51 protein-coding genes and 1 pseudogene (1 of these 52 only partly in view) are annotated in these 56,920 nt (G+C 71.2%); 16 read left to right on the top strand and 36 right to left on the bottom strand.

The features are described 5' to 3' along the window. On the bottom strand, positions 1-1,354 hold the 5' portion of the coding sequence (locus tag O3X23_RS18455) for an MFS transporter (RefSeq protein ID WP_269272507.1). It extends 65 nt beyond the left edge of the window; only the first 1,354 of its 1,419 coding nucleotides appear in the window; it begins with the start codon at positions 1,352-1,354; its stop codon lies beyond the left edge, outside the window. Between the two features lie 105 nt (positions 1,355-1,459). On the opposite strand from O3X23_RS18455, the gene dusB reads away from it, so the two are divergent. The 3 genes from dusB (at position 1,460) to O3X23_RS18440 (ending at position 6,692) form a co-directional block, all read left to right on the top strand. Next, a complete protein-coding gene (gene dusB / locus O3X23_RS18450; RefSeq protein WP_269272506.1) occupies positions 1,460-2,602 on the top strand; it encodes a tRNA dihydrouridine synthase DusB in 1,143 nt (380 codons plus the stop codon). A gap of 420 nt (positions 2,603-3,022) precedes the next feature. After that, positions 3,023-5,734 carry a pyruvate, phosphate dikinase gene (ppdK, locus tag O3X23_RS18445; protein WP_269272505.1) on the top strand — a complete coding sequence of 904 codons (2,712 nt, stop codon included), beginning with the start codon at positions 3,023-3,025 and terminating at the stop codon, positions 5,732-5,734. A 145-nt stretch (positions 5,735-5,879) separates the two neighbouring features. Continuing rightward, on the top strand, positions 5,880-6,692 hold the full coding sequence (locus O3X23_RS18440) for an HAD family hydrolase (protein WP_269272504.1): 813 nt from the start codon (positions 5,880-5,882) through the stop codon (positions 6,690-6,692). Positions 6,693-6,705: 13 nt separating this feature from the next. Here the strand turns inward: O3X23_RS18440 and O3X23_RS18435 are convergent, their stop codons facing one another. From O3X23_RS18435 to O3X23_RS18355, 17 genes are all read right to left on the bottom strand, one after another. Then, on the bottom strand, positions 6,706-7,620 hold the full coding sequence (locus O3X23_RS18435) for an oxidoreductase (RefSeq protein WP_269272503.1): 915 nt from the start codon (positions 7,618-7,620) through the stop codon (positions 6,706-6,708). 137 nt (positions 7,621-7,757) lie between these two features. After that, positions 7,758-8,093, bottom strand: coding sequence for a hypothetical protein (locus O3X23_RS18430; protein WP_269272502.1), 336 nt, complete (start codon positions 8,091-8,093; stop codon positions 7,758-7,760). Between the two features lie 9 nt (positions 8,094-8,102). Continuing rightward, entirely contained in the window at positions 8,103-8,303 is a 201-nt protein-coding gene (locus tag O3X23_RS18425) for a DUF397 domain-containing protein (protein WP_269272501.1), read from the bottom strand. Positions 8,304-8,313: 10 nt separating this feature from the next. Continuing rightward, a complete protein-coding gene (locus O3X23_RS18420; protein ID WP_269272500.1) occupies positions 8,314-9,165 on the bottom strand; it encodes a helix-turn-helix domain-containing protein in 852 nt (283 codons plus the stop codon). A gap of 606 nt (positions 9,166-9,771) precedes the next feature. Further along, positions 9,772-10,413, bottom strand: a complete 642-nt coding sequence (locus O3X23_RS18415; RefSeq protein ID WP_269272499.1) for a PhzF family phenazine biosynthesis protein — start codon at positions 10,411-10,413, stop codon at positions 9,772-9,774. A gap of 9 nt (positions 10,414-10,422) precedes the next feature. Next, entirely contained in the window at positions 10,423-11,643 is a 1,221-nt protein-coding gene (locus tag O3X23_RS18410; RefSeq protein WP_269272498.1) for a type III PLP-dependent enzyme, read from the bottom strand. Further along, complete coding sequence (locus tag O3X23_RS18405; protein ID WP_269272497.1) at positions 11,640-13,445, bottom strand: IucA/IucC family protein; 1,806 nt, start codon at positions 13,443-13,445, stop codon at positions 11,640-11,642. Before O3X23_RS18405 ends, O3X23_RS18410 begins: the two co-directional genes overlap by 4 nt. Positions 13,446-13,456: 11 nt before the next feature. Beyond that, a complete protein-coding gene (locus tag O3X23_RS18400; protein WP_269272496.1) occupies positions 13,457-14,653 on the bottom strand; it encodes an MFS transporter in 1,197 nt (398 codons plus the stop codon). Next, positions 14,650-16,515 carry an IucA/IucC family protein gene (locus tag O3X23_RS18395; protein ID WP_269272495.1) on the bottom strand — a complete coding sequence of 622 codons (1,866 nt, stop codon included), beginning with the start codon at positions 16,513-16,515 and terminating at the stop codon, positions 14,650-14,652. Before O3X23_RS18395 ends, O3X23_RS18400 begins: the two co-directional genes overlap by 4 nt. Then, on the bottom strand, positions 16,512-17,705 hold the full coding sequence (locus tag O3X23_RS18390; protein WP_269272494.1) for an ATP-grasp domain-containing protein: 1,194 nt from the start codon (positions 17,703-17,705) through the stop codon (positions 16,512-16,514). Before O3X23_RS18390 ends, O3X23_RS18395 begins: the two co-directional genes overlap by 4 nt. A gap of 83 nt (positions 17,706-17,788) precedes the next feature. Beyond that, positions 17,789-18,796 carry an ABC transporter substrate-binding protein gene (locus tag O3X23_RS18385; protein ID WP_269272493.1) on the bottom strand — a complete coding sequence of 336 codons (1,008 nt, stop codon included), beginning with the start codon at positions 18,794-18,796 and terminating at the stop codon, positions 17,789-17,791. Between the two features lie 48 nt (positions 18,797-18,844). Beyond that, positions 18,845-19,744 (bottom strand): ABC transporter ATP-binding protein, encoded by a 900-nt coding sequence (locus tag O3X23_RS18380; protein WP_269272492.1) that lies wholly within the window; start codon positions 19,742-19,744, stop codon positions 18,845-18,847. Beyond that, positions 19,741-20,796 carry a FecCD family ABC transporter permease gene (locus tag O3X23_RS18375; protein ID WP_269272491.1) on the bottom strand — a complete coding sequence of 352 codons (1,056 nt, stop codon included), beginning with the start codon at positions 20,794-20,796 and terminating at the stop codon, positions 19,741-19,743. Before O3X23_RS18375 ends, O3X23_RS18380 begins: the two co-directional genes overlap by 4 nt. Next, the gene (locus tag O3X23_RS18370; protein WP_443047882.1) at positions 20,793-21,818 is read right to left on the bottom strand and encodes a FecCD family ABC transporter permease; all 1,026 of its coding nucleotides are present in this window, start codon (positions 21,816-21,818) and stop codon (positions 20,793-20,795) included. Before O3X23_RS18370 ends, O3X23_RS18375 begins: the two co-directional genes overlap by 4 nt. Before the next feature lie 88 nt (positions 21,819-21,906). After that, positions 21,907-22,230 (bottom strand): nitrite reductase small subunit NirD, encoded by a 324-nt coding sequence (gene nirD / locus O3X23_RS18365; protein ID WP_269272490.1) that lies wholly within the window; start codon positions 22,228-22,230, stop codon positions 21,907-21,909. Further along, positions 22,227-24,833 carry a nitrite reductase large subunit NirB gene (gene nirB, locus O3X23_RS18360; protein ID WP_269272489.1) on the bottom strand — a complete coding sequence of 869 codons (2,607 nt, stop codon included), beginning with the start codon at positions 24,831-24,833 and terminating at the stop codon, positions 22,227-22,229. The genes nirD and nirB overlap by 4 nt, the downstream gene beginning before the upstream one ends. A 2-nt stretch (positions 24,834-24,835) precedes the next feature. Next, positions 24,836-26,134 (bottom strand): NAD(P)/FAD-dependent oxidoreductase, encoded by a 1,299-nt coding sequence (locus tag O3X23_RS18355; RefSeq protein WP_269272488.1) that lies wholly within the window; start codon positions 26,132-26,134, stop codon positions 24,836-24,838. Positions 26,135-26,344: 210 nt separating this feature from the next. Between O3X23_RS18355 and O3X23_RS18350 the strand changes: the two genes are divergently transcribed. The 3 genes from O3X23_RS18350 to O3X23_RS18340 all read left to right on the top strand — a co-directional run bounded on the left by O3X23_RS18350 (position 26,345) and on the right by O3X23_RS18340 (position 28,349). Then, positions 26,345-26,782, top strand: a complete 438-nt coding sequence (locus O3X23_RS18350) for a MarR family winged helix-turn-helix transcriptional regulator (RefSeq protein WP_269272487.1) — start codon at positions 26,345-26,347, stop codon at positions 26,780-26,782. An 80-nt stretch (positions 26,783-26,862) separates the two neighbouring features. Beyond that, a complete protein-coding gene (locus O3X23_RS18345; protein WP_269272486.1) occupies positions 26,863-27,447 on the top strand; it encodes an isochorismatase family protein in 585 nt (194 codons plus the stop codon). Further along, entirely contained in the window at positions 27,444-28,349 is a 906-nt protein-coding gene (locus O3X23_RS18340; RefSeq protein ID WP_269272485.1) for a GlxA family transcriptional regulator, read from the top strand. The genes O3X23_RS18345 and O3X23_RS18340 overlap by 4 nt, the downstream gene beginning before the upstream one ends. A 3-nt stretch (positions 28,350-28,352) precedes the next feature. Here the strand turns inward: O3X23_RS18340 and O3X23_RS18335 are convergent, their stop codons facing one another. Beyond that, a complete protein-coding gene (locus O3X23_RS18335) occupies positions 28,353-28,544 on the bottom strand; it encodes a DUF397 domain-containing protein (RefSeq protein WP_269272484.1) in 192 nt (63 codons plus the stop codon). A gap of 3 nt (positions 28,545-28,547) precedes the next feature. Beyond that, positions 28,548-29,429 carry a helix-turn-helix domain-containing protein gene (locus O3X23_RS18330; RefSeq protein ID WP_269272483.1) on the bottom strand — a complete coding sequence of 294 codons (882 nt, stop codon included), beginning with the start codon at positions 29,427-29,429 and terminating at the stop codon, positions 28,548-28,550. A gap of 226 nt (positions 29,430-29,655) precedes the next feature. Between O3X23_RS18330 and O3X23_RS18325 the strand changes: the two genes are divergently transcribed. Both O3X23_RS18325 and O3X23_RS18320 read left to right on the top strand, forming a co-directional pair. Continuing rightward, complete coding sequence (locus tag O3X23_RS18325; protein WP_269272482.1) at positions 29,656-30,135, top strand: ATP-binding protein; 480 nt, start codon at positions 29,656-29,658, stop codon at positions 30,133-30,135. Further along, a complete protein-coding gene (locus O3X23_RS18320; protein ID WP_269272481.1) occupies positions 30,132-30,407 on the top strand; it encodes a helix-turn-helix domain-containing protein in 276 nt (91 codons plus the stop codon). The genes O3X23_RS18325 and O3X23_RS18320 overlap by 4 nt, the downstream gene beginning before the upstream one ends. Positions 30,408-30,919: 512 nt before the next feature. On the opposite strand, the gene O3X23_RS18315 is transcribed toward O3X23_RS18320, so the two are convergent. From O3X23_RS18315 to O3X23_RS18305, 3 genes are all read right to left on the bottom strand, one after another. Continuing rightward, the gene (locus tag O3X23_RS18315) at positions 30,920-31,390 is read right to left on the bottom strand and encodes an OsmC family protein (protein WP_269272480.1); all 471 of its coding nucleotides are present in this window, start codon (positions 31,388-31,390) and stop codon (positions 30,920-30,922) included. A gap of 50 nt (positions 31,391-31,440) precedes the next feature. After that, positions 31,441-33,561: a molybdopterin oxidoreductase family protein gene (locus tag O3X23_RS18310; protein WP_269272479.1), complete on the bottom strand. Its 2,121-nt coding sequence runs from the start codon at positions 33,559-33,561 to the stop codon at positions 31,441-31,443. Between the two features lie 122 nt (positions 33,562-33,683). Further along, positions 33,684-34,448, bottom strand: a complete 765-nt coding sequence (locus O3X23_RS18305; RefSeq protein ID WP_269272478.1) for a SanA/YdcF family protein — start codon at positions 34,446-34,448, stop codon at positions 33,684-33,686. Positions 34,449-34,562: 114 nt separating this feature from the next. Between O3X23_RS18305 and O3X23_RS18300 the strand changes: the two genes are divergently transcribed. The 3 genes from O3X23_RS18300 to O3X23_RS18290 all read left to right on the top strand — a co-directional run bounded on the left by O3X23_RS18300 (position 34,563) and on the right by O3X23_RS18290 (position 37,393). Further along, complete coding sequence (locus O3X23_RS18300) at positions 34,563-35,012, top strand: gamma-glutamylcyclotransferase family protein (protein WP_269272477.1); 450 nt, start codon at positions 34,563-34,565, stop codon at positions 35,010-35,012. Positions 35,013-35,207: 195 nt separating this feature from the next. Further along, the gene (locus O3X23_RS18295) at positions 35,208-35,996 is read left to right on the top strand and encodes a sirohydrochlorin chelatase (RefSeq protein ID WP_269272576.1); all 789 of its coding nucleotides are present in this window, start codon (positions 35,208-35,210) and stop codon (positions 35,994-35,996) included. A 62-nt stretch (positions 35,997-36,058) separates the two neighbouring features. Then, positions 36,059-37,393 (top strand): deoxyguanosinetriphosphate triphosphohydrolase, encoded by a 1,335-nt coding sequence (locus O3X23_RS18290; RefSeq protein WP_269272476.1) that lies wholly within the window; start codon positions 36,059-36,061, stop codon positions 37,391-37,393. A gap of 72 nt (positions 37,394-37,465) precedes the next feature. Here the strand turns inward: O3X23_RS18290 and O3X23_RS18285 are convergent, their stop codons facing one another. Continuing rightward, the gene (locus O3X23_RS18285; RefSeq protein ID WP_269272475.1) at positions 37,466-38,026 is read right to left on the bottom strand and encodes an NAD(P)-dependent oxidoreductase; all 561 of its coding nucleotides are present in this window, start codon (positions 38,024-38,026) and stop codon (positions 37,466-37,468) included. Positions 38,027-38,217: 191 nt separating this feature from the next. Between O3X23_RS18285 and O3X23_RS18280 the strand changes: the two genes are divergently transcribed. From O3X23_RS18280 to O3X23_RS18270, 3 genes are read left to right on the top strand one after another with little or no spacing between them, the layout of a single operon-like run. Continuing rightward, positions 38,218-38,595, top strand: a complete 378-nt coding sequence (locus O3X23_RS18280) for a winged helix-turn-helix transcriptional regulator (RefSeq protein ID WP_269272575.1) — start codon at positions 38,218-38,220, stop codon at positions 38,593-38,595. Between the two features lie 45 nt (positions 38,596-38,640). Next, entirely contained in the window at positions 38,641-39,903 is a 1,263-nt protein-coding gene (locus tag O3X23_RS18275; protein WP_269272474.1) for an NAD(P)/FAD-dependent oxidoreductase, read from the top strand. 35 nt (positions 39,904-39,938) lie between these two features. Beyond that, positions 39,939-40,382, top strand: a complete 444-nt coding sequence (locus O3X23_RS18270; protein WP_269272473.1) for a GNAT family N-acetyltransferase — start codon at positions 39,939-39,941, stop codon at positions 40,380-40,382. Positions 40,383-40,419: 37 nt separating this feature from the next. Here the strand turns inward: O3X23_RS18270 and O3X23_RS18265 are convergent, their stop codons facing one another. Further along, positions 40,420-42,330: a glycoside hydrolase family 9 protein gene (locus O3X23_RS18265; RefSeq protein WP_269272472.1), complete on the bottom strand. Its 1,911-nt coding sequence runs from the start codon at positions 42,328-42,330 to the stop codon at positions 40,420-40,422. A gap of 120 nt (positions 42,331-42,450) precedes the next feature. Here O3X23_RS18265 and dnaG point away from each other — a divergent pair, with 120 nt between their 5' ends. Continuing rightward, complete coding sequence (gene dnaG / locus O3X23_RS18260) at positions 42,451-44,379, top strand: DNA primase (protein WP_269272471.1); 1,929 nt, start codon at positions 42,451-42,453, stop codon at positions 44,377-44,379. 165 nt (positions 44,380-44,544) lie between these two features. Next, positions 44,545-45,747, top strand: coding sequence for an RNA polymerase sigma factor (locus O3X23_RS18255; protein WP_443047888.1), 1,203 nt, complete (start codon positions 44,545-44,547; stop codon positions 45,745-45,747). 427 nt (positions 45,748-46,174) lie between these two features. Here O3X23_RS18255 and O3X23_RS18250 read toward each other — a convergent pair whose 3' ends face one another. From O3X23_RS18250 to O3X23_RS18200, 11 genes and pseudogenes are all read right to left on the bottom strand, one after another. Continuing rightward, positions 46,175-46,693 carry a hypothetical protein gene (locus O3X23_RS18250; protein WP_269272469.1) on the bottom strand — a complete coding sequence of 173 codons (519 nt, stop codon included), beginning with the start codon at positions 46,691-46,693 and terminating at the stop codon, positions 46,175-46,177. Between the two features lie 48 nt (positions 46,694-46,741). Continuing rightward, entirely contained in the window at positions 46,742-46,876 is a 135-nt protein-coding gene (locus tag O3X23_RS18245) for a hypothetical protein (protein ID WP_269272468.1), read from the bottom strand. A gap of 406 nt (positions 46,877-47,282) precedes the next feature. After that, positions 47,283-48,338 carry a sulfite oxidase gene (locus O3X23_RS18240; protein ID WP_138353247.1) on the bottom strand — a complete coding sequence of 352 codons (1,056 nt, stop codon included), beginning with the start codon at positions 48,336-48,338 and terminating at the stop codon, positions 47,283-47,285. A gap of 56 nt (positions 48,339-48,394) precedes the next feature. Further along, positions 48,395-49,261, bottom strand: coding sequence for an enoyl-CoA hydratase/isomerase family protein (locus tag O3X23_RS18235; RefSeq protein ID WP_269272467.1), 867 nt, complete (start codon positions 49,259-49,261; stop codon positions 48,395-48,397). Between the two features lie 30 nt (positions 49,262-49,291). Continuing rightward, complete coding sequence (locus tag O3X23_RS18230) at positions 49,292-50,641, bottom strand: Dyp-type peroxidase (protein ID WP_269272466.1); 1,350 nt, start codon at positions 50,639-50,641, stop codon at positions 49,292-49,294. After that, positions 50,638-51,792: a DUF4331 family protein gene (locus O3X23_RS18225; protein WP_269272465.1), complete on the bottom strand. Its 1,155-nt coding sequence runs from the start codon at positions 51,790-51,792 to the stop codon at positions 50,638-50,640. The genes O3X23_RS18230 and O3X23_RS18225 overlap by 4 nt, the downstream gene beginning before the upstream one ends. 80 nt (positions 51,793-51,872) lie before the next feature. Next, on the bottom strand, positions 51,873-52,415 hold the full coding sequence (locus O3X23_RS18220) for a hypothetical protein (RefSeq protein WP_269272464.1): 543 nt from the start codon (positions 52,413-52,415) through the stop codon (positions 51,873-51,875). Positions 52,416-52,623: 208 nt separating this feature from the next. Beyond that, entirely contained in the window at positions 52,624-53,868 is a 1,245-nt protein-coding gene (locus O3X23_RS18215) for a DUF2254 family protein (protein WP_269272573.1), read from the bottom strand. A gap of 178 nt (positions 53,869-54,046) precedes the next feature. Then, positions 54,047-54,721: a GAP family protein gene (locus O3X23_RS18210; protein ID WP_269272463.1), complete on the bottom strand. Its 675-nt coding sequence runs from the start codon at positions 54,719-54,721 to the stop codon at positions 54,047-54,049. A gap of 792 nt (positions 54,722-55,513) precedes the next feature. Next, positions 55,514-55,825 (bottom strand): annotated as a pseudogene (locus O3X23_RS18205) (glycoside hydrolase family 15 protein); the annotation flags it as partial. A gap of 280 nt (positions 55,826-56,105) precedes the next feature. After that, positions 56,106-56,906, bottom strand: coding sequence for a hypothetical protein (locus O3X23_RS18200; RefSeq protein WP_269272462.1), 801 nt, complete (start codon positions 56,904-56,906; stop codon positions 56,106-56,108). Between the last annotated feature and the right edge of the window lie 14 nt (positions 56,907-56,920).

Below are 56,920 nucleotides of genomic sequence, written 5' to 3'. Positions count from 1 at the left end.
CCGCGGTCCCGGCCGCCCAGCGGCCGGTGGTGAGCGCGCCGAGGAGCAGGACGAGCGCGCCGCAGCCCGCGATGATCCACCAGGCCGCGGTGTGCAGCTCCGCGGCGACGGCGGCGCCGATCACGGCGACCCCGAGCGACTGCCCGACCTGGCGGCTGGTGGAGGCGACGGCCGCGGCCACCCCGGCCTGCGACCGCGGCATCCCGGACACGGCGGTGTTGGTGATCGGCGCGTTGACCAGACCGAACCCGATGCCGAAGATCACGTACGAGGTGAAGAGCAGCGTGTTGGAGGACTCGGCGTCCAGCGCCGCGAACAGCACGCCGCTGATCGTCATCGCGGTGCCCGCGAGCACCAGCGACAGCCGCGGTCCCCGGTTGGCGACCAGCCGCCCGGACAGCGGGGCGAAGACCAGGCACATGACGGCCATGGGCAGCATGTAGAGCCCGGCGTCGAGGGCGGAGAGCCCGCGGGTGTTCTGCAGGTACAGGGTGTTGAGGAAGAGGAAGCCGCCGAGCGCCGCGAAGGCGCTCACCGCTATGACCGTGGCGCCGCTGAAGGGCGCGCTGCGGAAGAAGCCGAGCTCGATCAGCGGGTCCACCCGGCGCCGCTCGTAGGTCAGCAGCCCGGCGAGCGAGCCGATCGCGACCGCCAGGCAGCCGAGGATCAGCGCCGACGTCCAGCCCGCGGCCGGCGCCTCGATGATCGCGTACGTGAGCGAGCCGAGCAGGGCGATGACGAAGAGCTGGCCGACCGGGTCCACCCGGCGCGCCTTGGCGGCGCGCGATTCGGGAACGTAGCGGGCGGTCAGGACGAGGGCGAGCAGCCCGACCGGGAGGTTGATCCAGAAGATGGAGCGCCAGCCGACGGTCTGGACGAGCAGCCCGCCGAGCACCGGGCCGGCCGCCATGCTGACGCCGACGACGCCGCCCCACACCCCGATCGCACGGGCGCGCTCGCGTGGCTCGGTGAAGGTGTTGGTGATGATCGACATCGCGACGGGGTTGAGCATCGAGCCGCCGACCGCCTGCACCATGCGGAAGGCGATCAGCCAGTTGAGGCTCGGCGCGAGGCTGCAGAGCACCGAGCCCGCGGTGAACAGCACCAACCCGGTCTGGAAGACCCGGCGGCGGCCGATCCGGTCGGCCGTCGAGCCGGCGAGCATCAGCAGCGAGGCCAGCACCAGCGTGTACGCGTCGATCGTCCACTGCAGCCCGGCGACCGAGGCGTGCAGCTCCTTCTGCATGGAGGGCAGTGCCACGTTGAGGATGGTGTTGTCGAGGCTGACCATGAGCAGGCTCATGCAGCAGATCGCCAGCACGAGCATGCGCCGCCGGGAGCTCAGTTCCGGCACGTCGGACCTCCAGGGATCAGCCGTTCTCCGGCCTCGTGGTCAAGGGCACACAGATGCGTGAACGGTACATCCACATCCCCGTCCGGCGTACGCGACAATGGGGCCATGACCGCTGACGCCACCATGCCACTCCAGATCGGCCCGCACACCGTGTGGCCGCCCGTGGTGCTCGCCCCCATGGCCGGCATCACCAACGCGCCCTTCCGCACGCTGTGCCGTGAGTTCTCCGGCGGCAAGGGGCTGTTCGTCAGCGAGATGATCACCACCCGCGCGCTGGTCGAGCGGGACTCCAAGACGCTGCGGCTGATCCGCTTCGACGCGACCGAGAAGCCGCGCTCCATCCAGCTCTACGGCGTCGACCCGGTGACCGTCGGCAAGGCCGTCCGCATGATCGCGGACGAGGGCCTGGCCGACCACATCGACCTCAACTTCGGCTGCCCGGTGCCCAAGGTGACCCGCAAGGGCGGCGGCTCGGCCCTCCCGTACAAGCGGAACCTGCTGCGCTCGATCCTGCGCGAGGCGGTCGGCAACGCGGGCGCCCTGCCGGTCACGATCAAGATGCGCAAGGGCATCGACGACGACCACCTGACGTACCTCGACGCGGGCCGGATCGCCGTCGAGGAGGGCATCACCGCGGTCGCCCTGCACGGCCGCACCGCCGCCCAGCACTACGGCGGCACCGCCGACTGGGACGCCATCGCCCGCCTCAAGGAGCACGTCCCGGAGATCCCGGTGCTCGGCAACGGCGACATCTGGCGCGCCGACGACGCCCTGCGCATGATGCGCGAGACCGGCGCCGACGGCGTCGTGGTCGGCCGCGGCTGCCTCGGCCGCCCCTGGATCTTCGGCGACCTGGTCAGCGCGATGGAGGGCGGCAACGCCCAGGCGCGGCCGACCTTCCGGGAGGTCGCCGTCGTCATGCGCCGCCACGCCGAGCTGCTCGGCGAGTGGATCGGCGACGAGGCGCGCGGCGTGATCGACTTCCGCAAGCACGTCGCCTGGTACACCAAGGGCTTCTCGGTCGGCTCCCAGCTGCGCCGCAGCCTGGCCGTTTCCTCCTCGCTCGCCGAACTGGACGAACACCTGGCCGCGGTCGACCTCGGCCAGGCCTGGCCCGAGGGCGCCGAGGGCCCGCGCGGACGCACCGCCGGCAACAACCGTGTCGTGCTCCCGGACGGCTGGCTGAACGACCCGTACGACTGCGCCGCCGTCAGCCCGGAAGCCGAGCTGGACACGTCGGGCGGCTGACTCTTCGTCGGATGTCCGAAAGGTGAGATCGGGCGTCCGACGAGGTCCTCGCGACCGCGTGATTCACGCCACGTTTGATGGGGGTTGCGCTCAGATGAGCGCGAGGCGCTGCTTGCACCTCTCCAAGGGATGGCACTCAGTGCCACCTCGGTTCCTCCACTTGATCAACGATTTCTCACGCAGAGTGAGTTCGGATCCGTGATCGCGGCACGCTGCGCGGTCGTCGGTTCGACTAGTGAACGGAATCGGCGGCGGGCCACTCAGGCGCGTTACTTTCGATCTAGTGGCAGACGGGTGGTTACGGCCGTCTGATGTGGTGATGGACGTACTGCAAAGCCTTGGGAATGGGTACGCTCCGGCCCGTCAGGGCATCCCTCCCCCAGACCCTGTCCGGGGGGACCTCACGAGGAGTCGAGTCCCGTGTCGGAACAGGTATCGCAGAAGTTCGTCTACGACTTCACTGAGGGCAACAAGGAACTCAAAGACCTGCTCGGCGGGAAAGGTGCGAACCTCGCCGAGATGACCAACCTCGGTCTGCCCGTCCCTCCGGGCTTCGTCATCACGACCGAGGCGTGCAAGGTCTACCTGGACTCCGGCGACGAACCGGCGGAGCTTCGCGACGAGGTGAGTGCGCACCTCGACGTCCTCGAGCAGAAGATGGGCAAGAAGCTCGGGCAGCCGGACGACCCGCTGCTGGTCTCGGTGCGGTCCGGCGCCAAGTTCTCCATGCCCGGCATGATGGACACGGTCCTGAACATCGGCCTCTCCGACGCCTCCGTGGCCGGGCTCGCCGCCCAGGCCGGGGACGAGCGCTTCGCGTGGGACTCCTACCGCCGACTGCTGCAGATGTTCGGCAAGACCGTCATGGGCGTCGACGGCGAGCTCTTCGAGGAGGCCCTCGACGAGGTCAAGCGCGCCAAGGGCGCCGAGAGCGACCTCGGCCTCGACGCGGCCGACCTCCAGCAGATCGTGGAGTCGTTCAAGGCCATCGTGCTCAAGGAGGCCGGCCGCGAGTTCCCGCAGGAGCCGCGCGAGCAGATGGACCTCGCCGTGCGCGCGGTCTTCGAATCGTGGAACACCGACCGCGCCAAGCTCTACCGCCGCCAGGAGCGCATCCCGGGCGACCTCGGCACGGCCGTCAACATCTGCTCCATGGTCTTCGGCAACCTCGGCCCCGACTCGGGCACCGGCGTCGCCTTCACCCGGGACCCGGCCACCGGCCACCAGGGCGTCTACGGCGACTACCTGCAGAACGCGCAGGGCGAGGACGTCGTCGCGGGCATCCGCAACACCGTGCCGCTCGCCGATCTCGAAGGCCTCGACAAGGCCTCGTACGACCAGCTCATGCAGATTATGGAAACCCTCGAGACGCACTACAAGGACCTGTGCGACATCGAGTTCACCATCGAGCGCGGCCACCTGTGGATGCTGCAGACCCGCGTCGGCAAGCGCACGGCGGCGGCCGCCTTCCGGATCGCCACCCAGCTCGTCGACCAGGGCCTGATCGACGAGGCAGAGGCGCTGCAGCGGGTCAACGGGGCGCAGCTCGCGCAGCTGATGTTCCCGCGCTTCGAGGAGGCCGCGTCGAGCAAGCGGCTCGGCTGGGGCATCGCCGCCTCCCCGGGCGCGGCCGTCGGCAAGGCCGTCTTCGACTCGTACACCGCCGTCAAGTGGTCGCGCTCCGGCGAGAAGGTCATCCTGATCCGCCGCGAGACCAACCCGGACGACCTCAACGGCATGATCGCCGCCGAGGGCATCCTGACCTCGCGCGGCGGCAAGACCTCGCACGCCGCCGTCGTCGCCCGCGGCATGGGCAAGACCTGTGTGTGCGGCGCCGAGGAGCTGGAGGTCGACACCAAGCGGCGCCGGATGACCGCCCCGGGCGGGATCGTCATCGAGGAGGGCGACGTCGTCTCCATCGACGGCTCCTCCGGCAAGGTCTACCTCGGTGAGGTGCCCGTCGTCCCGTCCCCGGTCGTCGAGTACTTCGAGGGCCGGATGCACGCGGGCGCCGACGACGCCGACGAGCTCGTCCAGGCCGTCCACCGGATCATGGCCTACGCCGACCGCGTCCGCCGCCTGCGGGTACGGGCCAACGCCGACAACGCCGAGGACGCCAACCGCGCGCGGCGCTTCGGCGCCCAGGGCATCGGCCTGTGCCGTACCGAGCACATGTTCCTCGGCGAGCGGCGCGAGCTGGTCGAGCGGCTGATCCTCGCCGACACCGACAGCGAGCGCGACGAGGCACTGGGTGCCTTGCTGCCGCTGCAGAAGGCCGACTTCATCGAGCTCTTCGAGTCGATGGACGGCCTGCCGGTGACGGTGCGGCTCCTCGACCCGCCGCTGCACGAGTTCCTGCCGGACATCACCGAGCTGTCGGTGCGCGTCGCGCTCGCGGAGTCCCGCAAGGACGCCAACGAGAACGACCTGCGGCTGCTGCAGGCCGTCCACAAACTGCACGAGCAGAACCCGATGCTCGGCCTGCGCGGTGTGCGCCTCGGCCTCGTCATCCCCGGTCTGTTCTCCATGCAGGTACGGGCGATCGCCGAAGCCGCCGCGCACCGCAAGGACATGAAGGGCGACCCGCGTCCGGAGATCATGATCCCGCTCGTGGGCACCGTCCAGGAGCTGGAGATCGTCCGCGAGGAGGCCGAGAAGGTCATTGCCGAGGTGGAGGCCGCCACCGGCATAAACCTCAAGCTGACGCTCGGCACGATGATCGAACTGCCGCGCGCCGCGCTGACCGCGGGCCAGATCGCGGAGGCCGCGGAGTTCTTCTCCTTCGGCACCAACGACCTGACGCAGACGGTGTGGGGCTTCTCCCGCGACGACGTGGAAGCGTCGTTCTTCACCGCCTACCTGGAGAAGGGCATCTTCGGCGTCTCCCCGTTCGAGACCATCGACCGGGACGGCGTCGGCGCCCTCATCCGCTCCGCCTGCGAAGCCGGCCGCGCGGCGCGCCCCGGCCTCAAGCTCGGCGTCTGCGGCGAGCACGGCGGCGACCCCGAGTCCGTCCACTTCTTCCACGAGGTCGGACTCGACTACGTCTCCTGCTCCCCGTTCCGCATCCCCGTCGCCCGCCTCGAAGCGGGCCGCGCGGCGGCGGCCCCGACCGGCAACGACAGCCGGTGACCCCCTAGAACCATCTCTCCACCCTCACCGGGGGCGGCGTCTCGTGCGGAGACGCCGCCCCCTCCTTTGGGTCGTTTCACCGCAGGTCGCCCTGGCTCCACCTCCCGTCTCCATACTTATCCGGCGTATCTGCCATGATCCGAACATGACTGCTACTCCCTTCCGGACCCCTCCCCGACTGGTGGCCACCGACCTCGACGGCACGCTGCTGCGCAGCGACGGAACGGTCTCGGAGCGGACCCGGCGGGCGCTGCGGATGGTGGAGGCGACGGGCGCCGAGGTCGTCTTCGTGACGGCGCGGCCGCCGCGCTACGTGGACTCCATCGCCGAGGGCGCGGGCCACCAGGGGACCGCGATCTGCTGCAACGGCGCGATCGTCTACGACGTCCCCAGCCGGCAGCTCCTCGACGCGCGGCGGATGCCGGTGTCCGTCGCGCGCAAGGCCGCGGAGGTGCTCGTCGCGGCGCTGCCCGGCTCGACGCTCGCCCTGGAGACCGGACACCGCCTGATCAGTGAGCGGGACTTCGGCAAGAAGGACTTCCAGGAAGTGATCGTGGAGACCGCGGCCGAGCTGTGGGAGTCGGACGAGGACATCGTCAAGCTCCTCGTGCACTCCGAGCGGCACCACGCGGACGTGATGATGACGGCGGCTCACGACGCCGCGCTCGCCGACGTCGAGGTCACGCACTCGGGCGGCTCCGGCATGCTGGAGATCAGCTCGCCCGGCGTGACGAAGGCCGGCGCGCTCGCCCTGTGGTGCGCGGCCCGCGGGATCGGCGCCTCCGAAGTCGTCTCCTTCGGAGACATGCCGAACGACCTGTCCACCCTGACCTGGGCCGGAGCGGGCTACGCGATGGGCAACGCGCACCCCGACGTCCTGGCCGCGACGCCGCTGCGGGCGGCCACGAACAACGACGACGGGGTGGCGCGGGTACTGGAGCGGCTGTACGGCGCGTAGCGTCGTCCGGTGGTCAGAACTTGTAGCTGACGCCCGTCAGTTGCTCGGACGCCGTCCACAGCATTTCGCCCGCCCGGTCGTCCTTGGTCCAGGAGGCGCGCCAGGAGCCGCTGGGCGTGCCGCGCCAGCCCAGGAACCGGGGGCCGGTGAACGAGTCGGGGGCCACGTCCGGCGCGGTGGCCGCGTAGAGCGTGGGCAGCGCGCCCGCCTCGGGCGACTGGCCGACGATCCGGTTGCCCAGGTGGATGACGCGTTCGGCGCGCTTGCGGCCCTCCAGCTTGGCGCCCGCCGTCTGGAGATTGGTTTCGGCGTAGCCGGGGTGCGCGGCGGCGGCCACGAGGTCCACGTCCGTCGCCTCCAACTGCCGCGCCAGCTCGTGGATGAACAGCAGATTGGCGCTCTTGGAGCGGCCGTAGGCGATCCAGCGCCGGTAGCGGCGCTCGCTGTTCAGGTCCCCCAGGTCCACGTTGGCGACCGCGTGCATCCCGCTGGAGACGGTGACGACCCGGGCCCCGGGTGTCGCGAGCAGCCGCGGCATCAGCAGCCCCGTCAGGGCGAAGTGCCCGAGGTGGTTGACACCGAACTGCGTCTCGAACCCGTCGGCGGTCTGCGTGTACGGCAGCGCCATCACGCCCGCGTTGTTCACCAGCAGGTCGAGCCGGTCGCCGTCGAACTCGTCCGCGAAGGCCCGCACGGAGCTCAGATCGCCCAGGTCCAGCCGCTGGAACACCGCCCGCGCCTGCGGCACCTCGGCCACCAACCGATCCGCCGCGGCCTGCCCGCGCTCCTCACTGCGGCACGCCATGACCACCAGCGCGCCGTGCCGCGCCAGCTCCTTCGCGGCGCAGTACCCGATACCGCTGTTGGCGCCCGTCACCACGGCGATGCGTCCGGTCTGGTCGGGGATGTCGTTCGCAGTCCAGCCCATGTGACCGGTTCTCCTCGTGTCGCTGGCCGAAATCCGGATCCCCCCGGCGGTCAGCTTAGAGAGCGTGCGGCGGATGCACGAGGCATGTGCGCGCAACCGGCTAGTTACCGCGGGCGCGCGGCGCCGGCGTGCGGAGGCTAGTCGCCCGCGCACCACACGTAGCTGCCCGGCGTCGCCGCGCACTCGTCGAGGAGGGCCGCGAGGTCGAACAGGGCGGCTTTCTGCCGCTCGTCGGTGCAGCGCTGGGCCAGCGCGGCAGCTTCTCCGCGGACCAGTTGCGCTTCCTGTTCATTGAACAGGATGTCGCCGTACGGATCGATCCAGCAGAGCTTGCCGGAAGGGTCCAGCTCCAGCGTGGCCAGCGCCTGCGCCAGGGCTTCACCGTGCTGGTGGGACTCGCGGAGCAGGGTGGCGCCGGCCGCGCGCTTGCGCGCGCCGGGCCGCTCGGAGTGCAGCTGCAGTTCGATCCCCATCGGCCGGACCTAGGCGAGGTGGTCGAACCGGCCGGCTCGTACGCCTCGGAGGAAGGCCTCGAGCTGGGCCGGGGTGGTGGTGAGGACGGCCTCGGGTTCGTCGCTCTCGCGCAGGCGGATCGTTCCGCCGACGACCGCGAGTTCGACGCACGCGTTCTCGTCTCCCGAGCCGGAGTAGGAGGACTTCTGCCAAATTATCCTGGACGTCATTTGCTTGCCTTCACATGTGGTGGGCGATGCTGCGAATGAAATCACGCGAGTCCCCGGCGGGCAGGGCCGCTTCCTCGGTGCGCTGGAGAATCGCTCGGTGATTCTCCAGTTGAGTCTCCGCCTCCAGAAAGAGCGCCTTGTGTGCGGTGTCGAGTTGCACCGTGTCCAGTTGTGGGACCGCGCCGGAGGCATAGGTGACCGTGAGTCCGGCGATGTGGAAGCCTCCCGCCTCGAAGGGGATGACGCGGACAGTGATGTTCTTCCGCTCGGAGGCTTCAAGGAGGGCTGCGAGCTGCGCTCGGAGAACGTGTTGATCTCCGAACCGCATGCGCAGCGCCGCTTCATGGATGAGGAAGGCGCACCCGGGAGAAGCGTCGCGGTCCAGGATCTCGCGTCGCCGCAATCGGTGCGCGAGGGTACGGCGAAGTTCTGCCGGTGATCGGGTGGGGACCGCTTCACGCAGGACCGCTCGTGCGTACTCCTCGGTCTGCAGCAATCCCGGCACGTGCATGATCTGCACCACCTGGAGCGCTGATGCGCAGTGCTCAAGTTCCGCCAGGTCCAGTGCTCCCGCAGGCAGGATGCCGCGATAGTCCTCCCACCAACCCGGCTTGCGTTCGGCTGCCATAGTGACCAGCGCGTCGACGTAGGCGCCATCCGCGCAGGTGTAGTTGGCGGCGAGGGCGCGCAGACGGTCTTCACTGACGCCGAAGCGGGCCAGTTCCATGTTGGTGATGTGCGAACGGGTGACGCCCATGAGGTCCGCCGCCTCCTGGATGGCGAACCCCGCGTGCTCCCGCATGCGGCGCAGTTCCGCCCCCAGGCGGCGCTGGCGAGCCGTGATGAACGTCCGGTGGGCCATGTGCCCCTTCCTCATCGGTCGTTGCAGGTCTGCCGTGTTCACGCGATCACTACCAGCGAGTGATGAAAATACGCGATTACGTTGAACTAGATAACCATCATTGACTACGGTAGGTGCTGCATCCGACACGTGGCGTATCCAACAGGGGAGTTGGTCCATGGACCCCGAAGCCCGCATCCCCGTCCAGCCGCCCCTCGCGGCCCACGTTCCCCATTCGTTCACGCTTCGCAGCGCCCGCGTCGTCACCGCTCCCAAGATCTGCCGGGACTTCGTGGCGGGGGTGGTTCGGGCGGTCGGGTGGGGGGATCTTGCCGACTCGGCGGCGGTGTGTACGTCGGAGTTGGTGACGAACACCTATCTGCATGCCGGTGGGGCGCATTTACTGCTGCGGGTTCGAGTGGCGCCCGGGCAGGTGCGGGTGACCGTCGTCGACGGGAGCGCGGTTCGGTTCGGGGTGGGCGGGGCGGCGGACGAGGCGGTGAGCAGGCGTGGGTTGTTCCTGGTCGCGGCGCTGGCCGACCGGTGTGGGGCGGCGGATCGCTGGGGGGGTGTGGTTCGAGCTGGACACGCCGGTGCAGGCGGTCTGACGACAGCTCGGCGAGTGCCTCAGCGGGAGCTTGCCACCCGGCCGCCCACGTCGATCGTGCCGTCAGGGCCCGGGCGGGTCAGGATTTGGGAGGCGGTGCCCTGGCGGATGTCGAGGGGGCGGGCGAGTTCGGCGGCGAGGACCATCGCGGAGGCGCCGGTCGCCTCGTCCTCGGTGATGGCGTCGCCGCGGCGGGGGAACCCGCGGGCCCGGACGCGGCCGGCGGTTTCGTCCGCCCAGGCCCAGGCGTAGAGCCAGCCCTCACCGGGCGGCGGCGAGGGCAGGGCGTTGACCTCGGCGACCGTCGTGTACTGCTCGGTGCGGCGGCCGGGGGCCCAGGCGGCGCGGCCGCGGATCCAGGTGATGTCGCCCTCCGTCCAGGCCGGGACGTCGCCGGCCGGGGGGCGCAGCAGGCCTGTCTGGAGGAGCCAGGCGGTGCCGACGAGGGGGTGGCCGGCGAAGGGAAGCTCCACGCTCGGGGTGAAGATCCGTACGCCCCCGCGTTCCGCGTCGTCGATGAAGACCGTTTCGCTGTAGCCGAGTTCGGCGGCGATGGCCTGCCGGCCGGCCGCGTCGGAGGAGTCGGCGGTCACCACGCCCAGGGGGTTGCCGCCCCGGCCGTCCGGGCCGATGAAGACCCGCAGCACTTCATGATCGGTCATGGGTGCGATTCAAGCACCGCCCAGGAAGTGGAAGCCCGGCCGGGGGTGCATCAGGAAATCGTGGTGCGAGATGTTCCACGCGTATGCCCCCGCCAGCGCGAACACCACCCGGTCCCCGGCCCGTAGACCGCCCGCCGGAACCCGGCGGGCCAGCACATCCTTTGGTGTGCAGAGCTGCCCGGTGAGGGTGATGTGGTCCTGCCGGGCGGCCGGGCGCGGCCAGGGGTGGGGCCAGCGGTCGACGGGCAGGACCGTGCAGGGCTGGTCGTGGCCCTTGGTCGCCGGGGTGCGCAGATGGTGGGTGCCGCCGCGCAGCACGGCGAACTCCTCGCCGTGGCTGGGCTTCACGTCCAGGACCTCGGTGGCGTACCAGCCGCAGTACGCGGTGAGGGCGCGACCCGGTTCGATGCGCAGCAGCAGGGAGGGGTGGGCGGCGGTGAGGCGCGCGAGACCTTCGCCGTACGCGGTCCAGTCGAAGCGGACGCCCGGGTCGGTGTAGTCCACGTTCATGCCGCCGCCGACGTTCACCTCGGGCAGCGCGACGCCGTACCGGGCGGCCAGGGCCACCGCGAACGCGACCACTTCGCCGGCCACGGCGAGCTGCGCCGCCGCGTCGAGGCCGCTGGCGAGGTGGGCGTGGAGGCCGCGCAGCTCCAGCTGCGGGTGATCGGCGAGCAGCCGTACGGCGTTGTCGGCCTGGGTGGGGTCGAGGCCGAACGGCGTCGGGCGGCCACCCATCGCCAGCGAGCTGCCCTCCAGGGCCGCGCCCGGCACCGGCAGGTTGAAGCGCAGCAGGACGGGGACGGTCCGGCCGGGGGCCAGCCGTGCGGCGAGGTGTCCGAGCATGCGCAGCTCGTACTCGCTCTCCACGTGGAAGCGCTCCACGCCCAGGTCCAGCGCGGTCGCGAGCTCGGCCGGGGTCTTGCCGGGGCCGCCGAAGGCCAGCGGACGGTTGCGGACGGCCTTGCGCACATGGGCCAGTTCGCCGCCGGAGGAGACCTCGAACCCGTCGACGTGCGGGGCGAGCGCGGCCAGGATCTCCGGCTCGGGGTTGGCCTTGGCGGCGTAGTAGAGCTCGACGCGCTCGGGGAGAGCGGCCCGTACGGCGGCGGCGTGCGCGCGCAGCTCCGCCAGGTCGTAGACGTAGGCGGGCAGGTCGTCGGAGGCGAGGTACGCGGCCCGTTCACGGACCGCCCCGGTGAGCGGGGGCACGACGGGTGGCGGGGTCATCGGGCGCTCCAGGGCTCGGTGCGGTCGCTGTCGTCCGCGTCGTCCGCGTCGTCCAGCACGTCCTCGGCCAGCGGCGAGGGCAGCCGTACGTAGCCGGCCTCGCGGTCGGCCTTGCGTTCCCAGCGGGTGAGGAGGTTGGCCTTGGCCGGCAGCGGGACCCCGGCGAGCAGGGCGCTGAGGCGGGGCGGGCAGCCGTGGCCGTCCGCGTACTCGCGCAGCACGGTGCGGACCCGCGCCCACAGGACCGTCTCCGTCTGCGGATGCAGGTCGGCGAGTGCCGCCAGGAGTTCCGAGACGTGGTTGACGAGCAGGCAGTAGATGACGCGGTCCCAGCCGCGTTCCGCGTCGTACGTCATCGGGGCGGCGACATCGGCCGGCAGGGCGGCGAGGGTGGCGGTGTGGTGCTCGGGGATGAGTTTGGTGCCCTCCAGGTCGCGGAGGAGGACCTGGACGGGGAAGCCCTCGCCGTCCACCCCGATCAGCACGTTCTGCAGATGCGGTTCCAGCACGACGCCGTGGTCGAAGTAGGCGGCGAGCACCGGCGGCAGCAGCAGCCGCAGATACGCCGTCCACCAGTCGAGGGCGGCCTGCGGTCCCGTTCCGGCGAGGAGCCGCGAGATGTGCGCGGCGCCGGTCGGGTACTCGTCGGCGACGGCGGCGGCCAGCAGCGGGGTGACACCGGGGCGCAGGTGCGCGTCCAGGCCGTCGCGGACGATGACGCCGAAGCCCTCCAGCAGGCCGAGGTCCGGTCGCCCGTCGGGGCCGGGCAGCGCGAGGCTGCGGTACGCGGGCTCCCGCAGCATGGCCACAGCCGGGAAGCGTTCTGCCAGGTCGGCGAAGACCGGTTGCAGCAGGCGGGTGAGCGCGACCGCGCCGGAGAGCTCGTAAGCGGCGTTCTTCCGGAGGCAGTTGGTGATCCTGATGTTGAGGCTGAACTTCAGGAACGTCTCACCGTCGTACAGGGTGCGGACCGACGCGGTCGGCGTCGCGGGCACGTCGCCGGTGCCCAGGTCGAGGATGTCGCCGCAGGCCAGGGCCGCGCGCAGCGCCGGGTGCTCGTGCAGCAGACCGTACTGCCACGGGTGCGCGGGCAGCAGCCGGTAGCCGGCGGGCACCGGCCGCAGCCGGTCCAGCGGGTCGGCGGCGCCGGGTTCGCTGCGCTCCTCCGCGATCAGGTGCTCGCGGACGGCGAAGTGGCGCAGCGGGAACGTCGCGCCCGCCTCGGGGGCGTACGCGGCCCACGACGCGGGGTCGCCGGTGCGCGCCTTGGGGGTGGGGTGGAAGCGGTGGCCGAAGAGCAGGGACTGCTCGGACTCCAGGTAGTCGAGGTCACCCGTCCCGGGGGATCCGGTGTGGTCGCCGGGCAGCTCGCGGGGGAGCGACAGGGCGGCGGTGACGCCCCGGTGGCTGGAGACGATCTGGTCCAGGAACTCGTCGTTGCGCACCCCGGTCCGCAGCGACAGCTCGTCGTGCACGTGCTCGGCGAGGCGGTACCAGTCCAACTCCTTCCACGTGTCCGCGTGCCGCTCCGCGACGGGGCCGGAGAACCGGTGGGCGCCGATCAGTGACGTGCGGCGCAGCGCGACCCGCAGCAGCGCGCCCGCGCGGGGCAGCCGCAGCAGCAGGTGGCCGTCCGCGACCGCCGTCTGGTGCTCGGGTCCCGAGACCTCGCGGAGCAGGCAGTTGAGCAGGGTGTGCGCCACGACGTCATCGGCGGCCGGAAGGCCCGCGGCGAGGTCGCCGGCGGTGGTGGAGGAGGAGGGTGAGGGGGAGGGCTGCGCGAGGTGCAGGGGAAGCGTCATCAACGGCTCCATCAAGGGTGCGAGAAGAGAGCGTGTACGGCGGCTGCGACGGTGATCAGGGCGACCGCGGTGCCCGCGACCACGGGCGCGGTCGGTCCGAAGGCGCTGTTGCCGAGTGCGGCGACCACTCCGGCGGCGACGGCCCCGCCCTTGGAGACGAACTCCAGGGAGCCGAACATCCTTCCCGGCGAACGGCCTTGCACCGCGTCGGCGGCGAGCAGGGAGAGACCGACCAGGCCGAGGGTGAGGCCGGCCCCGAGCAGCAGCCGGACGGCCGTGAACGTGATCAGCGAACCGGCGGTGGCGTGCCCCGCGAGGCCCGCGGCCACCGCCGTGAAACCGAGGGCGATGCCGAGCCGGGGGCGGTTGCGGAAGGCGGAGTGCACGGGCGCGGCGAAGAGCAGGTAGCACAGGTGCGGCAGGGCGAAGAGCGACCCGGAGACGACCGCGGAGATCCCCGATATTCGGTCGCCGAGCAGGGCGATGAGGTAGGGGAAGGAGATGACGGTCGAGAAGACGAACGCGAACTCGAAGACGTACAGCTCCCGCAGCAGCCGGCGCTGCGCGGTGCCGGGCCGCGTCTCCTGCAGCCGCACCGGCGGGAGCGCGACGCTCTCCCGTGGTTCCGGCAGAGCCAGCAGCATCGCGGCGGCGCCCAGGGGGAGGAGGGCGAGCAGCGCGTACTGGCGGTGTGGCGAGAGCCATGGGGACAGGGAGCCGACCACGATGGGTGCGGCGACGAGGGCGGCGCGGGCGCTGCCCTGCATCAGGGTCAGGGCCCAGGACAGCCGGGTGCCGTCGAGACCCGCGGCGAGATAGCCGTTGGTGGCGGCGAACGTGCCGCCGAGGATGCCCTGCAGGACGAGGGCGGCGGTGAACGTGGGCAGCGAGTCGGCGGCTCCGGCCAGCAGGAACGACAGCGCCAGCCCGAGCTGGGCGCGCAGCAGCAGCCGTTTGCGGCCGTAGCGGTCGGCCAGCCGCCCCCAGAGCGGGGCGGCGAGGCCGCCGAAGACCGTCGGGACGATGTAGAGCAGCCCGGCCCAGTGCGCGGTCGTGTCGCCCAGTTCCGGCAGGATCGACGTCAGGTACGGGGGCAGGCCGAGCGCGGCGAACGAGGCGACGAAGTAGCAGGCCGCCACCGCGTGCACCTGGCGGCGCCCCAGGGCGGGGGCCGGAGCGCCGGCCAGCGTCGCCGCTTCCGCGCTCACCTCGGACCGGTCCCGGCCGGTCCGGTCGACCCGGTCGGCTCGGTCGACTCGGCCCGCAGGTAGTTGGGGCCCGTCGTGTAGTGCTTGTTGATGTCGGCCGCGCCGGAGCGCTCCTTGCTGAGCAGCGTCCCCGCGCTGACCATCGCCTTGACCGGGAGCCGCTCGGCGTCCAGCACCCGCGCGCGCAGCAGTTCGGCCGGCGCGCCGCCCAGGCGGTCGATGGCCTCGGAGAGCCGGTCGCGGACCAGCCGCAGCAGCTCGTCCAGCGGTGCCCGGCCGTGGTCGGCGAGTCCGAAGGCGTACGAGCCCGCGCAGAGGTGGACGGTGATGGTCGTGAACAGGTCGACGAGCGGGTCGTCGGAGACGCAGAAGATGCGCTCGTCGTCGAACTCGTCGATGCGGGCCGGCGTTTCACCCAGGGCCCGGCTCAGCCGCGCCGTGTTGATCCGCGGTCCGTCGTTGTCCTTCAGGACCAGCCGCAGCCGGGTGGCGCCCGTCGCGCGGTCCCGGTCCAGGGCGAGCGAGACGTTCTGCTGATGCGACTCCAGGGCGATGCCGTAGCCGAAGAGCGTGGTCTGCCAGTCGAACAGCAGCGTCAGGCAGGCGTCCAGGAGGGCGACGGGGTCGCCGTCGTAGAAGCGGTCCGCGAGCTGGTCGATCACCAGCCGGCCGTCGGGGGCGCCGGCGAGCAGTGCGGCCATCGGGACCAGCACGGAGTTCTGCAGGTGCTCCGGGTACCGGCGCAGCAGAACGGCGAGGAGTTCGTGCCCGGCGTGCGCGTAGCGGCGCTCGTCGGCGAGCAGCACGGTGTCGCGGAACCGCGGTTCGCGGGCGATCACCTGGCTCAGCAGGAGCTGGCAGGCGGCCCCGTCCGCGAGGGTGCCGGGCTTGATGGTCCGCCGGTTGCGCAGGCCGAGGGTCGCGGTGGCCAGCGGCAGTTTCAGGTGCAGCAGTGGGTACGTGCGGTCCGCGAGCGTGCGCATGGACAGGGTGGGGAGGAGGGTGAGGGGCCGCTGCTCCGCCAGGAACGCGCGCCCCTCCAGGCCGGCGGTGCGCAGCGCGGCGTCCAGCGGTTCCCCGACGGTCAGCGGGTGCAGCGGAAGTACGGTGTGGGTGTCGCGCAGCTCCGGCATGCCGAGGGAGACGGGCGTCGGCCACAGGTACGCGTACGGCTCGGCGGGACCGCCGCCGGACTCCGTCACGGCCTCGCGGGGCAGCACGAGCCAGCGCGGTGCGACGTCTTCGTGGAACTCCGGTGCGTAGGCGCGCAGTTCCGCCTCGCCGAGGCCGCTGCGCCCGCGCGAGGTCGGATACACCGGGTGGTCGTGGAAGGCGGCCAGCGCGTCGAAGCCCAGGCCGCGGGCGTACGTCCAGTAGGCGGTGTCGGAGCCGTACCGCTCGGCGAGCCGGGTGGTCACCGCGCCGCGCTCCCGGTCGTGCAGCCGCAGGGTCTCGGCGGTCTGCCGGCACTCCTCGGCGAACGCGTCGAACCCGGCCCGGTCGACGGGGTCGGCGAGGGCGCGCAGTGCCCGCAGTACGGCGTCGGTGCCGGTGAGTTCGCGGCCGTCGGAGGCGCGTCGCAGCAGCGGCAGCCGTGCCGCGTACTCGCACTGGAAGCCGTCCTCGGTCACCGGGAGCAGCAGCGCGTCCTCGAAGCCGCCGGTCCCGTCACCGCCGTTCCCGTCACCACCGTACGAGTAGGGCAGCCGCAGCCAGTGCCCGTCGGACTCCTCGATGAGGGTGGAGCGCGTGCGCAGGCCGACGACGTCCTCGCGCAGCAGGGCGCTGAGCACGCGCAGTGTCAGCTCCGTGTCGGTGTCGGTCCCCACCCCGGCATCGGTGCCCGTTCCGGTGCCCGTCACGAGGTGATCTCCCAGCGCTGCGCCCCGAGGAACTCCGTCACGACGCGGTCCACCGCGTCCTGGTCGGTGCCGGTGGCGCGCAGGACGCCGAGGTAGTCGCGGTTGGTGTGGTGCAGTTCGTGGCGTTCACCGGTCGCGCGCAGCGGGCGGTAGACGAGCCGGACGCCGTCCACCGTGCGCTCGGTGGCGGCGGGCGCGGCGGTGAGCGTGCCCGCCCGTTCCGCGCACGGGTAATCCAGCCGGGCGCGGCCGTCGTCGCGGGCACCGAGGTCGGCGGGGAGCGGTTGACCGAGGTGGACGCCGAGGATGAGCTCGAAGAGCGGGATGCCGAGCAGCCCGGCGAGCAGCAGGTCGCACTGGTCGCCGATGGCCCGGTAGTTGACCTCGATGATGCGCGCGTGGCCGTCCTGGACCACGAACTCGGTGTGGCAGGCGCCGAACCCGACGCCGAGGGCGTCCAGTTGCGCGAGGACCTGCGCGACGACCGGCTCGGGGTGCGCGGGGACGAAGGTGAGGCGCTCCTCGATGAAGTGGGGCAGTGCCGAGAGCTCGGTGTGGAACCCGCCCAGGACGTGCCGGGTGCGGCCGTCGCCGAGCGTTTCCAGCGTGTACAGCTCGCCGGTCAGGTACTCCTCCGCCACGAGCGCCGCCCGCGGGCGGCGCGCCTGGATCTCCTTGCAGCGCCGCACCAGCTCCTCCGGACCCCCGACCAGGACCACGTCCTCGCTGGCCACGCCTTCGCGCGGTTTCACCACGCACGGGTAGGGGACCGGCAGTTCCAGCAGGGTCGCGGGGTCCTCGCCGGCGGGGAGTTCGGCGGACCACACGGTGTCGGCGCCGGTGGCGGCCAGGTGGCGGCGCAGTTGCGCCTTGTCCTTGGCGCGCAGGGCCGCCTGCCAGGGCTTGGCGGGCAGGTCGAAGTACGCGGCGGCGAGGGCGGCCTGGGTCTGCAGGTGGTCGCTGTTGGTGAAGACCGCGTGGGGGGCGGGGCCGGTGGCGATCCGGGTGATGACGGCACGGAAGTCGCGTACGTCGCACTCCACGACGTCCACCCGGTCGCCGTACAGCTCCTGGTGAGCGGTGGGGGAGTCGGTGAGCAGGGTGACGTCCAGGCCGAGCCGTGAGGCGGCGGGCAGGAAGCCCTCGGTGACGGAGTCCGTGGGGTTGAGCGCGAGCAGATACAGCCGCATGGCCGGTGGTCCTGTTCTGGAACGTGTGGAGGGGGAGGGGGCGGGCCGGCGGAGGAGGCCCGCCCCCTCTCACACGGAGCGCGTTACTTCGGCAGGTCGACGCCCGCGGCCTTGGCCACGTCGCCGAGCATGCTGATCGCGGCCTGCACGCCGATGCCGGACATCCAGGTCTCGTCGGTCACGTTGACGACCTTGTGGTTCCTGACCGCGTCCAGGTCCTTCCAGACCGGGTTGGACTCGACGACGCTCTGCTGCGTCTTGGCAGGGTCGTCGGAGACGGTGACGAAGACGAGGTCCGCGTCGGCCTTGTCGATCTGCTCGGGACCGACCTCCAGCATCGCGCTGTGGACGTTCTGCGAGGCCGGGCGGCGCAGGCCGATGTCGGTGAGCACGACGCCGCTGAACGAGTCCAGCTGGTAGAGCCGGGTCGGGCCGGCGACGAAGCGGACGACCGACGCGGTCGGCTCCTTGCCGCCGTTCCTGGCCTTGATGGCCTCGCCGAGCTTCTTCGCGCGGGCCTCGTAGGACGTCAGCGCCGTGGCGGCTTCCTTCTCCAGGCCGAGGGCCTTGGCGTGGACGGCCAGGTTCGCCTTCCACGGGAAGCCGGTGGTCGCGGTGAAGACGGTCGGCGCGATGGCCTTGAGCTTGTCGTAGACCTTCTCGTGGCGGACCTTCGAGGACAGGATCAGGTCCGGCTTGAGGGACGCGATCAGCTCCAGGTTGGGCTCCGCGGACGGGCCGACGTCCTTGGTGCCGTCCGTCCTGCCCTTCAGGTACGCGGGGAAGCCGCCCTCGGACTTCAGGTGCGGCGCGACCGCGCCGACCGGGGTGATGCCGAGCATCGTCACGTCGTCCAGCTCGCCGGTGTCGAGCACGACCACGCGCTGCGGCTTCGCGGGGATCGTGGTGCTGCCCATGGCGTGCGTGAGGGTGCGCGGGAAGCCGTCGGCGGTGGCCGCGGCGTTCGCCTTGCCGTCCTTGGTCCCGGTTTCGCTGCCGCAGGCGGCGAGCGCGCCCACGCCGATGACGAGGGCGACGGGCGCGGCGATCAGCCGGACGAGGCGCCGGCGGAGCGGGGCTCTGGTGTTCATGAGGGTGGGGGTCCTTGCCGTTGGAGCAGAAGGGGGGACGGGGGAGGGTCAGCTGGTGACGACGGCGGTGTGGCGTCTGGCGCGTCCGCGCGGGACGACGAGCGGGGTGCCGGTCTCGGGGTCGGGGATGACCTGGCACTCCACGTCGAACACGGACTTCACCAGCGCGGCGTCGAGCACCTCGGAGGGCGGGCCGGCCGCGGCCAGCCGGCCGTCCTGGAGGACGACGAGATGGTCGGCGTACCGGGCGGCCTGGCCGAGGTCGTGCAGCACCATGACGACGGTGCGCCCGGACTCGGCGTGCAGGTCCGAGACCAGGTCGAGCACGTCGAGCTGGTGGCGCAGGTCGAGGAAGGTGGTGGGCTCGTCGAGGAGCAGCAGCTCGGTGTCCTGCGCGAGGGCCAGCGCGATCCAGGCGCGCTGCCGCTGGCCGCCGGAGAGCTGGTCGACGTGCTGGTTGCGCAGTTCCGTGGTGCCGGTGCGGTCCAGGGCCTCGTCGACGGCGGCCTGGTCGGTGGCCGACCAGGGGCTGAGCAGCCGCTGGTGCGGGTAGCGGCCGAGCCGGACCAGGGCCTCGACGGTGATCGCGTCGGGGGTTACCGGCTGCTGCGGCAGCAGCCCCATCCGGCGGGCCAGCGCGCGGGCGGGCATCCGGTGGATGTCCGCGCCGTCCAGGGCGACGCTGCCGGCGGCGGGAGGGAGCAGCCGGGTCAGCCCGCGCAGCAGCGTCGACTTCCCGCAGGCGTTGGGGCCGACGATGGCGGTGACGGCGCCGCCGGGCAGGACGAGGTCCAGGCCGCCGATCACCGTGCGGTCGCCGTAGCGCAGGTCCAGGCCGTGGGTGGAGAGCTGGTTGGTGTGCGGCGCGGTGCGGGGCCTGGCGGGTGGCTGGGTGGGTGGCTTGATGCGCGGCTGGGTGGGCGGCGGCCGGTCGGCGCGGGCGGTCATCCGAAACTCCTGTGCGTGGGCCTGCTCTGACGGATCATCAAGGCGAGGAGCCAGGGGGCGCCGAGAGTCGCGGTGACCACGCCGACGGGCAGTCCGTGCACCGGCAGCAGATGCTGGACGACCAGGTCGGAGCCGAGCAGCAGGACGGCGCCGGTCAGCGCCGACAGGGCGAGCGTTCCCGCGGTCGGCGGGCCGGCGAGGAAGCGGACCACGTGCGGTACGGCGAGTGCGACGAACGCGACCGGGCCGGTGAGGGCGGCGGCCAGCGACGCCAGCACGATGGCGGTGAGCAGCAGTTGCAGGCGCGCCGCGGACGGCGCCAGGCCGAGCCCGCCCGCCGAGTCGTCACCCAGGTCGAGGACGGCGAGGCGCCGGTGCAGGACGAACGCGGCGGCCATCGCCGCGGCCATGGCCCCGCCCGCGGCGGACACCTCGGTCCAGGTCCGTCCGTAGAGTGACCCCGTCGTCCACTGCAGCGCCGAGTTGGCGAGTTCGGCGGGGAAGCGCACCACCATCAGGTTGACGGCGGCGGCCAGCCCGGCCTGCACGGCCAGCCCCACCAGGACGAGCCGGGTGACGCCGAGTCCCGACCGCCACGCGAACGCGCCGAGCAGGACGGCGGCGAGCAGCCCGCCGCCGAGGGCCGCCAGCGGGATGAGCGTCTGTGAGGCGCCGGTGGCGAGCAGCGAGACGGCGCCGAGCGAGGCGCCGCCGGTCACGCCCATGACGTCGGGGGAGGCGAGCGGGTTGCGGAACAGCCGCTGCAGCAGCGCCCCGGCGACGGCGAGGCCGGCTCCGGCGACGAGGGCCGCCGCCACCCGGGGCGCCCGGAACTCCTGGACCACCAACACGTCGCCGGAGTCGCCGAGGCCGATCAGGGCGCGCAGCGCGGTGAGCGGGGGCATCGGGATCTGGCCGGTGGTGAGCGCGGTGGTGGCGAGCACGAGGATCGCCGCCACCGCGCCGGCGGCCAGTAGGGCGGTGCGGCGGCCGCGTGAGGGACGCCGCGTCGGAGTGGCGGGGCGAGGCCTGGGCACGGTAGGGGCGGTCATCGGGCCACCTTCCGGGCCAGCACCGCGAGCAGCGGCGCGCCGAGGAAGGCGGTGACGATGCCGACCTCCAGTTCGGAGGGCGCGATCACGACGCGGCCCAGGACGTCGGCGCCGAGCAGCAGCAGGGGGCCGGCGATCAGGCAGCCGGGGACCAGCAGCCGGTGGTCGTTGCCGGACACCAGGCGCACCAGGTGCGGGGCGGCCAGCCCGACGAACGCGACCGGTCCCGCCACCGCGACGGCGGAGCCGGCGAGCAGCACCACGGCGAGGCCGCCGGCGACCCGGATCCGCGCCACCGGCACGCCCAGCGCCTGCGCGGTCTCGTCGCCGAGGGCCAGGGCGTTGAGGGCCGGGGTGATGGCCAGGGCGATGACCAACCCGGCGGCGATGAGCGGGAGTACGGGGTAGAGGACGTCGAGCGTCCGCCCGGACAGGGAGCCCGCGAGCCAGAAGCGGGCCTCGTCCAGGGTGCGGTTGCTCGCCAGCATCACGGCAGAGGTCCAGGAGACCAGGACGGCCGTCAGTACCGTGCCGCCGAGCGCGAGGCGCACCGGGTCCAGGTCGCCCGCCCGGCGGGCGAGCGTCTGGGCGAAGAGCGCGGCGGCCGCCGCTCCGGCGAACGCGAACCACAGGTACTGGGCGGGGTGCGTCAGATGCAGGGCGTAGATGGCCGTGACGACGGCGAAGCCCGCGCCCGCGTTGATCCCCAGCGTGGTCGGTGAGGCCAGCGCGTTGCGGGTGACGCCCTGGGCGACGGCGCCCGCCACCCCGAGCGCGGCGCCGACCGCGAGCCCGATGAGGGTGCGCGGTACGCGCAGTCCGGTGACCACCACGGCGTCACGGCTGTGCGCGTGGTGGAACAGGGCGTCGAACACGGTGCCGAGGGGCACCGGCCGCGAGCCGAGCGCGAGGCTCGCGGCGCCGCACAGCGTCAGAGCGAGTGCGCCGAGCAGGAACAGCGGTATCCGCCGAGCCGGGGAGGGAAGCCGACCGGCTACGGCCGTCCGCTGGTTCTTGAGCACCCGTCGATCTTAGGTTAGGTAAACCTAACCTTGTCAACTCGCTGTGTATGCGCCACGTTGCGGGACGTGGATCCGGCGGCGGGGGCGATTACAGGGATCTGACGGCATACGAGGCGGTACTGACCGTTTCGTCGTCCAGGCAGGTTCCGGTCGCCAGATCGAAGCGCTGCTTGAGCAGCGGGGAGGCGACGTACGCCCGTCCCGCGTCCGACCCGATCAGGCCGCGGGACAGGACGTAGGCGCCGGTGAACGGGTCCCGGTTGCCGATCGCGTACAGGGCGCCGTGCCGGTCCTGGAAGAGGGCCGCCTGCGAGCCGTCGGGCAGCAGGGCGGCGACGCCCCGGCCCGGCGTCAGCTGCGTGTCGTCGCAGACCGGGAACCACGTGTCGTCCAGGAGGAGTTCGATGGTCATGCGGTGACCGTCCCTTCGAGGGTGCGGATGGCGAGGGTGGGTCCGGCGAGCAGCACCGGGCCGGCCAGGAGGTCCAGGTCGGGCTTGACCTGGTCGCGCTCCTCGACGAACCGGACGCTGGGGTCGGGCACGTCCGGGGCGTTGACGAAGGAGACGAAGCGGCTCAGCCGCTCGGGGTCGTTGATGGTGTCGGCCCACTCGTCGCGGTACCCCGCGACGTGCGCGGACATCAGCGACTCCAGCTCGTCGCAGATGCCCAGCGAGTCGTGCACGACGACGTCGCGGACGTGGTCCAGGCCGCCCTCGATCCGGTCCAGCCAGGTGGAGGTGCGCTCCAGGCGGTCCGCGGTGCGGATGTAGAACATCAGGAAGCGGTCGATGAGCCGGACCAGTTCCGCGTCGCTGAGGTCCTGCGCCAGCAGGTCCGCGTGGCGCGGGGTGGCGCCGCCGTTGCCGCCGACGTACAGGTTCCAGCCCGACGCGGTGGCGATGATCCCGAAGTCCTTGCCGCGGGCCTCCGCGCACTCGCGCGCGCACCCCGAGACGGCCGACTTGAGCTTGTGCGGCGAGCGCAGCCCCCGGTACCGCAGCTCCAGGTCGATGGCCATCTTCACGCTGTCCTGGACCCCGTAGCGGCACCAGGTGCTGCCCACGCACGACTTCACGGTGCGCAGCGACTTGCCGTACGCGTGCCCCGACTCGAACCCGGCGTCCACCAGCCGCGTCCAGATCAGCGGCAGTTGGTCGACGCGGGCGCCGAAGAGGTCGATCCGCTGACCGCCGGTGATCTTCGTGTAGAGGCCGAAGTCCCGGGCCACCTCGCCGATCACGATCAGCTTCTCGGGGGTGATCTCACCGCCGGGGATGCGCGGCACGATCGAGTACGAGCCGTTGCGCTGCAGGTTGGCGAGGAAGTGGTCGTTGGTGTCCTGGAGCGCGGCCTGGCCGCCGTCCAGTACGTGCACCGGAGCGCCGATGGACGGCGCGAGCGAGGCGATGACCGAGGCCACCGCGGGCTTGCAGATCTCGCAGCCCTCGCCGCCCTTGGCCGCCTCGCGCCCGTGGCTGTCGAGCAGCGCGGCGAACGAGGTGACCCGCAGCGCGCGCACGATCTCGTACAGCTCCTGGCGGGTGTGCGCGAAGTCGCCGCACAGGCCCTGGTCCTCGGCGGGGGGCAGCAGCTGCCCCAGCACCTTCAGGCAACTGCCGCAGCCGGTACCGGCCTTGGTGCACTTCTTGATCTCCGGCACGGTGGTGCAGGAGTGCTCGGTGACGGCGTCGAGTATCGCGCCCTTGGTGACGTTGTGGCAGCTGCAGATCACCGCCGTGTCGGGCAGCGACGACGGGCCGAGCTCGACCGGGCCGCCGGCGCCCGCCGGCAGGACCAGCCGCTCGGGCGGCACCGGCGGCACCGAGCCGGTCATCGGGCGCAGCATGCCGTACGAGTCGGCGTCGCCGACCAGGATGCCGCCCAGCAGCACGCCCTCGCGGGAGACCACGAGCTTCTTGTACACACCGGAGCGCGAGTCGGAGTACAGCACGTCCAGGCAGCCGGGGGTGGCGCCGTGCGCGTCACCGAAGCTCGCCACGTCCACGCCGAGCAGCTTCAGCTTCGTCGACAGGTCCGCGCCCTTGAAGGAGCCGGCGTCGCCCGCGATCATCTTCGCGGCCGTCTCCGCCATCTCGTAACCGGGGGCGACCAGCCCGTACACCCGGCCGTCGGAGGCCAGCGCGCACTCGCCGATCGCGTAGACCGCCTCGTCCTCGGTACGGCACTGCTCGTCCACGACGATCCCGCCGCGCTCGCCGACGGGCAGCCCGCACTCCCGGGCCAGCTGGTCGCGGGGGCGGACGCCGGCCGAGAAGACCACCAGGCCGGTCGAGAGGGTCGAGCCGTCCGACAGCGACATCGCGGCGACCCGGCCGTCCTCGCCCGCGACGATCGCCTGCGTGCCGACCCCGGTGTGGACGGTGACGCCCATCTCCTCGATGGTGCGCCGCAGCGCCTCACCGCCGCCCTCGTCGACCTGCACCGGCATCAGGCGCGGCGCGAACTCCACGACGTGCGTGTCCAGTCCGAGCCCCTTCAGCGCGCCCGCCGCCTCCAGGCCGAGCAGACCGCCGCCGACGACCGTGCCGGTGCCGCCGGACGCGGCGTACTCCTCGATCGCCAGCAGGTCCTCGATGGTGCGGTACACGAAACAGCCCTCGGCGTCCTTGCCCGGGACCGGCGGCACGAACGGGAAGGAGCCGGTGGCCAGCACCAGCGTGTCGTAGGCGAAGGCCAGCCCGGAGCGGGCCGTCACGGTCCGGGTGGCGCGGTCGATGGTGACCGCGGGATCGCCCAGCCGCAGCTCGATGCCGTGCTTCTCCATGAAGCCGTCCTCGGCGAGGGCGAGCTCGTCCGGCGTCGTCCCGGAGAAGTACGAGGTCAGGTGTACCCGGTCGTACGCCGCGCGGGGTTCCTCGCACAGCACGACCACCCGCGAGCGCTCGGTGACGCCGCGGTCGGCCAGCGCCTCCAGGAACCGCTGTCCGACCATGCCGTGGCCGACCAGCACGATCGTGGGCGTCGTGGCAGCGTCCATCGTGTCAACAGCCATGGTCAGGAACCTCCGTCGTTGGTGAGCAGGTGGAGCAGCGGAGCGGATGTGGCCGGGAGCGGCTCGTCGGCCTCCCAGGTGCGGGCGAGCGTGCCCACCGCGGCGAGATCGCCGAGCAGGATCCCGCCGACCAGCCGGTCGTCCCGTATGACGACCTTCCGGTAGGCGCCGCGGGTCGCGTCGGTGAGGCGCAGTACGTCGTCGCCGGGGACCGGCTGCGGGTCGCCGAAGGCGGCGAGGTCGAAGGGGGCGATGCCGGTGGCGCCGACGGGCGTCGATTCCTTCGGGTGCGACCCGCCCAGGGTCAGCCGGGTCAGGGCGCGGGTGCCCGTGTAGCGCGGCGCGGCCGCGGGGTGCGCTGCCCGCGCCGCCCCGATGAGCAGCAGCGCCAGCGCGTCGGCCTGCTCACGGGCGGCATTGGCCAGGCCGTACACGACCCCGCCGTGCTGCGAGCAGTCGCCGATCGCGTGGATGAGCGGGTCGGACGTCCGCAGCTCGTCGTCCACGACGATGCCCTTGGCGACCTCGAGCCCCGCCGCCTGCGCCAGCCCGGTACGGGGCCGCACGCCGCAGGCGAGGACGACCAGGTCGGTGCCGAGGCAGTAGCCGTCGGCGAGTTCGACGGACCGGACGGCCCGTGACGTGCCGTCCGGCTCGGTCCGCAGCCCGCGCACCCGGCACTCGGTGTGGACCTCGATCCCCATCGACTCCAGATGCGCGCGCAGCACTTTGCCGGACTGCTCGTCCAGCTGCCGCTCCATGAGGTACTCGCCCTGCTGGAGCAGGACCACATGGGCGCCGCGGGCGGCGAGCGCCCGCGCCGCGGAGACGCCGAGCAGCCCGCCCCCGACGACCACGGCCCGTACACCGGGGCTCACCGCCCCGGACAGCGCCAGGCAGTCGTCCATGGTGCGGAAGGCGTGCACCCCCAGCGGCAGCTCGCCGCGCCCGGCCTCGAACAGGCCGCGCAGCGGCGGCAGCACCGGGTTGGAGCCGGTGGCCAGCACCAGCCGGTCGTAGTGGGTGGCGGAGCCGTCGTCGCAGATCACGAGCTGTTCGGCGCGGTCCACCCGCACCACCCGGCGTTCCGTGCAGACGGTGTCCGGCAGCCGGATGACGTCCGGCTCGTACCGCCCGGCGAGGACCTCCGCGAGCAGCACCCGGTTGTACGGGGCGTGCCGCTCCTCGCCGAACAGCGTCACCCTGACGTCCGGGGCGGCGGGCGCGAGCTGCTGCGCCAGGCGCGCGCCGGCCATCCCGCCACCCACCACCACGATCTCGGTGCCCGCCTCGATGTCCATGCCCGTCAGCCTGCGGCGCGGCTGTTACCCGTCCGCATCGCATCCGTTTCCCCGAGGGAACGGTGCCCTCAGCGCGGGACGGCGGGGGCTGTGAGACGGATGTCATCACTGCGTCGCGCTCCACACTGTGATCTGCACGAAGATGATCGTTGCGTAGATTAATTGCCCGGAGGGCCGTGTACGGCCGTCGCGGACGGGTACGGTCGGACGATGGAAGAACCCGACGACAGCCCCGGTTTCCTTTTCTGGCGCACGTCCCTCCACTGGCAGCGCGCCATCGCGGCGGCCCTGGCCCCGCTCGACCTCACCCACGCCCAGTTCGTCCTGCTGGCCGGATTGTGGTGGCTCGACGGCCAGGGCGAGCAGCCCAACCAGCTGCAACTGGCCCGGCACAGCGGTACGGACGTGAAGATGACGTCCCAGGTGCTGCGGCGGCTGGAGGACAAGGGGCTGCTCACCCGGGTGACCGATCCGAGCGACACCCGGGCCAAGCGGCTCGGCATCACCCCCGTGGGCGCCCGGCTCGCCGCGAAGGCGGTCGCGGCCGTCGAGTCGACCGACGCGGCGTTCTTCGGGGCGGTGCCCGACCAGGAGGCGCTGCTCGTCGCGCTGCGGACCCTGGCGGTGCCGCCGGCCCATGACGTCTGACGCGCTCGTGACCGGATCGGTCCGCTTCGAGGCATGATGGTGTCTGTCCCGCGGGCCCCGCCGAGGGCGAGGATCGAGGCATGAACCGAGCACTGATCGTCATCGACGTCCAGCAGTCCTTCCTCCAGCGTCCGCTGTGGGCGGCCACGTCCAACCCCGGCATCGTCGGCCAGGTGAACCGCCTCGTGGCGCACGCCCGCGCCGAGGGCGACCTCGTCGTCTGGGTGCTGCACAGCGAGCCCGGCACCGGTGGCCCCTTCGACCCGGAGAGCGGCCACGTCCGCCTGATGGAGGGCCTGGAGCCGCTCGACGGAGAGCCGGTGCTCACCAAGACCGCGCACAACGCCTTCACCACCACCAACCTCCAGCTCCTCCTCACCTCGCGCGGGGTCACCGAGGTCGTCACCAGCGGCATCCGCACCGAGCAGTGCGTCGAGACGACGACCCGGCTCGCCTCCGACCTCGGCTACGAGGTCACCTTCGTCACCGACGCGACCGCCACCACCCCCATCGAGCACTGGGACGCACCGGCCGGCCGCCCGGTCGAGGAGATCCTCGCCGACCCCCGCACCCTGCAGACCGACGACATCCTCGCCCGCACCGAGTACGCGCTCGCCGGCCGCTTCGCGCGGGTGACCACCGTCAAGGGGCTGACCGGATCGTGACCCGGGTCGTCTTCCTGCTCGTCCCGCACCTGCACCTGCTGGATCTCGCGGGTCCGGCGCAGGTGTTCTCGACCGCGGCCGACTTCGGCCACGACTACGAGACCGGCTACGTCGCCGAGCAGGAGGACATCCCCACCGCCCAGGGCGTCCCGCTCAGGGCAGCCACCAGCTGGCCCGAACTCACCGCCGAAGACCTGGTGATCGTCCCCGGCTGGCGGTCCCGCACCCTCACCCAGAACGGGCGGCTGGAGGAGTCCACGCTCCAGCGGCTGCGCGACCACCACGCCGCGGGCGGCGTCGTCGCCAGCATCTGCGCGGGCGCCGACGCCCTCGGCCGGGCCGGCCTCCTCGACGGCCGCCGCTGCACCACCCACCACGACGTGCAGGACGAACTCGCCCTGCGCCACCCGCGGGCCACCGTCGTGCGCGACGTCCTCTACGTGGTCGACGACCGCGTCGTCACCTCCGCCGGCATCGCCAGCGGCATCGACCTCGCGCTGCACCTCGTCGCGGGCCGGCACGGGCCGGGCGCCGCCGCCCGCGTCGCCCGCAACATGGTCGTCTACGCCCGCCGCAACGGCGACGAACAGCAGGCCAGCGCGATGCTCCGGCACCGCGCCCACCTCAGCGACGCCGTCCACCGCGTCCAGGACCTCATCGACGCCCGCTTCTCCGACCACCTGGCCCTCGCCGACCTCGCGGCCACGTCCGGCGTCAGCGAACGCACCCTGACCCGCCGCTTCGGCGAGGCCACCGGCCTCACCCCGCTCCGCTACCAGCAGCTCCTCCGCGTCGAGCGCGCCGAACACCTCATCTCCCACGGCTCCACCATCGAATCCGCGGCCCGAACCGTAGGCTTCGAAGACGCCCGAATGCTCCGCCGCTTGCGCGCGCGCAGCTGACGGTCAGTGGTCGAACTCGCCCGTGGTCAGGGCGCTGTGAAAGGCGCCCCAGGCCTCGGGAGAGAACATCAGAACCGGACCGTGCGGGTCCTTGGAGTCGCGGACGGCGACGGTTGCGGGGATGTTGGTCGCCACTTCGACGCATTCGCCGTTGCCGCTGCTGTAGCTGGACTTCACGAACTCGAAGTTAGGCACGTGCTACTGCTCCTCGCGGATGCTCTCGATCAGGACGCGTGAGTCGTGCTGCGCAAGGGAGAGTCGCGCGGTCCGGTCAAAGAGTGCCGCGTGGCGTGCCGCGTCCGTCGGGCTCTCCAGCCACAGCGTAGATGACGTGGTGTCCATGTAGACCACGTCCATCGCGCCAGTTTCGGTGAACGAGACGATGTTGAACGCGCTGGTCATTCCTGGGTGCGCTCCGGCCCGGAAGGGGAGGACCTGCAGGTTGACCTGGGACAGGTGCGACAGCCGGAGCAAGTGATCGAGTTGGGCGCGCATCACGTCACGGCCTCCCACCAACTGCCGCAGGGCCCCCTCCGAAACGATGGCCCAGACTCGCAGCGGCGGGTCGTCGCCGAGTCTGCCCTGTCGGGCGATCTTGGCTTCCACGAAGCGCTCGATCTCGTCCGGCTCTTCCCAGGCGGCGCTGCCGACCGCGAGGGCCCGTGCGTAGTCGGGGGTCTGGAAGAGGCCGGGAACGAAGGCCAACTGCCAGGTCCGGACCGAGGTGGCGACATCCTCGAGTGCTACGTACTCGACCAGCGAGCGGAGCTCCGGGTACTGGTTCCACCAGCCCTTCGCTTTCCTGCGTCCGCGGTCGGCGGCGGCCAGCTCCAGAAGGCCGGCGGTAGTTGAGAGGTCGCTGACCCCGTACAGGTCGCACAGCGCACGGATGTCGGGATCCCGTATCGGCACCCAGCCGCGTTCCATCTTCGCGACTTTCGCAGTGGATGCGCTGAGCACCGTTGCGGCCTGTGGCTGCGTCATCCCGGCTGCGACGCGGAGCCTGAGAAGTTCGCCTCCGAGCCGACGGCCCAGAACGGTCGATGTGCTGTTGCCCTGCGTGGCCTGGCCGGTTGTCACGTGCGGCTCCTTCGGGGTGATGCCCGTCCAGTCTGGTGTTGTACGGCCCGGCCACGCAACTCAGTTGGATAGATATTTCTCGGGAAGAGGTTGATTCGTTTGCCATGTCGCCACTACTCTCGGTGATGAGCCGCTCGCACAGCGGCGTCGAGTGACGGAAGTGCACCGCCCCCGGCATGCCTCGGGGTGGCAATGCCACCGAACCCATCCCACCTGGAGATGAGCGATGTTGATCGCCCCCCAAGAGCCACCCGATCCGCAGGATTCCGACGAACTCGTCCTCCGTGAGGACACCCTCCACTACACCCCGTATCCGGGCAGTGTGACGCTCGCCCGCCGTCGGACCGCGCGGCTGGTCGCGGAGTGGGGGTATCCCGAACTGGCCGGTGATGCGGCCCTGTTGCTGTCAGAGCTCGCGACGAACGCGATATTGCACGGGTGCGTGGCCGAACGGCTCTTCGAGGTGCGTCTCGCGCTGTCCGCGCGCGTGCTGCGGGTGTCGGTCAGGGATGGCCGGGAGAACGCGCACCCGCGCTCGCGCTGTCCGGGGCCGGATGATCAGTTCGGGCGCGGGTTGCTCCTGGTGCAGGCGTTGGCGGCGCGCTGGGGCGTGCGGCCGGGGCCTGGCGGTAAGGAGGTGTGGTGCGAGTTGGATCTGGCGACGGCTGAGCGCATCGATGACCGGAACAAGGAGGAGAGGTCGTGAATCACTCCCAGTGGAAGACGACCCGCACCAGGAAGCTGCTGGGGGAGATGGTCGAGGAGTCCGCGGCCTACCTCCAGGCCGGGTACGCCTTCGCGCTCGGCCAGGCGGTCTACGACCGGCGCATGGAACTGGGCCTGTCCCAGGCCGAGATGGCCCAGCGGGCCGGCATGACGCAGTCGCAGATCTCCGCCATCGAGAGCGGAGACGCCGGGCCGACCCTGCTGGGGTCCGAGCAGTGCGGAGCGGTTCTTCTGCGGTGCTGCGCACCTTGACCGGGGGGAGGGGGCCCGCCGCTGCGCGCCTGTGGGTCGGCCCGCTGCGCGGCCCGTCGCGGCGCGGCGGGGTGGTTGCGCGGGGAGATGCGGCCTGGGCGGCGCCCGTGCGGGGACCGGCGTTTGGTCCTTCCTTCTGCGCCGAATGTGGGGCTGGTGTGACTGGCGATGTCTGGTGGGTCCCGTGAGGCGATGTTCTGGGAGATGTTGATCACCGTGTGTGTCCAGAGCTTCACTTGGCGAGGCTCCGGCCCCTCAGGCTGATCATCCGGTCCCTACCCGCCGACATCTCTGCGCTGCGCCACCCGCCCGGCCAACCCCCGGGCCCCGCCAGGGAAGCGCAGCGGACCGGTCTCACTGCCAGGCGCGCAGCGCCGGGGCCCTCCCCCCTCCGCGCGCAGACGCACCGCTCCGCGATGTTCCAACCTCAGCGACCAACCGGGCGCGCAGCGTCCCGCCCCGCCGCAGACGTACCACTCCGGACTGTCCGCACCTGAGCCACCGGCCCGGCGTCAGCCGGACGTGCGGACCGTCACGACCGGCTCGTGGCGGACCGGGAACTTGACCGAGGCGGCGATGAAGCACGTGCGGTGGGCGTCGTCGTGGAGGGAGATGGCCTTGGCGGCCATCTCCTCGGAGGCGACTTCCACCTGGGGGCGGAGGATGGCCTCCGTGAAGTGGCCGCCGGACGGGGTGGTTTCCATCGTGCCGTGCGCGTTGTCCGTGTAGGCGGTGACGGTGACGCCGCCGACGGCGCAGACGTGCAGGTAGGCGAGCATGTGGCACTGCGACAGCGCGGCGAGGAGCAGCTGCTCGGGGTTCCAGCGGGTCGCGTCGCCGCGGAAGGTCGGGTCGGAGCTGCCCAGGATGGTGGGGAGGCCCGCGGCGGAGACCTCGTGGGAGCGGTCGTAGGCGCGGTAAGTGCTCGTCCCGGTACCGAGGTTGCCGGTCCAGGTGACCTTCGTGTCATAGGTGTGGGACATGGGCGCGGCCGCTCCTCGGTTGATCCGCCGGATGTGCCCCCAGCGTACGTTCAGCCCCCGACAGCCGCGGCTCGCTCCACCCGCACCGCGCAGACCTTGAACTCCGGCATGCGGGACGTCGGGTCGAGGGCCGGGTTGGTCAGGTTGTTGGCGCGGCCCTCTCCCGGCCAGTGGAACGGCATGAAGACGGTGTCGGGGCGGATCGCGGAGCTGACCATCGCCGGGGCGACGGCGCGGCCGCGGCGGCTCGTGACGGCGAGGGCGTCCCCCTCGGCGACGCCCAGCCGCTCGGCGAGCTGCGGATGGAGCTGCACGAAGGGGCCGGGGGAGGCGGCGTTGAGCTCACGGACGCGGCGGGTCTGGGCGCCGGACTGGTACTGCGCCAGGACCCGGCCCGTCGTCAGGTAGAGCGGGTACTCCGCGGACGGCTCCTCCGCGGAGGGCCGGTGCAGGACCGGGACGAAGCGGGCCCGGCCGTCGGGCGTCGCGAACCGGTCGAGGAAGAGACGGGGCGTCCCGGGGTGCTCGGCCGGCGACGACGTCTCCGGGCAGGGCCAGAAGACGCCGTCCTCCTCCGCGATCCGCCGGTACGTGATGCCCGAGTAGTCCGCCGGGCCGCCCGCCGACGCGCGGCGCAGCTCGTCGAAGACCTCCTCGGGGTCGGTCGGGAAGCCCTTCTCCCAGCCGAGGCGGGCGGCGAGCCCGTGCAGGACCTCCAGGTCCGTGCGGACCTCCGGCGGCGGGTCGATCGCCTTGCGGCGCAGGATCACCCGGCCTTCCAGGTTGGTCGTCGTGCCGGTCTCCTCCGCCCACTGGGTGACGGGCAGGACGACATCCGCCAGCTCGGCGGTCTCCGACAGAACGACGTCGCAGACCGCGAGGAAGCCGAGCGACGCGATCCGCTCGGTGATGTGCGCGGCGCGCGGCGCCGAGACGACCGGGTTGGAGCCCATCAGGAGCAGCGCGTGCACGTCCACGCCGAGGGCGTCCAGCAGTTCGTACGCGCTGCGTCCGGGCGCCGGCAGGTCGTCGGGATCGACGCCCCACACCGCCGCCACGTGTGCGCGCGCCGCCGGGTCGTCCAACTTGCGGTAGCCGGGGAGCTGGTCGGCCTTCTGGCCGTGCTCGCGCCCGCCCTGCCCGTTGCCCTGCCCGGTGAGGCAGCCGTAGCCGGAGAGCGGCCGACCGGCGCGGCCGGTGGCGAGGCACAGGTTGATCCAGGCGCTGACGGTGTCGGTGCCCTTGGACTGCTGCTCGGGACCGCGCGCGGTCAGCACCATTCCTCCCCCAGACTCCGTCCGGGAGGTGCCCCCAGACGAGCAGAACAGCCGCACCGCTTCCCGCAGTTGCGGCACCGGCACCCCGGTGATGCGCTCCACCAGCTCCGGCCAGTGCGCCATGACGCCCGGCCGCGCCTCCGCCCAGCCGTTCGTGCGCTCCGCGATGAACTCCTCGTCCAGGTACCCCTCGGCGAGGGCCAGGTGCAGCAGTCCGAGCGCGAGCGCCAGATCGGTTCCGGGCCGGGGCTGCAGATGCAGATCGGCCTGCTCCGCGGTGCGGGTGCGGCGCGGGTCGACGACGATCAGCTTGCCGCCCCGCTCGCGCAGCTCCGTCAGATAGCGCAGCGCGGGCGGCATCGTCTCGGCGAGGTTGGAACCGACGAGGATCACGCAGCCGGTGCGGGCGATGTCCTCCAGCGGGAAGGGCAGGCCCCGGTCGAGCCCGAAGGCCCGCTGGTGGGCGGCGGCCGCCGAGGACATGCAGAAGCGGCCGTTGTAGTCGATCTGCGAGGTGCGCAGCACCACCCGCGCGAACTTGCCGAGCGCGTACGCCTTCTCGTTCGTCAGCCCGCCCCCGCCGAAGACGCCGACGGCGTCCCGGCCGTGCGCGGCCCGCGTCCGCAGCAGCCCCTCGGCGACCCGGTCGAGCGCCTCGTCCCAGCCGGCCGGCTCCAGCGCGCCGCCGGCGCCGCGGACCAGCGGCCCGGTCAGCCGCGCGCCGCGCGCCAGCACCTCGGGCGCGGTGCGCCCCTTGCCGCACAGCGCTCCCCTGTTCACCGGGAACGCGGTCCGCTCCACGACCTCGACGCCGCCCGCGGGCAGCGCCACCAGTCCCATGCCGCACTGCAGGGCACAGTAGGGACAGTGTGTGTCAACGGTGCTCGGGCTCATGCGCCCAGCCTGCGCCGTACGTGTTTCGCCCCCGTACGCGACGCGGTTACGCGACCGGTACGCGCACCTCAGCGCGCCACGTTCCCCGGTGTGAGGACGGCGGATTCCGGAGAGGGCGCACGTCAGCGCGTTTCCGTGAGGGCCCGCGTCACACCGGGCTCCTTCGGCCCGAGGAAGACGGGGTCGGGTTCGACCACCACGTCCAGCGCCGCCTTGGCCGCCGCGACGAGCTCGCGCCCGCCGCCGTAGAACCACGTCACGTCGTGCGGCTCGTCGACCCCGACGCCGTACCCCTGGACGCCCGCCGCGTCGCACAGCGCCAGCGCCCGCCGGATGTGGAAGCCCTGGCTGACGAGGATCGCCCGGTCCACCCCGAAGATCCGCTTGGCGCGGCTGCACGAGTCCCACGTGTCGAAGCCGGCGTAGTCCAGCACGACCTTCGACGCGGGCACGCCCTGTTTCTCGAGGTAGCCGAGCATCGCGCCCGGCTCGTCGTAGTCGGTGCGGCTGTTGTCGCCGGTCACCAGGATCGCCCGCACCTTGTGCGTCCGGTACAGCTCGGCGCCCGCGTCCAGCCGGTGCGCGAGGTACGGCGACGGCTTCCCGTCCACCAGCCCCGCGCCGAACACCACCGCCACCGGCTCCGACGGCACGTCCGCGACCGCCCGCACCCGCCCGTCCGCCGAGGCCTGCAGCCAGGTCGCGGGCAGCAGCGCCAGTACGCAGCAGGCCATCACGGCCTGCACGAGCAGCCGCCGGCCGCGCCGGGTCCTGGGCAGGCGCAACGCGCGCAACCCGCGCAGCACGCGCAACCCGCGCAGCACGCGCAACCCACGTAGCCCCCGCAGCACGGTGGGCGCCGCCGCGCGTATCCGGCCCGGCTTCATGCGGCGCCCTCCCGTCGATCGACCCTGTCGTCCGGATCGACGCTTACGGCGCCGGTACGGTTCCGGACACGATGGACTCAGCCGCGCCCGGCGAGGAACGAGAGGACTGCCGCCTTGCCCCTGCCACCCCGGCTCCGCCTGCCGTTCTTCGTCTACGGGACGCTGCGTCCCGGCCAGGCCAACCACGTCCTGGTGGCGGGCCGCACCGCGCCCCCGCGCCCCGCCGTGCTGCCCGGCGCGCTGCTGTACGAAGGGCCCGGCTACCCGTACGCCGCCCTCGCGGACGACGGCGTCACCGACCGTGTCCACGGTGAGCTGCTGTCCGTCCTTCCCGGTCACTACGACCGCGTCCTCGCCGACCTCGACCGGCTGGAGGAGCACGTTCCGGGCGCGCGCGGGAACCTGTACGAGCGGTCGGCGCTGCGCGTGTTCTGCGACGGCCTGCCGTGCGACGCCTGGGTGTACCTGGCGGGGGAGGCGCCGGCGGCGGCCCTGCGGGCGTCGGGGCGGGTCATCCCCGGCGGCGACTGGGTCCGTGCACGGCGGCCTCACAGGCGGTCCTGACGGCCGTGAGGTGGCGGTAAACAGTTGTCACCACTGTGCAACGCGGGCGCAACCTCGGCCCTTCAGGCTCGGTCCATGACGGCGTCGACAGCGCACCCGCAACCGCACCCGGAGTCCGGCCGGCCCCCGGCCGACGGCTCCGACCGGCCCGCCGGCCCCAGCCCGTCCACCAGTTTCGACAGTACGGCGCAGCTCATGAACCGGATCACCGCGCAGCTCAGCAGCCAGCTCGCCCGTGTCACCCTCACCGCGGTCCCCCGCGGCCCCGCACTGGTCGCGGTGGCGCACGGCAGCCGCGACCCCGAGGCGCGGCGCACCGTGCGCGCGCTCCTCGACCGGATCCGGGCGCTGCGCCCCGGCCTGCCCGTCCACCTCGGGCACATCGAGCTGAACGAGCCGCTGCTCGACGACACCCTCGCCGCGCTCCACGGCGACGTGGTGCTCGTGCCGCTGCTGCTCGGTCGCGGCGACCACGTCAAGCAGGACATACCGCAGGCACTGGCCCGCGCCCCGCACCTGCGCGGGCTGACCGCCGCGCCACTCGGCCCGCATCCGCTGCTCGCCGAGACGCTGCACGTGCGCCTCACCGAGGCCGGCTGGCGCAAGGGCGTACGGCGTGCGGGCGTCGTGCTCGCCGCCGCCGGCTCCCGTGACCCCGACTGGCCCGCCGACACCGCCCGCACCGCCGAACTCCTCAGCCGCCGGCTGGGCGGCGCCCCCGTGCTGCCCGCCTACGCCTCCGGCGCGGGGCCCACCGTCGAGGAGGCGGCCGGCGCGCTGACCGCGCGCGGCCACCGGGTCGCGGTCGCCTCGTACTTCACCGCCCCGGGGCGGTTCGCCACCCAGACCTCCGCCGGGGCGCCCTGGATCGCGGCGGCGCCGCTGGGCGCGCACAGCGCCATGGCCCGGCTGGTGCTGCACCGCTACGACCAGGCACTGGCCGCCGCGGGCCTGGCCCCACCGCTCCATCTCGCCAGCGCGTAACCCGGTACGGCGCGGCAGGACCGATGGCGCGTCCGTCACGGCGGAGCGTTACGGTCACAGGCATGGAAGCGAACTACCGGACCGACGCGGCGGCCGCGCACCTCGGGCCGTACGAGCGGTACGGGCCGTACGGGGACGCCGATACCGACCGTTACGTGACCGAGCCCGACAAGCGGCCGGGCCGCACGGCCTTCCAGCGCGACCGGGCGCGGGTGCTGCACTCGGCCGCGCTGCGGCGGCTGGCGGGCAAGACCCAGGTGGTGGACCCGGGCTCGGCCCTGATGAACACCAGCCCGCGCACCCGCCTGACGCACTCGCTGGAGTGCGCGCAGGTGGGGCGGGAACTGGGCGCCGCGCTCGGCAGCGACCCCGACCTCATCGAGACGGCGTGCCTGGCGCACGACCTCGGCCACCCGCCCTTCGGGCACAACGGCGAGCAGGTGCTGGCCGAGGTCGCCGAGGCGTGCGGCGGTTTCGAGGGCAACGCGCAGTCGCTGCGGCTGCTGACCCGGATCGAGCCGAAGCGCTTCCAGCGGGACGCGGACGGCACGATGGTGAGCGTCGGCCTCAACCTCACCCGTGCCGCCCTGGACGCGGCCACGAAGTACCCGTGGCCGCGCGGCGGCCACCCCACGAACCGCGACAGCCCCAAGTTCGGGGCCTACGAGGACGATCTGCCGGTCTTCGACTGGGTGCGGGCCGGTGCGCCCCAGGACCGGCAGTGCTTCGAGGCGCAGGTCATGGACTGGGCCGACGACGTCGCGTACTCGGTGCACGACGTGGAGGACGGTCTGCACGCCGGCCACCTCGACCCGAACCTGCTGCTCGCCGACGCCGAGCGGGCCGACATCTTCGACTGCGCGGGGGAGCGGTACGCGGCCGACGCCGGCCCCGACGAGCTGGCCGAGGCCCTCGACCGGCTCCTGGAGCAGCCGTGGTGGCCGCACGGCTACGACGGCTCGGCCATTTCCCAGGCGCGGTTGAAGGACGCCACCTCGCAGCTCATCGGCCGGTTCTGCCTGGCCGCCGAGCGCGCCACCCGCGAGGCTTACGGCACCGGACGGCTCACGCGGTACCGCGCCGAGCTGGTCGTGCCGCGCGAACAGCGCCTGGAGTGCGCCGTCCTCAAGGCGGTCGCCGACCGGTACGTCATGCAGCGCGCCGCGCAGGAGCGCCGCCGCGCCGAGCAGCGGATCCTCATCGCGGAGCTGGCCGAAGCGCTGCTGGCCCGCGCCCCCGAGGGTCTGGACCCGCAGTTCCGCGGCATCTTCGACGAGGCGGAGGACGACCGCGCGCGGCTGCGCGCCGTCGTCGACCAGATTGCGTCGCTCACCGACGCGACGGCCACTGTGCTGCACGCCCGCCTCACGACGGGACGGTCCGCCCGGCTCGTGTGAGGCACCGGCACACCGCCGCACCGGCGCGGGCGTCCGGACGGCCGGTCGTGCGCCGTGCCGCCGCGGCCCCGCTCAGCCGCCGGCCGGGACCGCCGTGCGGTGGTGCTTCGGGGTCTCGATCTCGTCGAGGATCTCCACGGCCAGCCGTGCGCGGTCGATCTCCATCGGCGGCATCAGCAGCAGCCAGTCGACCTCCGGCCCGGCGCCGCGCAGCAGTTCGAGCTCCGCCGCCCGAGCCAGCGAGAACTCGCGGCCCTCCGTCGGGAATCCGGGGGTGTCCAGCAGCATCACCCCCGGCGCGGCCTCCCGGGTCGAGACCACACCGACCACCAGCAGGCGCGTCGCTCCCACCCCCGTGAGGAGCGCCCGCGCCGCCGCCGGGTACAGCTGGTCGGCGGGGGTCAGCGGCGTGTAGACGGAGCCGACGACCACGTCGTGGTCCGCGGCGACCGCCGCCACGCTGCCCGCGTCCGTGATGTCACCGGCCACGAGCGCCACCCCGGCACCGGCCAGATCCGCGTACTTCGCCGGATCCCGCACCACGGCCGTCACCCGGTGCCCGCGGCCGACCGCCTGCGCCACCACCAGACGCCCCAACTGCCCACCCGCACCGAATACCGCGATCCTGCTCATAACGGCCTCCCGTTGTCGACTGCGGGGACCGTAACCGCCGACCTGCCGGTTACCGCAACGAAACCGGCTCTACGCTGGGAGAGGTGACCCCCCAGACGGCACAGACCCCGCAGGACGTGCAGACCCCGCAGACCTCCCAGACCCCGCAGCCGCCCGGGCAGCGTCCCGCCCTCGCGCCCCTGCGGCCCGACATGTTCGCCCCGGAGTGTCCCAGCCGTGCCACCCCCTTCCGGGTCGGCGACAAGTGGGCCGGGATGATCATGATGTGCCTGGAGGACGGCCCGCGCCGCTTCTCCGAACTCAGGGTCCCGCTGCACGCCATCACCCCGAAGGTGCTCGCCGAGTCGCTGCGCGCCCTGGAGCGCGACGGCATCGTGACCCGCACCGCGTACGACGAGAACCCGCCCCGCGTCGAGTACGAGCTGACCGCCCTCGGACGTACTCTTTTCGCTCCGATCGCGGCCACCTGCGACTGGGCCAGGGAGCACCTGTCCGCCCTACTGCGGGAGCGCGAGGCATACGAGGGGCGCTTTGTCGACTCGGCGCGGCGCTCTTCCCGCCAGGCGTGACGTAAGGGACGCTCGCAGGTACGGCATCTGTTGGGGAGGCGCACAGTGGTGGACGCAGACCAGACCATCGTCATCGTCGGAGCGGGACTGGCCGGCGCCAAGGCGGCGGAGACCCTCCGGTCGGAGGGCTTCACCGGGCGGGTGATCCTGATCGGCGACGAACGCGAGCACCCGTACGAGCGGCCACCCCTGTCCAAGGGCTTCCTGATCGGCAGCGCGGAACGCGACTCGGTCTTCGTCCAGCAGACGGCCTGGTACGCCGAGCACGACATCGAGCTGCACCTCGGCCAGCCCGTCGTGCACCTCGACCCCGCCGCGAAGACCGTGCGGCTCGGGGACGGCACCGTCCTCCCTTACGACAAGCTGCTGCTCGCCACCGGCGCCGAGCCGCGCCGGCTGGACGTTCCCGGTACCGAACTGGCCGGTGTCCACCACCTGCGGCGGCTCTCGCACGCGGAGCGCCTCAAGCACGTCCTGACGTCGCTCGGCCGCGAGAACGGCCACCTCGTCATCGCCGGCGCGGGCTGGATCGGCCTGGAGGTCGCCGCCGCCGCGCGCGGCTACGGCGCCGAGGTCACCATCGTGGAGCCCGAGCCGACGCCGCTGTACTCGGTGCTCGGCCCCGAACTCGGCGGGGTCTTCACCGACCTGCACCGCGAGCACGGCGTCCGGTTCCACTTCGGCGCGCGGCTCGCCGAGATCTCCGGCCACGACGGCATGGTGCTGGCCGCCCTCACCGACGACGGCGAGGAGCACCCCGCCCACGACGTGCTGGCCGCGATCGGCGCTGCCCCGCGCACCGCGCTCGCCGAGGCCGCCGGGCTGACCCTGGCCGAACGGTCGGCGGGCGGCGGCATCGCGGTGGACGCCTCGCTGCGCACCTCCGACCCGCACATCTACGCGGCCGGCGACGTCGCCAACATCGAGCACCCGCTGTCGGGCGGCCGGCTGCGCGTCGAGCACTGGGCCAACGCCCTCAACAGCGGTCCGGCCGCCGCCCGCGCCATGCTCGGCCGGGACGTCAGCTACGACCGGGTCCCGTACTTCTTCTCCGACCAGTACGACCTGGGCATGGAGTTCTCCGGTCATGCCGCGCCCGGCAGCTACGACCAGGTGGTGTGCCGGGGCGACATCGGCAAGCGGGAGTTCATCGCCTTCTGGCTCAGCGAGGGACGCGTGCTGGCCGGTATGAACGTCAACGTCTGGGACGTCACCGACCCGATCCAGCAGCTGATCCGGTCCGGCCGCAGTGTGGACCCCGACCGGCTGTCGGACCCCACCGTGCCGCTAGCCTCCTTCCTGGATTGACCGGAGCACTGGACAGACCAGCGGAGGAACACGTCATGCGGACGGCCGTCGTACCCGTCGAGGAGATCTTCGAGCTGCGCTGGGCGGTGCTGCGCACCGGCCTGCCGCGCGAGACGGCGATCTACCCGGAGGACTCCCGCGAGTCCACCTTCCACGTCGCCGCCTACGACGACGAGGGCGCTGTCCGGGCGTGCGTCACGTTCTTCCCCGACACGATGCCCGGTGAGGACGTCGCCGCCTACCGGTTCCGGGGCATGGGCAGCGCCCCCGAGGTGCGCGGTGAGGGGTACGGCGCGGCCGTGCTCCAGGCCGGGCTCGCCGAGGCCACGGTCCGCGGCGCCGAGCTGGTGTGGTGCAACGGCCGCACGTCCGCCCGGGGCTTCTACGAACACCTCGGGTTCACCGCGACCGGCGAGGAGTTCACCGTCGAACCGAGCGGACCGCACTTCATCTTCGCGATCAAGACGTCGGCCGGCTGATCCCGGGTCCGTCCCGGGACCAGCCGGTCCGCGTCGGTCAGCTCGACAGGTAGAAGGCCAGCAGCCCGGAGGCGTCCATGTCGAGCGCGGGCTCGGAGCTCTGCCAGGACCGGACGTCGTCGACATAGCGACTTCCGTGACCGGTGAAGGAGCCGAACGGGTCCGCGCCGCCGGGCGGGCACTTGCGCATGTCGTCCAGGTAGTCGCCGAGTCCGTCGGCGAACTGCGCGGTCCCGTTGGGCCCGTTGACGATCGCTCCGGTGTCCACCGCCCCCTTGCCGTCCAGGCTCCCGGCGAGGTTGCCGAGCTGCCCGCCGGTGCAGTGGGGGTACGTGGTGCCCGAGCCGACCATGAAGGACGTGCCCCAGGCGTTGGCGCCGAGCAGCCAGCCGAGCTGCTGCACGGCGAACCGGTCGACGGACGTGTCGCCGGTCAGCCCCTTGTACAGGCGGGCGGTGGCCGCGAGGCCGAGGGTGTGCGAGTCGGCGTCGAAGTCGTTGTAGACCGCGCCGGCGTGGAACGGGTCCTTCGCGGCGCGGGCCTGCCCGGAGGCGATCTGCGCCTTGACGTTCGCGATGAGCGTGTCGTACGAGACCGGCAGGCCGGACGGGTTCCCCGCGGCCTTGATGGCACGCGCCAGGTCCACGTACGCCAGCGCGCTGGTGTCGTACATGTTGAGCGTGTCACCGGTCGTGCCGTACGCCTTCGCCCAGGTGGCCGACTGCTGGAGCCAGCCGGCGGCTCGCGGGTCGCCCAGCTTCTGCGCGGCCAGCGCCAGCTCGGCGCCGCCGAAGGCCAGGTCGTCCTGCCAGCTGGTCTCGGGGTAGTAGGCGTACGGGACGGTCGTGACCAGCTTGCCGGGCTTGGTGTCCGCGAGGGCGTAGACCTGCGCCGCCGCCGTCAGGTACCCCTTGGCCTTCGCGGGGTCCGAGGCGGCGTAGCGCTGCGCGCCGAGTGCGAAGTCGGCGGCGAGCCGGCCCGCCTGGTTCGGGCTGAGCTTGGAGCCGGGGGCGCCGGCCCGGAACACCGGGCGGTTGCGCAGGAACGGGTTGGCGGTGTCGGCGTCGTCCTTCTGCGGCAGCCGCCAGGTGTCGTGGTCGCCGACGACGCTGCCGCTGTCGGTTCCCGAGCCGAGTCCGACCTGGATGTAGAGGGTCTTGGTGTCGCCGTCCCACATCTTGTCGAGCCAGTCCAGGCCGTGCTGCGCCTCGGCGCCGAGCGCGGACGTGGGGGAGGCCCCGGTCTCGCGGGCCGCGATCTGCAGCGTGGCGGCGGCGTAGGACGTGGTCTCGGTGAACTTCAGGTAGTCGCCCGCGTCGAACCAGCCGCCCTCCGCGTCGACGGTCCCGCCGAGCTTGGCCGGCGCCTTGGCGATGGTGTCGCCGTCGCCGCTGGTGAACTTCGGCCAGTCGTAGACGGCGGCGTGCGCGTCGTTCAGGTGGGACGGCTGGCGCTTCAGCGACCCGGGGACGACGTTCCGGCCGTCGCGCTGGGCCTGGAAGAAGGTGGTGGCATCGGCGGCGGGCTTGCCGAAGACGTCCTTGGCGGTGCCGATGGTGAAGGTGGGCGAGGCGCCGGTGGCCGCGCCGCTGACCACCAGGTGGTAGCTGCCGGCGGCCTTCACGGAGCTGAAGTCGATCAGGTACACGGCCGGGTAGGCGGCGTTCCAGCTGCCCGCACTGGCCCCGGTCTTCCCGGAGGCGGCGGTCGCGCCGGCGCTGTCGAGCAGCTTCCAGGTGGCGCCCGAGACGGTGCCCTTCGCCAGCAGGAACGCCTCCTTGGCGCCGCTGCCGTCGTAGCCGACCTGGTTGACCCTGACCTGTCCGGCGGTGGCGGCGCCGGCGGTGCCCGCGCCGCCGCTGAGGAGGGTAGCGACGACGGCGGCGGTGGCCGTGGCCGCACCTGCCGCCAGGCCGATTCCACGTCGTCGACTGTGCTTGTGGGGCATGCGCCCACCTCTCCGTCGGTACCCGGCTCCATTAGTAAAGATTCTTTACAATTGGGGAAGCTAGTGGGTGCCCGCAGCGGAGGTCAAGGGTCTGTCGTACCTGGGCCTTAGACTTCACGGGTGGCAGGCAGGATCAAGGATGAGGACGTCAAGGCGGTCCGGGACGCGGTCCCGATCGACGCCGTCATCTCGGAGTACCTGCAGCTCAAGAACGCGGGCGGGGGGAACCTGAAAGGGCTCTGCCCCTTTCATGATGAAAAGTCCCCTTCGTTCCAGGTGAGTCCCTCGAAGGGGCTCTTCTACTGCTTCGGCTGCCAAGAGGGCGGCGACACGCTCGACTTCGTCATGAAGCTCGACCACCTCTCCTTCTCCGAGGCCGTCGAGCGGCTGGCCGCCAAGACCGGCATCGTGCTGCGGTACGACGAGGGCGGGTACAACCCCGGCCGCCAGCAGGGCGAGAAGATCCGGCTGATCGAGGCGCACAAGGTCGCCGCGCAGTTCTTCGTCGAGCAGCTCGGCAGCGCCGAGGCCGAGATCGGCCGCAAGTTCCTCACCGAGCGCGGCTTCGACCAGGCCGCCGCCGAGCACTTCGGCGTCGGCTACGCGCCCGCCGGGTGGGACCACCTGATCCGCTTCCTGCGCGGCAAGGGCTTCACCGACAAGGAACTGCTCACGTCCGGGCTGGCCAGCGAGGGCCGCCGCGGGGCGATCGACCGCTTCCGCGGCCGGCTGATCTGGCCGATCCGCGACATCACCGGTGACGTGATCGGCTTCGGCGCCCGCAAGCTCCGCGAGGACGACAACGGGCCCAAGTACCTGAACACCCCCGAGACCCCGCTCTACAAGAAGTCCCATGTGCTGTACGGCATCGACCTCGCCAAGAAGGAGATCGCCAAGACCGGCAAGGCCGTCGTCGTCGAGGGATACACCGACGTCATGGCCTGCCATCTCGCGGGCGTCACGACCGCCATCGCCACCTGCGGCACCGCCTTCGCCGAGGACCACATCAAGATCCTCCGCCGGCTGCTGATGGACAACTCCAGCTCGCACGTCGTCTTCACCTTCGACGGTGACGCGGCCGGCCAGCGGGCCGCACTGCGCGCCTTCGAGGACGACCAGAAGTTCGCCGCCCGCACCTCCATCGCGATCAGCCCCGGCGGCATGGACCCCTGCGAGCTGCGGCTCGCCGACGGTGACGCGGCCGTGCGCAACCTCGTCGAGAACTCCTCGCCGCTCTTCGAGTTCGCCATCCACAGCGCCGTCGCCCGCCACAACACCGACACCGCCGAGGGCCGCGCCGCCGCGCTGGAGGAAGCCGCACCGATCGTCGCCGGGATCAAGGACGGGTCCATCCAGCACGAGTACGCGGTGTCGCTCGCCTCCAAGCTCGGCATCCTGGACGAGCAGTTCGTCGTCCGCCGGGTCTCCCAGCTCGCCCGCTGGGCCCGCGACCGCGGCCAGCGCGGCCCGGACCCGCGCCGCGACCGCCAGCAGGGCCCGGGGCAGGGCGGCCAGGGTTCCGGTGGCGCCGGCCAGGGCGTCACCCGGCCGCAGCCGCCGCGCGGACCGCGGCTGGACCTGCGCAGCCCCTCCCACCGGGTGGAGCGCGAGCTGCTCAAGCTCGCCCTCCAGCACCCGCACCTGGTCTCCCCGGCCTTCGACGCCTACGGCGAGGACGAGTTCACCGCCCCGCCGTACGCCGCCGTCCGGCGGGCCATCGCCGAGGCCGGCGGCACCGAGCACGCGGACGACAACTACCTCACCCGCGTCCGCGAGGTGGCCCCGGACGACACCGTCCGGATCCTCGTCACCGAACTGGCCGTCGAGGCCACCCACACCCGGCGGGCCCCCGACGAGGTCTACGCGGGCATGCAGCTCGTCGCCGTCCGGCGGCAGGCCGTCGAGCGGCGCATCAGCGAGGTCCGGGCCAATCTCACCCGGCTCGGCCCGCGCGCGGGGGCCGAGGAGCTCGGCGCCGTCCAGAGCGAGTTGTGGGCGCTGCAGCAGTACGGCCAGCGGCTGCGGGAACAGGGCACCGAGGCCCTGTAAGCCGGGTCGTCGACCTCCCCGAGCGCTTCGCGGGCGTGTCCCCGTTGCCGTGACGGAACGATCGCAACCCGTGACATTGGCCCGAAAAATCCACCGCACGCCCCTCGTGGCGGGGGTGCGTCGTGCGACACACTGAGGGCGGTGCCTGAGTCCTCGGAGCGCGGAATACCGGATTCTGCAAACAGAGATCCGACCGGTGATCCGCATACGGCGAACTCCCGGGCGGACAGCGGCCAGGCCGCGACCGTCCCGATTCCGCGCGTCTCCGAGCCCGTGACTGTGCTCACCATGGAGGTCGCTCCCGTGCAGACCCACACCCTGACGACCGTGGCCGAGGTGGTCCGGTCGGTAGCCGAGGCCGAGCCGAGGGAACGGGTCCCGGAGCAGAACCGCGCCGCCCAGGACCCCGACGACGCAGCCGAGGACCGGGAACGCCGGTCGCGTGAGGACGCGGCGGGGCCGTCCGCGGATCTCTTCCGGCAGTACCTGCGCGAGATCGGCCGAATACCGCTGCTCACCGCCGTCGAGGAGGTCGAACTGGCCCGCCGCGTCGAGGCCGGCCTCTTCGCCGAGGAGAAGCTGAGCAATTTCCCCGACCTGGACTCGCAGCTCGCCGTCGACCTGGACCGGCTGGTGGTCAACGGCCGGATGGCCAAACGGCGGCTGATCGAGGCCAATCTGCGGCTCGTCGTCTCCGTCGCCAAGCGCTACGTCGGGCGCGGCCTGACCATGCTCGACCTCGTTCAGGAGGGGAACCTCGGTCTGATCCGCGCCGTCGAGAAGTTCGACTACGCCCGCGGCTACAAGTTCTCGACGTACGCGACCTGGTGGATCCGCCAGGCCATGAGCCGGGCCCTGGCCGACCAGGCCCGCACCATCCGCGTCCCCGTGCACGTCGTCGAGCTCATCAACCGCGTCGTCCGCGTCCAGCGCCGCCTGCTGCAGGAACACGGCTACGAGCCGAGCACGGAAGAGGTCGCCGCCCACCTCGAACTCACCGAGGAGCGCGTCACGGAAGTCCTGCGGCTGGCCCAGGAGCCGGTCTCCCTGCACGCCCCGGTCGGCGAGGAGGACGATGTCGCCCTCGGTGACCTCATCGAGGACGGCGACGCCACGTCCCCCGTCGAGTCCGCCGCCTTCCTGCTGCTGCGCGAACACCTCGAAGCGGTGCTCTCCACCCTCGGCGAACGCGAACGCAAGGTCGTCCAACTCCGCTACGGCCTCGCCGACGGCCGCCCCCGCACGTTGGAGGAGATCGGCCGCATCTTCGGCGTGACCCGCGAACGCATCCGCCAGATCGAGTCCAAGACCCTCAACAAGCTCCGCGACCACGCCTTCGCCGACCAGCTCCGCGGCTACCTGGACTGATCGCCCCGTCCCGCGGCCGCCACGGCCGACGAGGCCCTGACGCGACAGGCGTTGGCCCGAACGATTCTGCTCCAGCAGGCCAAGGTGGGGCGGGTGGGACTCGAACCCACGACCGACGGATTATGAGTCCTTTAGGGCACCGCGATCACCCGACGGCGGCGATGCGGCCTGACCCGTCAGGCCAGGCGGGCGGTGTCCGCCGCTGATCTGATCGGCCGGGACTCCACCGCACCGCGCCCCGGGTTGCCACCTACCGGCAGCAACGGCTCCAGTCTTGCCCACCGTGCATCCGTCAGCTCTCCACGTGGCACACCATGATCATCACCGATCAAGATCCACTTTCGCAACGGACCCTATAGCTCGCGGTAGCGGCTGGCCCACCGCTGGGCGGTCGGATGCCGGCCAGCGCCGAAGAGCTCGATCGAGGTCAGTGACCAAGAAGGGATTTCGCAGCGACGATGATCAAACCGAACACCAAGTTCACCGCGGCCTCCGTTGCCCCTCGGCGACGAGACCCACTGGCGTGCAGGGCGCCGAAATAGCTCCACGTCACCTGCTGCGCCACAGCGACGAGGAGTGCGGTCCACCCTGTGGCCGTCAGGCTCAGTCCAAGCACAGGGCTCAGAGCTACGACGGCGCTCGGCAGGACGGCTGCCTCCACCATGGACCACTCACTGCGTCCGATCCGCCAGGTCTCGGACCAGGTGATGCTCCGGCCGACCGTCCGCTCGCCGGTGAGGCGCGCGTAGACGTGGACGGCCCAGAACACCAGCCCGGTGACGAGCAGAAGCACAACAGTCTCGAGGCGGGGAAACTCGCCGACGCTACTTGCTGCGGCGATCACGGAGGCGGCCAGGAGCGATCCGTAGACGGCCCCGGCGTAATCCGTACGCAGGGCACGACGATCCGCATGCGATGCACGCTGCCATGGAAAGAGTCTGTGCATATCAGTTCACCTCGTGAGCCTGCCGCGCGCCGGGGGTGCCCAGTGCCGTCAACGTAATCCGCCGTTCTGCCCACCGCGCGGCGGGCCGGGCTCGCCGAGGGCTTCGATGCGGCACAGCGGGATGTGCTCGTCCTGTCCGTCGTGCTCGACCATCGCGCGGTGTGGCGCACGTAGGGTTCGCACGGCCGGGAGGCCAAGTCCCGCCGCCACCCGACCGTGCGCGCCCGCCCTGGACGCCAGGAGCGCCGCGAGGTCGAGTACCGCCGCCACGGCACGGTCTCCATGGTCGCGGCCATGGACGTGGCCACCGGACAGGGCTCACCCAGCGCATCGAGCGCAACAACTCGCCAGCGTTCACCGCGTTCCTCCGGCAACTGGACCAGTGCACCGACCCGGCCCTGCGGATCCACCGGGTCATGGAAAACGGCTCCTCCCACACCTCCAGCACCATCAACCTGCCCCCGACACCTTCGCCCAGGCCGCATGACTCCCGCACAACGTCGCTGCCCCGGCCGACCACCCGCAAAGGACCCGCGACGCGCTGCACCCGTCACACACCAACGATGAAACCGGGGTCACGGGGCGTGTCTCACACGACCTGGACGAACTGAACCTCGACGCCGTTGTTGCCGTAGCCCAGGCGGTTCCATGGCGGGACTTCGGGTTGGACGTTGCCGGCGGCGTCGGTCGCGCGGGCGCGCAGCGTGTGCCGCCCGACTGTGGTGGGGACCCAGTCGAAGTGCCAGTCCTGCCACTGGTAGGGGGAGTCTGCGGGTTCGACGTGGGCGGGATACCACTCTCCCTCGCCGGTCAGACTGACCTCGACGCGGGTGATCGGCCCAGTGCCGCTCCATGCCTTGCCTTTGACGCGGCACGGGCCAAGAGGGAGGTTCTGCCCTGGTTCCGGGTCGGTGATGCGGGCCCGTACGCGCATCAAGGTGACCGGTTCGTGCGGTTGGTCCGCCCACTCGTACATGTAGTGGCCGGTCTGGAACTCGCCTTCGTAAGGCCGGGTCACGACCTCGATCCGGTCGAGCCACTTCACCGACGCGACTCCGTACCAGTTGGGGACGATCAGCCGGAACGGTGCGCCGTGGTCGGCGTTGAGCGGTTCGTCGTTCATGTCGTAGGCGATGAGGATCTCGGCGTCCGGGTCCATGGTGTGCGCGAAGGGAAGCGACCGGGCGTACTTGAGGTCCTCGAACTGGTAGTACGGACCGTGGTCCGCGCCGTGGAAGATGACCTCGACCGCGTCGTCGGCCGGGCCTGCCTGGCGCAGTACCTCGTGGAGCAGGGTGCCGGTCCATCGGGCGGTCGACACCGCCCAGCCGCCCCAGGGCTCGCCCACCGGTAGCGGACTTTGCGCCAGGCGTCCGTTTCCGGCGCATTCCAGGGTGACGGTTCGTTGGATGCTGGGCATCGCGCGCAGGTCGTCGAGCGTGAGCTCGCTCGTGTGTCGGACCGCGCCATCGATCCTCAGCACGCCGTCGTGGGCGGGCAGTGCGAAGTTGCTGCGCACGTAGTGCTGGCCGACCGGGGTGATGTCCGAGGACAGCCCCTGCCGTGGGGCCTCGGCGTTGAACGGCTCGGGTTGGATCATGACGAGGTCCGAGCGTGCTTGTTCACGGCTTCGCGGTGCGGCCATGTTGGTCACTTCCTTCGGGGTACCTGTCGGAACACGCCCGCGCGAGGCAGGGCATGTCAGTAGTCCGGGTCCTGGAAATGGGGCTCACGGTCTTCGATGAACGCTGCGATCCCTTCGACGCGGTCGGGGTGGACCGCGGATCGCCAGTGCGCCTCCATCATGATCGAGATCGCCTGCTCGAGCGGTTCGCCGTCACTCATACGGACGGCCCGTTTGACCGCCTGCACCGCTGTGGGTGAGTTGTTGGCGATCCTCTCGGCGATCTTGAGGGCCGCCGCCATGAGATCGGCTTGCGGGTGTACCTCGTTGGCCATCCCCAGCCGGTAGGCCTCCTGCGCGGAGACCGATTCGCCCGTCATCAGCATTTGCAGGGCCTTGCCGCGGGGCAGGACGCGGGGCAGCAGCACCGGCGAGCCGCCGCCGGCGGACAATCCGATCATCGCTTCCGGCTGGCCGAACACGGCGTTGTCGGCGGCGATGATGAAGTCCGTGCTCTGCGCGAGTTCGGAACCGCCGCCGAAGGCCAGCCCGTTGACCGCGGCGAAGATCGGTTTGCGCAGTTGCCTCAGCGTGTAGAGGACCCGGTCGAAGTCCTGACGTTGGCGCAGCCAGTCCTCCTTGGTCATCTGCTTGCGCTGACTGAGGTCGCTGCCGATGGAGAACGCGCGGTCGCCGGCGCCGGTGACGACGGCGACGCGGACCTGAGCGCGGACGGCGACGGTCTCCAGGATCTCGGTCAGCCGGGTACCCATCGCGGTCGTGATCGCGTTGTCGGCCTCAGGCCGGTTCAGGGTGATCAGGGCGATCTTTCCGTCCGAGAGGTACTCGACCAGGACGGGCTGGTCCGGTTCGTCGACGTCTGCTGCCGCCGGGGTGAAACCCATGGCGGCCCACCGGTCGGAACGGTTCGGTTGCGTGGTCACTGTCGCTCCTTCGTGCGGTTCGACCGCAGGTCAACTGTCGAGTTCCGAGAGCCAGCGAAGGGCCCGCAGGCCGGGGACGAAGAAGTACTCTCCACCGCGCGTGACGACGAACGGCGGCAGGTTCCGCAGCCTCCTTCGCACCGGCCGCCGCGGGATGGTGAACACGCCCGGGGTGTCGGAGCGTCCGACCAGCGGATCCGCCTCCTGCGGCGCGCCGATGAAGATTCCGTCGTTCAGCCACTGCGTCTTCACGAACTCGAACTGCCTTTTGAGATGGGCGCCGACGCAGACGAAGACGATGCCCCGGTCGGCGCCGTCGTCCTCCCGCACTCCTTCCGGGAGCGAGGGTCCGTAGCTGGTGCTGCGACGGATCATGCGGTGCAGCCGGACGTTGACGCTGTTCTCATGGTCCAGCGCGCCCCTCGGGTTGGCGCGCCGCGCGTGGGCACCGGCCGGGCATTTGAAACCGTCCAGGTCGTCGTGGTAACTGAATCGGTTGTTGCGGTCCGGATCCGCGCCGAGCTCTGGATCGTCCTGGTCCGGGCTCAGGCTCAGCGGCGCGCCGCTGGGCCAGCGGCCGACCGTCTTCGCGGCGAGCAGGCGCTCTTCCGCACGGCTGGACGCCTGGTCGTGCAGGTACTGACGGTAGGCGGCGACCCGCGTGTGCAACTTCCGGAAGACCAGGTAGGTGCCGTTCCGGCCTAGGACGTCCGGGGAGGGCATCGGCGGCAGCGCACCCGTCTCGTCGGGATAGCCGAGGAGGAACTCGCCGGCCTTGATGGGTGCCTCGTGCGGGTTGGTGTTCTTCCCGGTCCCCTCCACGGCGGGCTGACCGATCCCGTCACGGAAACCGAACGAGGTCCGCCCCGTCTCCAGTTGGTAGCAGTCCTGCCGCCAGATCACCTCGATGCCCGGCAGCTGCCCGTAAGCCTGCTGCGCCCGTTCCATGACCTTGGTCAATCTCACACTGTCGGGCGACAGCGCGGCCAGCGCGATGTGCACGGCCGGGGTGCCGAGCGGCTGCTCCCAGTTGCCGGGATCGCTCTCACCGACGTCCCCCAACTCTGCTGCCCGCGCGGCCATACCCGCCCGGAACTCGGGCGCGAAGCTGTCGAGCGAGTCGGACGGGACACCCAGGGCGCGCAAGCCCTGGTAGGTGAAGGCGACCGTGATCCAGGCGTCGCGGGCGGGATCGGCGGTCGGATGGCCTGCTTCGATCGCGGGAAGCAGCCGCCGGACCAGTTCACGACCGGCTGCGGGGTCGTCGATGCGGATGAGCACGTAGCGGCCGACGTACGGGGACGGGCGCTCGTGCAGCGCCCCGCTCTGGATGTCGTCCCACTCCAGTGCGACGTACTCATCTGCTGAAGGCGTGCTCATTGGTCCTTCAGGGGTAGGTGGTGGTGGCCCGGCGGCTCGGGGGGTCGCGGGTTGGGAGCGGCGAGATAGGGGAACGTCGTCGTTGCCGGATGACTGGCCTGGTCGACGCCGTCCCGGATCCGTTCCCCCTTGCCGCCGTTCACCAGGAGCGTGAACAAGGTGTCCATCGCGTCATCGTTCAGCGCCCGCCCGCCACACGTCTGATGAATGCGCCCGGCCAGCACCGCGGACTCGATCTCCAGGAATGACCCCTGCTCCACGTAGGGCTGTCCGATGTCGACCACGAGGTAGTCGGCCAGGACGAACTCGGTCAGCGGATGCGCCCCGGTCTCGAGCGCGGCCCAGCTGACGTCGTCATCGAAGGTGTCCCAGTAGGCCAGGTTCGCGTCGAGACGGGCGCGATAGGCCTCCTCGTAGTTCTCCGACAGGTTGAAGGCGTCCTCCATGTTGTAGAGGTCGCGGATCTCCAGGCTGCGGTTGACCTGGTCGAACTGTGTCGGGGACAAAATCAGGTTCTTGACCTCCGGCCGACCGACCCGTTCCACCCGGATGCTGACCGGTCCGCGGGTCAGGGTCTCCGCGACCACGGCGAGCACCTCGACGCCGCCGAGCAGCAGGGCACAGTCGATCTCCAGGACCAGGCTGAGCACGTTCTTGCCGTCGAGGAAGATCGATCCCGGCTCGGTGAAAGCCAATTTCCCGGTGGCGAGCGTCTTCAGGGCCGCCGGTGCGTCAAGGAAGAAGGGATCCCATCGGGGCCCGGCGAAAACCCGCACGCCGTGGACGGCGACCGGGTGCTCCTCGTCCACGCGAAAGGGCACGACCTCCCCGTTCGGGGTGGTGCACGTGCCGTCCTGCCGGGCCGGCCCCTCGCCGTTCTGCTCGGCGACGGAGAAGACGCAGTCGAAAGTGAACTCCGCAACTCCGGCGGTCAGAGACACCGGCTGGGCGGGCCCGCCCAGATCGGCCGACCGCAGGCGGAACCGGTAGACCAATCCCTCGGAGAACCGGCCATCGGAGGGGGCGAATGGCAGGGTGTTCATCACCAGAACGAGGTGGCCGGCGCGCTCCGGACTGGGAAAGGCGTAGAAATCGGTGATGTCCGCGACGGGGTTCTCCAGTGCGCGCGGACCGGATACGTGATCCGACATCTAGACCTCCAGAGCATCCCAGCGCGTCCCGAAACGAACCGGTCGAATGGTTGACACATGCAGCCAGGGACAGGCGGGTGCTATTGGGAGGCCTCGCCGAGCAGTGGATTGAGCGCGGGGTCCTGCAGGGCTTGTTCCGCCGCGGGGTCGTCGAGCACCCGCTGGAACGCGGCGTCGACACGTCCAGCCCTTCGGATCTCCTTCACCGTCCCGCCGTAATTGCGTGCGTACGCGGTCGCCGTGACCTGGTGTCCTTCGATGAACTCTTTGAGTTCCGCGGCATCCGAGGCGCCCCTGTAGCCCTCCAGATGCTTGAAGATGCTGTCGAAGAGCGCCAGCGGTTTTGACGCGAAGTCGTCGATGTACGCATCCCAGGGACCGTCGAAACTCGTCGCGAACAGCAGACGCGTGTCGTCGTCGAAAATGACGAATCTGGCCTCGTGGATCGTCGCGATGGGCAGATTATGGTCACCAGGCCTATATCCGGGAGCTTCAGCAAGGCGCGTGAGTGCTTCCCGCAGCTCATCGAGATGCCCATCCCTGATCGCGAAGAACAGACTGAACTCACTCGTTGAACCCAGCATGATTCCCGGTCGCACTGATCCTGATGCAGGCGTGGCCATGAGGTCTCCTTACGAGGCACGAATCATTCCCACCAGTCCGCTGACCCAACATAACCTCCCACCGCGACACGCGCTCGATCAGTCGGCGCGCGAAGGCCCGGACGGCGTAACTCCGGAGGAATTCCGACGCCAAGGCGGCGGCGTGGGAGCCTGCAGCAAGCGATGCTCTCGGGTCGTTGACTCACTACGCCGCATGTATGAAGCGGCCTCAGCCTTCGGTGGCCTCGTCAGCCGCTTCCTGCCAGATGAGCGGGTAGCGGTCGGAGAGCTCCTTCTCGATCCAGGCGAGCCGAGAAGACAGGGGCGCCAGACGGTGCGGTGGTGCCGGGGCCGCCAACAGCGCCAGCAGCAACGCGCGGGCACGCAGCAGGACCATGGGTGACGTGGTTCCCGCGGCGAGCAGGTCGTCCAAGCCGACCCTGACGAAGTCCTTCCAAACCGGTAGTTTCAGAATCACGAGGACATTGTCGTCGCTGTCCGTGAACGCGCCCGGGGCGGTTCTGACGAGGCGGCCGAGCAGGCCTTCCATGGCGTCCAGTACCTGCACCGCGGTCGCGGAATCGTTGACAGCCGGCGAAAGTGCTCGCAGACCGATGTCGGACAGCAGACGGAATGCGAAGGTCGGGTCCTGGCGGAAGGTCCGCTCCCGCCCTGCGATGACCGCTTGCACCACCTCGCCGTCGACCAGGTCTCCCCCCCGGATTTCCGCCAGGGTGGTGCCGTGCTGAATGGTCGCGCCGACCGCCACCCGCATCACCACTACGGATCCGGCTCTGGACGCGGCCGTCATCAGGTTAAGGATGTCGAGTTGCTCCACGATGGTGGTGATGCCGGGCCATTTCACCGTGGAAAGCAATGGCGGCAAGCGCGGCTGATCGCTCTCGCCCTGGGAACGCCCGATGCCGCCATCGGGGTAGAAGGCGTCCACGATCTCGTGCGCACGCTGCGTCGTAATCGCCAGGACGTGGGCGAGCTGGATCGACTCGAAGGCGCGCACTTGAAGGTTCCGTACGAGGCCGAGGGCGACAAGGGTCAGCACCAGTGCCAGGACCGGAACCAGAACGGAGATGTCGGGCTTCGCGCCGATGGCCAGGGTCGCACTGGTGCTGTAGACGAGCAGTCCCATGACGAAGCCGAAGGTCCGCCACACCGTCGGATCGGTACGGAAGAGCGCCAGGCGCGGAGTGAAGCTCCCTGCGGCCCACTGCACCACCAAGAAGAGCAGCGAGAAGATCAGACTGGCCACGCCCACGACGGCAAGAGCCACGGTGACCAGGACCTCGACCGTGCGGGTGGCGTCGACCCGCAGTCCGCCGTCCACTCTCGGGACGAGCAGACCGAGGAGCAGCCCCGCGCCCGAGCAGATCAACTGGGTGAGCCCAGCGCGCAACCGGCGCCGAGGACGCACGACGCGCACGGCCATGTTGTGCTCTCCGACCGGCAGTTTTTCCATCGTGTTCACGACCCCCAGGTGAGGTACTGCCGCAGAATCCGTGCCAGGGTTCCTGCTGAGACGATCACGTCGGCCTCCGCGGCGTCGTGGGGCACCCCTCCAGCCACAGTCGTACAGCGCCCGGAGACAGGCAACTCGCCGACATCGAGATGCGGGCCTTCAGCGACGGCCGGCTGGGCTAGGTCAGCGCGCTGATGGCATCGCCGGCGAACTTGGTGCCCAATACGATGAGTAGCACCGCCGTGATCGCGGCGTTGTGGGCTGCCATCCATGTCTTCCAGGACTGCAAAATCGTGACCGCACGATCGCCACCGAGCAGGAAGACACCCAGCGGTACCAAGGCACACAGTGAGCCGATCAGCACGAACAGCCCGATGGCCACCGTTTTGCCGCCACTTGTGGCCGAGCTCGACGCGATCGACAACGCGCCGCCGACCGCCAGGATCAGGTTCTTCGGACTCACCCCGACCAGCGCGGCAGCCAGCAGAGCAGACTTGGCCGGCGAGAAGGCTTCGATGGACTCCATCCATCTGGGCAACTGTGCCTTCTGGCCATCCTGCGGCCGGCCGCGCCACTGCATCCCCGCGAGCAGGAGCAATAGGATTCCCAGCGCCAGCTTGACCCACGAGGTCCACCTCGCCGGGTCGTTGCTGACGCGTGCGTCGGCCCCACTCCCGGCCAGCACCACGATGACGCTGACCACAGCCAGGGTGACCATCCACGCCGCGGCGAACGCAGTCCCGTTGAGGCGCCCACGCGGTGTGGCCAACATCAGCACAATGGCGATCAGCGGAATCGGACTGACGGCAATACCGACCGCGGGGACCAGCATCTGCCCAATGGCGTCACCCACGGCGGCCTCTTTTCCTCGGTGATGAGAACTTGCGCATGGAACGACACAATGCGCCAGCTGACTATTAGCTGAAGCTTAATACGGTTGCGACGGGCTGCGTCGGGGGCGCGGACCAGATCGTCCAGCGCGGGGTTGTACACCTCCCAGACACCGTGGAAGTCGCTGCGCCTGCCGGTCTTCTTCACCGGACACGGACCGGGGATTCGGGAGCGGCGGATCATGTCAAATGGCCGTACTCCACCTGCCACGTGGATCTCCTGCCACGGCCGGCCGGGGCACGATCAGCGACCACGAGGCGACGTGAAGCACCTCGGATAGTTTCCTCGCCGTCGTCGTCCATGACGGCACAAGCCCGTCCCGTCGGGCGACCGGGCTCTGTGTCCCGCCAGGTGTTTCGAAATGGCCGACACTCGAATCTCCCAGGCAATCGCAACGGTTCCGATAACGGTCACGCCGATCGCCGGGCGCGGAGCGGTCCCCTACCACGACTTGGAAGCCTTCGCGTCCCACCGGTCGTGGCGATGCCCTCCTTCAAGGCCGTGTGCTCACCGCTCTCCGCCTTGGCCGGGTGCGCGCTGACGGAGGGATTGAAGTGGACGGCTCCACGCAGTCCGTTGCGGAAGCGCAGGAACATCCATGCAGGACAGCGCGGCCGTTTCTCACGGCACTCCAAACCCCGCTCCGGAACCGGACGCCTGTCCTCGTATATGAGCTCCCACAGGTTCGAGATCTTGAGCGAGACTGAAATTTTCGGAAGCCATGCTCTGATTGCCGAAACTCTGGCCGATGCTGTCAGCCCGCCCGTCCCGCGGCCCGGTCGAGCTCCTCGCCGAGCGTCATGGCGGCGTCGATGAGCGCCAGGTGGGTGAATGCCTGGGGGAAACTGCCGAGCTACTCGCCAGACGGTCCGATCTCCTCGGCGAACAGACCGACATGGTTGGCGTAGGCGAGCATATTGTCGAACGCGTACCGAGCTTGGTGGATGCGGCCGGCCTTGGCGAGGGCCTGGACATAGAGGAAGGTATACAGGTTGGAGGTTCCCTCGGAGCCCCTCAGCCCGTCGGGGGAGACTGCCGGGTCGTAGCGGTAGACGACTGGCCCACTACCTCGTCCGCAACACCGGGCCCGTCATCGTCACCACCAGCGCCCTGACGCACAACGGCGACATCTATCAGACGTCCTACGCCATATCCGACGGCCTGTTGCGTCCGGTCCAGACCCAGGCGCCGGCTGCGGACGACTCCGGACGCACGGTGACCGAGACGTTCTACGACACCCGCGGCCTGGCCTGGCGCTCCTCCGGTACCTACTTCGCCACCGGGAGTCCCCAACCGGCCCTGGTCACCGGACAGGAACTGAAATACCCGTCCTCCGCCGACACCGTCTACGACGGTGCAGGACGCACCACAGCGGTGATCGCGCGCCGATTCGGCGTCGAAACCAGGGACTGGCCAACACCTATGCCTGGTCGGCCGAGTACTACCCCACCGGTCAGCTCAAGACGACCTCCCAGCCGGCTCTGGGCGGACGGCCCGAGGAAGACGTCCTCACCGCCTACAGCTACCACGCGAGCCTGCCCGTCACCCTGCGCGCGGGAGACGGCGACGACTCCCTGGTCTCCAACACCGTCTACGCCGCCTACGGCCGCCCCTCCCTCAAGGACTTCGGCGGCTTCGGCAAGAAGATCCACACCACGAGCACCTACGACGACCACACCGGCGCCCTGGCCGACCAGACCACCGACCGGGACCTGGCCCCAGCACGCATCGACGTCACCCACTACACCTACGACCCCGCCGGTAACACCAGAACCCGCAAAACCGGCACCAGTGCCCAGCAAGACCTGACCTGGGACGCCGAGGACCACCTCGCGAAAGTCACCCAGGGCACCAGCAGCACCAGCTACACCTACTACCCCGATGGCCAACGACTGCTCCGCAAGGACTCCACCGGAACCACCCTGTACCTGCCCGGTGGCAACGAACTCCTCCTCAAGCCCAACGGCACCAAGGTCGGCACCCGCTACTACGACTTCGCCGGCCAAACCGTCGCCATGCGCACCGGCGGGAAGATCACCTTCCTGCTCACCGACCACAACGGCACCGCCACCACCCAGATCGACGCCGCAACCCAGGCCGTCACCCACCGCAAGAGCACCCTCTTGGGGCCGTTTCATCTCTTCCATCGACCGAAGACTAC

Origin of the sequence: Streptomyces sp. H39-S7 (assembly GCF_027158205.1) — a bacterium.
In the GTDB taxonomy this organism is placed as follows: domain Bacteria; phylum Actinomycetota; class Actinomycetes; order Streptomycetales; family Streptomycetaceae; genus Actinacidiphila.
This window is presented reverse-complemented; position numbering and strand designations above follow the sequence as displayed.

Excerpts from the sequence above, each read along its gene's own strand:
- O3X23_RS18325 (WP_269272482.1), top strand. The coding sequence starts at position 29,656 with ATGTTGATCGCCCCCCAAGAGCCACCCGATCCGCAGGATTCCGACGAA.
- O3X23_RS18290 (WP_269272476.1), top strand. The coding sequence starts at position 36,059 with ATGGAAGCGAACTACCGGACCGACGCGGCGGCCGCGCACCTCGGGCCG.
- O3X23_RS18285 (WP_269272475.1), bottom strand. The coding sequence starts at position 38,026 with ATGAGCAGGATCGCGGTATTCGGTGCGGGTGGGCAGTTGGGGCGTCTG.
- O3X23_RS18415 (WP_269272499.1), bottom strand. The coding sequence starts at position 10,413 with ATGACCGATCATGAAGTGCTGCGGGTCTTCATCGGCCCGGACGGCCGG.
- O3X23_RS18440 (WP_269272504.1), top strand. The coding sequence starts at position 5,880 with ATGACTGCTACTCCCTTCCGGACCCCTCCCCGACTGGTGGCCACCGAC.
- O3X23_RS18420 (WP_269272500.1), bottom strand. The coding sequence starts at position 9,165 with ATGGCCCACCGGACGTTCATCACGGCTCGCCAGCGCCGCCTGGGGGCG.
- O3X23_RS18265 (WP_269272472.1), bottom strand. The coding sequence starts at position 42,330 with ATGCCCCACAAGCACAGTCGACGACGTGGAATCGGCCTGGCGGCAGGT.
- O3X23_RS18315 (WP_269272480.1), bottom strand. The coding sequence starts at position 31,390 with ATGTCCCACACCTATGACACGAAGGTCACCTGGACCGGCAACCTCGGT.
- O3X23_RS18345 (WP_269272486.1), top strand. The coding sequence starts at position 26,863 with ATGAACCGAGCACTGATCGTCATCGACGTCCAGCAGTCCTTCCTCCAG.
- O3X23_RS18405 (WP_269272497.1), bottom strand. The coding sequence starts at position 13,445 with ATGACGCTTCCCCTGCACCTCGCGCAGCCCTCCCCCTCACCCTCCTCC.
- nirD (WP_269272490.1), bottom strand. The coding sequence starts at position 22,230 with ATGACCATCGAACTCCTCCTGGACGACACGTGGTTCCCGGTCTGCGAC.
- O3X23_RS18295 (WP_269272576.1), top strand. The coding sequence starts at position 35,208 with ATGAACCGGATCACCGCGCAGCTCAGCAGCCAGCTCGCCCGTGTCACC.
- O3X23_RS18430 (WP_269272502.1), bottom strand. The coding sequence starts at position 8,093 with ATGGGGATCGAACTGCAGCTGCACTCCGAGCGGCCCGGCGCGCGCAAG.
- nirB (WP_269272489.1), bottom strand. The coding sequence starts at position 24,833 with ATGGCTGTTGACACGATGGACGCTGCCACGACGCCCACGATCGTGCTG.
- O3X23_RS18435 (WP_269272503.1), bottom strand. The coding sequence starts at position 7,620 with ATGGGCTGGACTGCGAACGACATCCCCGACCAGACCGGACGCATCGCC.
- O3X23_RS18225 (WP_269272465.1), bottom strand. The coding sequence starts at position 51,792 with ATGTCGGATCACGTATCCGGTCCGCGCGCACTGGAGAACCCCGTCGCG.
- dusB (WP_269272506.1), top strand. The coding sequence starts at position 1,460 with ATGACCGCTGACGCCACCATGCCACTCCAGATCGGCCCGCACACCGTG.
- O3X23_RS18220 (WP_269272464.1), bottom strand. The coding sequence starts at position 52,415 with ATGGCCACGCCTGCATCAGGATCAGTGCGACCGGGAATCATGCTGGGT.
- O3X23_RS18200 (WP_269272462.1), bottom strand. The coding sequence starts at position 56,906 with ATGGAAGAGATGAAACGGCCCCAAGAGGGTGCTCTTGCGGTGGGTGAC.
- O3X23_RS18375 (WP_269272491.1), bottom strand. The coding sequence starts at position 20,796 with ATGACCGCCCCTACCGTGCCCAGGCCTCGCCCCGCCACTCCGACGCGG.
- O3X23_RS18385 (WP_269272493.1), bottom strand. The coding sequence starts at position 18,796 with ATGAACACCAGAGCCCCGCTCCGCCGGCGCCTCGTCCGGCTGATCGCC.
- O3X23_RS18380 (WP_269272492.1), bottom strand. The coding sequence starts at position 19,744 with ATGACCGCCCGCGCCGACCGGCCGCCGCCCACCCAGCCGCGCATCAAG.
- O3X23_RS18280 (WP_269272575.1), top strand. The coding sequence starts at position 38,218 with ATGTTCGCCCCGGAGTGTCCCAGCCGTGCCACCCCCTTCCGGGTCGGC.
- O3X23_RS18215 (WP_269272573.1), bottom strand. The coding sequence starts at position 53,868 with ATGGAAAAACTGCCGGTCGGAGAGCACAACATGGCCGTGCGCGTCGTG.
- O3X23_RS18250 (WP_269272469.1), bottom strand. The coding sequence starts at position 46,693 with ATGCACAGACTCTTTCCATGGCAGCGTGCATCGCATGCGGATCGTCGT.
- O3X23_RS18240 (WP_138353247.1), bottom strand. The coding sequence starts at position 48,338 with ATGGCCGCACCGCGAAGCCGTGAACAAGCACGCTCGGACCTCGTCATG.
- O3X23_RS18305 (WP_269272478.1), bottom strand. The coding sequence starts at position 34,448 with ATGAAGCCGGGCCGGATACGCGCGGCGGCGCCCACCGTGCTGCGGGGG.
- O3X23_RS18390 (WP_269272494.1), bottom strand. The coding sequence starts at position 17,705 with ATGCGGCTGTATCTGCTCGCGCTCAACCCCACGGACTCCGTCACCGAG.
- O3X23_RS18350 (WP_269272487.1), top strand. The coding sequence starts at position 26,345 with ATGGAAGAACCCGACGACAGCCCCGGTTTCCTTTTCTGGCGCACGTCC.
- O3X23_RS18355 (WP_269272488.1), bottom strand. The coding sequence starts at position 26,134 with ATGGACATCGAGGCGGGCACCGAGATCGTGGTGGTGGGTGGCGGGATG.
- O3X23_RS18310 (WP_269272479.1), bottom strand. The coding sequence starts at position 33,561 with ATGAGCCCGAGCACCGTTGACACACACTGTCCCTACTGTGCCCTGCAG.
- O3X23_RS18270 (WP_269272473.1), top strand. The coding sequence starts at position 39,939 with ATGCGGACGGCCGTCGTACCCGTCGAGGAGATCTTCGAGCTGCGCTGG.
- O3X23_RS18425 (WP_269272501.1), bottom strand. The coding sequence starts at position 8,303 with ATGACGTCCAGGATAATTTGGCAGAAGTCCTCCTACTCCGGCTCGGGA.
- O3X23_RS18410 (WP_269272498.1), bottom strand. The coding sequence starts at position 11,643 with ATGACCCCGCCACCCGTCGTGCCCCCGCTCACCGGGGCGGTCCGTGAA.
- O3X23_RS18230 (WP_269272466.1), bottom strand. The coding sequence starts at position 50,641 with ATGAGCACGCCTTCAGCAGATGAGTACGTCGCACTGGAGTGGGACGAC.